At 70.1% G+C, this 55343-nt stretch carries 54 protein-coding genes and 2 pseudogenes (1 of these 56 running past the window's edge); 26 read left to right on the top strand and 30 right to left on the bottom strand.

Annotated features, from left to right (window positions below; all coding sequences use genetic code 11):
* The 4 genes and pseudogenes from ACZ6S6_RS29270 to ACZ6S6_RS29255 all read right to left on the bottom strand — a co-directional run.
* Positions 1 to 492: the 5' portion of a hypothetical protein gene (locus tag ACZ6S6_RS29270; RefSeq protein WP_362954039.1), read on the bottom strand. The gene continues 54 nt to the left of window position 1, outside the view; only the first 492 of its 546 coding nucleotides appear in the window; the start codon lies at positions 490 to 492; the stop codon falls past the left edge of the window.
* 125 nt (positions 493 to 617) lie between these two features.
* A pseudogene (locus tag ACZ6S6_RS29265) lies at positions 618 to 979 on the bottom strand (helix-turn-helix domain-containing protein); the annotation flags it as partial.
* Positions 980 to 5509, bottom strand: a complete 4530-nt coding sequence (locus ACZ6S6_RS29260; protein ID WP_469707641.1) for a caspase, EACC1-associated type — start codon at positions 5507 to 5509, stop codon at positions 980 to 982.
* Entirely contained in the window at positions 5506 to 5910 is a 405-nt protein-coding gene (locus ACZ6S6_RS29255) for an effector-associated constant component EACC1 (RefSeq protein ID WP_362954042.1), read from the bottom strand. Before ACZ6S6_RS29255 ends, ACZ6S6_RS29260 begins: the two co-directional genes overlap by 4 nt.
* Positions 5911 to 6306: 396 nt before the next feature.
* Between ACZ6S6_RS29255 and ACZ6S6_RS29250 the strand changes: the two genes are divergently transcribed.
* Complete coding sequence (locus ACZ6S6_RS29250; RefSeq protein WP_469707639.1) at positions 6307 to 7023, top strand: transposase; 717 nt, start codon at positions 6307 to 6309, stop codon at positions 7021 to 7023.
* Between the two features lie 50 nt (positions 7024 to 7073).
* Here ACZ6S6_RS29250 and ACZ6S6_RS29245 read toward each other — a convergent pair whose 3' ends face one another.
* The 4 genes from ACZ6S6_RS29245 to ACZ6S6_RS29230 all read right to left on the bottom strand — a co-directional run bounded on the left by ACZ6S6_RS29245 (position 7074) and on the right by ACZ6S6_RS29230 (position 8835).
* The gene (locus ACZ6S6_RS29245) at positions 7074 to 7541 is read right to left on the bottom strand and encodes a hypothetical protein (protein ID WP_362954044.1); all 468 of its coding nucleotides are present in this window, start codon (positions 7539 to 7541) and stop codon (positions 7074 to 7076) included.
* Complete coding sequence (locus tag ACZ6S6_RS29240; RefSeq protein WP_362954046.1) at positions 7538 to 8128, bottom strand: ArsR family transcriptional regulator; 591 nt, start codon at positions 8126 to 8128, stop codon at positions 7538 to 7540. The genes ACZ6S6_RS29245 and ACZ6S6_RS29240 overlap by 4 nt, the downstream gene beginning before the upstream one ends.
* A gap of 177 nt (positions 8129 to 8305) precedes the next feature.
* A complete protein-coding gene (locus ACZ6S6_RS29235) occupies positions 8306 to 8560 on the bottom strand; it encodes a Txe/YoeB family addiction module toxin (protein ID WP_362954048.1) in 255 nt (84 codons plus the stop codon).
* The gene (locus ACZ6S6_RS29230) at positions 8557 to 8835 is read right to left on the bottom strand and encodes a type II toxin-antitoxin system Phd/YefM family antitoxin (RefSeq protein ID WP_362954049.1); all 279 of its coding nucleotides are present in this window, start codon (positions 8833 to 8835) and stop codon (positions 8557 to 8559) included. The genes ACZ6S6_RS29235 and ACZ6S6_RS29230 overlap by 4 nt, the downstream gene beginning before the upstream one ends.
* Positions 8836 to 10057: 1222 nt before the next feature.
* Here ACZ6S6_RS29230 and ACZ6S6_RS29225 point away from each other — a divergent pair.
* A pseudogene (locus tag ACZ6S6_RS29225) lies at positions 10058 to 11182 on the top strand (RHS repeat-associated core domain-containing protein); the annotation flags it as partial.
* Between the two features lie 10 nt (positions 11183 to 11192).
* Positions 11193 to 11375 carry a hypothetical protein gene (locus ACZ6S6_RS29220; RefSeq protein ID WP_362954051.1) on the top strand — a complete coding sequence of 61 codons (183 nt, stop codon included), beginning with the start codon at positions 11193 to 11195 and terminating at the stop codon, positions 11373 to 11375.
* A 168-nt stretch (positions 11376 to 11543) separates the two neighbouring features.
* On the opposite strand, the gene ACZ6S6_RS29215 is transcribed toward ACZ6S6_RS29220, so the two are convergent.
* The 4 genes from ACZ6S6_RS29215 to ACZ6S6_RS29200 all read right to left on the bottom strand — a co-directional run bounded on the left by ACZ6S6_RS29215 (position 11544) and on the right by ACZ6S6_RS29200 (position 15398).
* Positions 11544 to 11921: a nuclear transport factor 2 family protein gene (locus ACZ6S6_RS29215; protein ID WP_362954053.1), complete on the bottom strand. Its 378-nt coding sequence runs from the start codon at positions 11919 to 11921 to the stop codon at positions 11544 to 11546.
* Positions 11922 to 12120: 199 nt separating this feature from the next.
* Positions 12121 to 12690 carry a hypothetical protein gene (locus ACZ6S6_RS29210; protein ID WP_362954055.1) on the bottom strand — a complete coding sequence of 190 codons (570 nt, stop codon included), beginning with the start codon at positions 12688 to 12690 and terminating at the stop codon, positions 12121 to 12123.
* A gap of 133 nt (positions 12691 to 12823) precedes the next feature.
* The gene (locus ACZ6S6_RS29205) at positions 12824 to 13624 is read right to left on the bottom strand and encodes a DUF4328 domain-containing protein (RefSeq protein WP_469707635.1); all 801 of its coding nucleotides are present in this window, start codon (positions 13622 to 13624) and stop codon (positions 12824 to 12826) included.
* A gap of 166 nt (positions 13625 to 13790) precedes the next feature.
* Positions 13791 to 15398, bottom strand: coding sequence for a beta-N-acetylhexosaminidase (locus tag ACZ6S6_RS29200; RefSeq protein WP_469707633.1), 1608 nt, complete (start codon positions 15396 to 15398; stop codon positions 13791 to 13793).
* A 325-nt stretch (positions 15399 to 15723) separates the two neighbouring features.
* Between ACZ6S6_RS29200 and ACZ6S6_RS29195 the strand changes: the two genes are divergently transcribed.
* The 5 genes from ACZ6S6_RS29195 (at position 15724) to ACZ6S6_RS29175 (ending at position 19881) form a co-directional block, all read left to right on the top strand.
* Complete coding sequence (locus ACZ6S6_RS29195) at positions 15724 to 16233, top strand: 2-oxo-4-hydroxy-4-carboxy-5-ureidoimidazoline decarboxylase (protein ID WP_362954059.1); 510 nt, start codon at positions 15724 to 15726, stop codon at positions 16231 to 16233.
* A 221-nt stretch (positions 16234 to 16454) separates the two neighbouring features.
* Complete coding sequence (gene sdhC / locus ACZ6S6_RS29190) at positions 16455 to 16835, top strand: succinate dehydrogenase, cytochrome b556 subunit (protein WP_073732547.1); 381 nt, start codon at positions 16455 to 16457, stop codon at positions 16833 to 16835.
* A 5-nt stretch (positions 16836 to 16840) separates the two neighbouring features.
* Positions 16841 to 17314: a succinate dehydrogenase hydrophobic membrane anchor subunit gene (locus ACZ6S6_RS29185; RefSeq protein WP_469707629.1), complete on the top strand. Its 474-nt coding sequence runs from the start codon at positions 16841 to 16843 to the stop codon at positions 17312 to 17314.
* 30 nt (positions 17315 to 17344) lie between these two features.
* Positions 17345 to 19105, top strand: a complete 1761-nt coding sequence (gene sdhA, locus ACZ6S6_RS29180) for a succinate dehydrogenase flavoprotein subunit (protein ID WP_362954063.1) — start codon at positions 17345 to 17347, stop codon at positions 19103 to 19105.
* On the top strand, positions 19105 to 19881 hold the full coding sequence (locus tag ACZ6S6_RS29175; protein WP_362954064.1) for a succinate dehydrogenase iron-sulfur subunit: 777 nt from the start codon (positions 19105 to 19107) through the stop codon (positions 19879 to 19881). Before sdhA ends, ACZ6S6_RS29175 begins: the two co-directional genes overlap by 1 nt.
* Positions 19882 to 20009: 128 nt before the next feature.
* Here ACZ6S6_RS29175 and ACZ6S6_RS29170 read toward each other — a convergent pair whose 3' ends face one another.
* Positions 20010 to 20519 (bottom strand): MarR family winged helix-turn-helix transcriptional regulator, encoded by a 510-nt coding sequence (locus ACZ6S6_RS29170; protein ID WP_362954066.1) that lies wholly within the window; start codon positions 20517 to 20519, stop codon positions 20010 to 20012.
* Positions 20520 to 20618: 99 nt separating this feature from the next.
* Between ACZ6S6_RS29170 and ACZ6S6_RS29165 the strand changes: the two genes are divergently transcribed.
* The 3 genes from ACZ6S6_RS29165 to ACZ6S6_RS29155 are packed head-to-tail and all read left to right on the top strand — an operon-like array spanning position 20619 to position 22264.
* Positions 20619 to 21050, top strand: coding sequence for a hypothetical protein (locus ACZ6S6_RS29165; protein ID WP_362954067.1), 432 nt, complete (start codon positions 20619 to 20621; stop codon positions 21048 to 21050).
* 9 nt (positions 21051 to 21059) lie between these two features.
* The gene (locus ACZ6S6_RS29160) at positions 21060 to 21503 is read left to right on the top strand and encodes a thiol-disulfide oxidoreductase DCC family protein (protein ID WP_469707625.1); all 444 of its coding nucleotides are present in this window, start codon (positions 21060 to 21062) and stop codon (positions 21501 to 21503) included.
* A gap of 23 nt (positions 21504 to 21526) precedes the next feature.
* Positions 21527 to 22264, top strand: coding sequence for a TetR/AcrR family transcriptional regulator (locus ACZ6S6_RS29155; RefSeq protein WP_469707623.1), 738 nt, complete (start codon positions 21527 to 21529; stop codon positions 22262 to 22264).
* A gap of 128 nt (positions 22265 to 22392) precedes the next feature.
* Here the strand turns inward: ACZ6S6_RS29155 and ACZ6S6_RS29150 are convergent, their stop codons facing one another.
* The 3 genes from ACZ6S6_RS29150 to ACZ6S6_RS29140 form a co-directional block, all read right to left on the bottom strand.
* Positions 22393 to 23946, bottom strand: a complete 1554-nt coding sequence (locus ACZ6S6_RS29150; RefSeq protein WP_362954072.1) for an ABC transporter substrate-binding protein — start codon at positions 23944 to 23946, stop codon at positions 22393 to 22395.
* 228 nt (positions 23947 to 24174) lie between these two features.
* Positions 24175 to 25527: a metallophosphoesterase gene (locus ACZ6S6_RS29145; protein ID WP_469707621.1), complete on the bottom strand. Its 1353-nt coding sequence runs from the start codon at positions 25525 to 25527 to the stop codon at positions 24175 to 24177.
* A gap of 63 nt (positions 25528 to 25590) precedes the next feature.
* The gene (locus tag ACZ6S6_RS29140; RefSeq protein ID WP_241200109.1) at positions 25591 to 25836 is read right to left on the bottom strand and encodes an SCO4848 family membrane protein; all 246 of its coding nucleotides are present in this window, start codon (positions 25834 to 25836) and stop codon (positions 25591 to 25593) included.
* Positions 25837 to 25993: 157 nt separating this feature from the next.
* Between ACZ6S6_RS29140 and ACZ6S6_RS29135 the strand changes: the two genes are divergently transcribed.
* On the top strand, positions 25994 to 27256 hold the full coding sequence (locus tag ACZ6S6_RS29135) for a D-alanyl-D-alanine carboxypeptidase family protein (RefSeq protein WP_469707619.1): 1263 nt from the start codon (positions 25994 to 25996) through the stop codon (positions 27254 to 27256).
* On the opposite strand, the gene ACZ6S6_RS29130 is transcribed toward ACZ6S6_RS29135, so the two are convergent.
* Complete coding sequence (locus ACZ6S6_RS29130; protein WP_469707617.1) at positions 27204 to 28256, bottom strand: YihY/virulence factor BrkB family protein; 1053 nt, start codon at positions 28254 to 28256, stop codon at positions 27204 to 27206. The two genes, ACZ6S6_RS29135 and ACZ6S6_RS29130, sit on opposite strands and share 53 nt — an antisense overlap.
* A gap of 140 nt (positions 28257 to 28396) precedes the next feature.
* Between ACZ6S6_RS29130 and ACZ6S6_RS29125 the strand changes: the two genes are divergently transcribed.
* Both ACZ6S6_RS29125 and ACZ6S6_RS29120 read left to right on the top strand, forming a co-directional pair.
* Positions 28397 to 29785, top strand: coding sequence for an FAD-binding oxidoreductase (locus tag ACZ6S6_RS29125; RefSeq protein WP_469707615.1), 1389 nt, complete (start codon positions 28397 to 28399; stop codon positions 29783 to 29785).
* A 96-nt stretch (positions 29786 to 29881) separates the two neighbouring features.
* On the top strand, positions 29882 to 30661 hold the full coding sequence (locus tag ACZ6S6_RS29120; protein ID WP_469707612.1) for a decaprenylphospho-beta-D-erythro-pentofuranosid-2-ulose 2-reductase: 780 nt from the start codon (positions 29882 to 29884) through the stop codon (positions 30659 to 30661).
* Positions 30662 to 30725: 64 nt separating this feature from the next.
* Here the strand turns inward: ACZ6S6_RS29120 and ACZ6S6_RS29115 are convergent, their stop codons facing one another.
* Positions 30726 to 31325, bottom strand: a complete 600-nt coding sequence (locus ACZ6S6_RS29115; protein ID WP_362954083.1) for a 2'-5' RNA ligase family protein — start codon at positions 31323 to 31325, stop codon at positions 30726 to 30728.
* 106 nt (positions 31326 to 31431) lie between these two features.
* On the bottom strand, positions 31432 to 32445 hold the full coding sequence (trpS, locus tag ACZ6S6_RS29110) for a tryptophan--tRNA ligase (RefSeq protein ID WP_362954085.1): 1014 nt from the start codon (positions 32443 to 32445) through the stop codon (positions 31432 to 31434).
* A gap of 46 nt (positions 32446 to 32491) precedes the next feature.
* On the opposite strand from trpS, the gene ACZ6S6_RS29105 reads away from it, so the two are divergent.
* From ACZ6S6_RS29105 to ACZ6S6_RS29085, 5 genes are all read left to right on the top strand, one after another.
* The gene (locus ACZ6S6_RS29105) at positions 32492 to 33286 is read left to right on the top strand and encodes an RNA polymerase sigma factor (RefSeq protein ID WP_469707610.1); all 795 of its coding nucleotides are present in this window, start codon (positions 32492 to 32494) and stop codon (positions 33284 to 33286) included.
* Positions 33279 to 34097 (top strand): hypothetical protein, encoded by an 819-nt coding sequence (locus tag ACZ6S6_RS29100; RefSeq protein ID WP_469707608.1) that lies wholly within the window; start codon positions 33279 to 33281, stop codon positions 34095 to 34097. Before ACZ6S6_RS29105 ends, ACZ6S6_RS29100 begins: the two co-directional genes overlap by 8 nt.
* Before the next feature lie 163 nt (positions 34098 to 34260).
* Positions 34261 to 34998, top strand: coding sequence for a hypothetical protein (locus tag ACZ6S6_RS29095; protein ID WP_469707606.1), 738 nt, complete (start codon positions 34261 to 34263; stop codon positions 34996 to 34998).
* Positions 34999 to 35131: 133 nt separating this feature from the next.
* A complete protein-coding gene (rocD, locus tag ACZ6S6_RS29090; protein WP_362954093.1) occupies positions 35132 to 36337 on the top strand; it encodes an ornithine--oxo-acid transaminase in 1206 nt (401 codons plus the stop codon).
* Positions 36338 to 36412: 75 nt separating this feature from the next.
* Positions 36413 to 37270 carry a DMT family protein gene (locus tag ACZ6S6_RS29085; RefSeq protein WP_469707882.1) on the top strand — a complete coding sequence of 286 codons (858 nt, stop codon included), beginning with the start codon at positions 36413 to 36415 and terminating at the stop codon, positions 37268 to 37270.
* Between the two features lie 383 nt (positions 37271 to 37653).
* Here the strand turns inward: ACZ6S6_RS29085 and ACZ6S6_RS29080 are convergent, their stop codons facing one another.
* The 3 genes from ACZ6S6_RS29080 to ACZ6S6_RS29070 all read right to left on the bottom strand — a co-directional run bounded on the left by ACZ6S6_RS29080 (position 37654) and on the right by ACZ6S6_RS29070 (position 38986).
* The gene (locus ACZ6S6_RS29080; RefSeq protein ID WP_469707603.1) at positions 37654 to 37869 is read right to left on the bottom strand and encodes a DUF397 domain-containing protein; all 216 of its coding nucleotides are present in this window, start codon (positions 37867 to 37869) and stop codon (positions 37654 to 37656) included.
* 74 nt (positions 37870 to 37943) lie between these two features.
* On the bottom strand, positions 37944 to 38153 hold the full coding sequence (locus tag ACZ6S6_RS29075; RefSeq protein ID WP_469707601.1) for a DUF397 domain-containing protein: 210 nt from the start codon (positions 38151 to 38153) through the stop codon (positions 37944 to 37946).
* The gene (locus ACZ6S6_RS29070) at positions 38150 to 38986 is read right to left on the bottom strand and encodes a helix-turn-helix domain-containing protein (RefSeq protein ID WP_362954096.1); all 837 of its coding nucleotides are present in this window, start codon (positions 38984 to 38986) and stop codon (positions 38150 to 38152) included. The genes ACZ6S6_RS29075 and ACZ6S6_RS29070 overlap by 4 nt, the downstream gene beginning before the upstream one ends.
* Before the next feature lie 106 nt (positions 38987 to 39092).
* On the opposite strand from ACZ6S6_RS29070, the gene ACZ6S6_RS29065 reads away from it, so the two are divergent.
* Positions 39093 to 39332 carry a hypothetical protein gene (locus tag ACZ6S6_RS29065; RefSeq protein ID WP_469707599.1) on the top strand — a complete coding sequence of 80 codons (240 nt, stop codon included), beginning with the start codon at positions 39093 to 39095 and terminating at the stop codon, positions 39330 to 39332.
* Positions 39329 to 39499, top strand: a complete 171-nt coding sequence (locus ACZ6S6_RS29060; protein ID WP_469707597.1) for a hypothetical protein — start codon at positions 39329 to 39331, stop codon at positions 39497 to 39499. The genes ACZ6S6_RS29065 and ACZ6S6_RS29060 overlap by 4 nt, the downstream gene beginning before the upstream one ends.
* A gap of 485 nt (positions 39500 to 39984) precedes the next feature.
* Here the strand turns inward: ACZ6S6_RS29060 and pdxR are convergent, their stop codons facing one another.
* On the bottom strand, positions 39985 to 41388 hold the full coding sequence (gene pdxR / locus ACZ6S6_RS29055; protein WP_362954100.1) for a MocR-like pyridoxine biosynthesis transcription factor PdxR: 1404 nt from the start codon (positions 41386 to 41388) through the stop codon (positions 39985 to 39987).
* A 47-nt stretch (positions 41389 to 41435) separates the two neighbouring features.
* Here pdxR and ACZ6S6_RS29050 point away from each other — a divergent pair, with 47 nt between their 5' ends.
* Entirely contained in the window at positions 41436 to 41945 is a 510-nt protein-coding gene (locus tag ACZ6S6_RS29050; RefSeq protein WP_362954102.1) for a carboxymuconolactone decarboxylase family protein, read from the top strand.
* Positions 41946 to 41988: 43 nt separating this feature from the next.
* The gene (locus ACZ6S6_RS29045) at positions 41989 to 42717 is read left to right on the top strand and encodes an isocitrate lyase/PEP mutase family protein (RefSeq protein ID WP_469707594.1); all 729 of its coding nucleotides are present in this window, start codon (positions 41989 to 41991) and stop codon (positions 42715 to 42717) included.
* 113 nt (positions 42718 to 42830) lie between these two features.
* Here ACZ6S6_RS29045 and ACZ6S6_RS29040 read toward each other — a convergent pair whose 3' ends face one another.
* The 4 genes from ACZ6S6_RS29040 to ACZ6S6_RS29025 form a co-directional block, all read right to left on the bottom strand.
* A complete protein-coding gene (locus tag ACZ6S6_RS29040) occupies positions 42831 to 43820 on the bottom strand; it encodes a malate dehydrogenase (protein ID WP_362954105.1) in 990 nt (329 codons plus the stop codon).
* Between the two features lie 205 nt (positions 43821 to 44025).
* Complete coding sequence (locus ACZ6S6_RS29035) at positions 44026 to 45120, bottom strand: XRE family transcriptional regulator (protein WP_469707592.1); 1095 nt, start codon at positions 45118 to 45120, stop codon at positions 44026 to 44028.
* Positions 45121 to 45656: 536 nt separating this feature from the next.
* Positions 45657 to 46271, bottom strand: coding sequence for a DUF3017 domain-containing protein (locus ACZ6S6_RS29030; RefSeq protein ID WP_469707590.1), 615 nt, complete (start codon positions 46269 to 46271; stop codon positions 45657 to 45659).
* Between the two features lie 20 nt (positions 46272 to 46291).
* Positions 46292 to 47158: a bifunctional methylenetetrahydrofolate dehydrogenase/methenyltetrahydrofolate cyclohydrolase gene (locus ACZ6S6_RS29025; protein WP_362954111.1), complete on the bottom strand. Its 867-nt coding sequence runs from the start codon at positions 47156 to 47158 to the stop codon at positions 46292 to 46294.
* Between the two features lie 228 nt (positions 47159 to 47386).
* Here ACZ6S6_RS29025 and ACZ6S6_RS29020 point away from each other — a divergent pair, with 228 nt between their 5' ends.
* Positions 47387 to 48187: an RDD family protein gene (locus ACZ6S6_RS29020; RefSeq protein WP_362954112.1), complete on the top strand. Its 801-nt coding sequence runs from the start codon at positions 47387 to 47389 to the stop codon at positions 48185 to 48187.
* Positions 48188 to 48299: 112 nt separating this feature from the next.
* Here ACZ6S6_RS29020 and purH read toward each other — a convergent pair whose 3' ends face one another.
* Positions 48300 to 49853 carry a bifunctional phosphoribosylaminoimidazolecarboxamide formyltransferase/IMP cyclohydrolase gene (gene purH / locus ACZ6S6_RS29015; protein ID WP_362954114.1) on the bottom strand — a complete coding sequence of 518 codons (1554 nt, stop codon included), beginning with the start codon at positions 49851 to 49853 and terminating at the stop codon, positions 48300 to 48302.
* Positions 49840 to 50496 carry a phosphoribosylglycinamide formyltransferase gene (gene purN / locus ACZ6S6_RS29010; protein ID WP_362954115.1) on the bottom strand — a complete coding sequence of 219 codons (657 nt, stop codon included), beginning with the start codon at positions 50494 to 50496 and terminating at the stop codon, positions 49840 to 49842. Before purN ends, purH begins: the two co-directional genes overlap by 14 nt.
* Positions 50497 to 50863: 367 nt before the next feature.
* On the opposite strand from purN, the gene ACZ6S6_RS29005 reads away from it, so the two are divergent.
* A complete protein-coding gene (locus tag ACZ6S6_RS29005; protein WP_469707587.1) occupies positions 50864 to 51892 on the top strand; it encodes a hypothetical protein in 1029 nt (342 codons plus the stop codon).
* Here ACZ6S6_RS29005 and ACZ6S6_RS29000 read toward each other — a convergent pair.
* Positions 51882 to 53612, bottom strand: coding sequence for a cell division protein PerM (locus ACZ6S6_RS29000; RefSeq protein WP_469707880.1), 1731 nt, complete (start codon positions 53610 to 53612; stop codon positions 51882 to 51884). The genes ACZ6S6_RS29005 and ACZ6S6_RS29000 overlap by 11 nt on opposite strands.
* Positions 53613 to 53738: 126 nt before the next feature.
* Here ACZ6S6_RS29000 and ACZ6S6_RS28995 point away from each other — a divergent pair, with 126 nt between their 5' ends.
* Complete coding sequence (locus ACZ6S6_RS28995) at positions 53739 to 55082, top strand: helix-turn-helix domain-containing protein (protein WP_469707585.1); 1344 nt, start codon at positions 53739 to 53741, stop codon at positions 55080 to 55082.
* Positions 55083 to 55343: the final 261 nt, after the last annotated feature.

Raw genomic sequence — 55343 nt, 5'->3', positions numbered from 1 at the left:
GAAGAACAGTTGAAGTTCTCCCTTCTTGCCCCTGGTGACACCGATGTACCACACCGCCTTTTCTGGCGGCGGTTGCGTGCGGGACGCGGCATCGTCCGGGTCAAGCTCCGCTTCCGCCACCGGACTTTCAGTAGCAGAATTCCCCTTTCTCGCGCCGGCGTCCGGGCTCGCTCTGAGCTGGATTACCGATCCATTACCCACGGTGTTCCCACCCCGATACGCCCCGGGATTCAGGAGACGCCAGGATCCTGGACCCGACATGCGCCAGGAATCGTCGAATTCAAACTCCTGACCGTCAAGCTTTCCCACAACCGCGCGGGATTCAGGCTTCAAGGTCAGGGAACTGCCCTTCCAACCTGTCCATGTGCCGTAGAGATCGGCCGCAGCCACCTCGACAGGGGGCGGTGGCGGATCGGTGCGGCTATCCACGCAGGAGCTGAGAACCAGTACCCCGGTACACGCCACCGCGAGACCGGTCAGTGCGCGTCTCATCACCCGGGCTCCGGCATCAGCATCTGCTCGGTCCGGCGGAAGGTCATCTTCAATTCCTCAACCTCGGCGTTTCAGTTGGGCGAGCTGGGACGATGAACCTTGTCGAGGGGTTCTGTCGGTCCACCCTTCACGGCGTTCTGCTTGTTCCTGCCGGAGATGAAGCGACCCCGGTCCTTGCGACCGACGGCTGGCCGGCGGACACGGATCTCGGTGCCGTCGATGATGCCGGTCTTCCCCGTCGCGCCCAGATGGTCAACGACGTCGGCCAGGGTTCGCAGCCGCACGTCGGGCTGATGGTGCATCCCCGCTCGGCGAGCAGGGGCCGCACCTCTCCGATGGCCCGGGTGACAGTCGAGCGGTCCACACCGAACCAGCAGGCCAGCACGTCATGCGTAACCTCGTGGCGAAGGTGCACGAGCGTGGCCAGGAGCCGGTCGACGAAGACCATGCGGTGCTTCGCGCCTGCGCCCAACCGTGCACGAGCTCGTCAGGACGGACGGCACGGCGGCTCGTACGGTTTGTCGGGCAGGTAGTGCTTCCACTCCTGCCGGGTGATGGGATCGCCCGCCGAGTCGCAGAGGTCGGCGATGACCCGTTCCGGGTTGGTGTCCCATATCTCGACGCCCGCGGATGCCCTGACGATGGCGAGGAATTCGCCGTCCGGGCTGAACTGGAGCGCGTAGAAATCGGTGGCGCGCGATGAGCCGGGCAGGTAGGAGTATCGTCTGGGATCCTTCGGATCGGTCAGGTCCCAGATCTCGGGACGTTCGTCGGCAAGGACGGCTTTCGTCGCGGTCAGGGCGAGGCGGGTTCCGTCAGGGCTGAAGGCGATCGGGCTGCCATAAATGCCCACGGTGATGCGGGACAACTCCTCGGTGAGCCGGTGTCCCTCGACGCGCCACAGCCTCAGCGTCCCCCCATTGTCGTAGACGGCGAGCAGCTTGCCGTCCGGCCGGAACGCGACGTACACCGAGTCGATTCCGGTCTCGACGGGGCGTGCCCACCGCTTCTCGGGATGTGCCGGGTCGGTGAGGTCCCAGCTCTCCAACTCGTCCGGGGGCTGGGGATCGTCCGGGTCAGCGAAGGGGGAAGCGGTGAAGAGGAGCGACTCTCCGTCCGGGGAGAAGTCGAGCTTTGTGGTCGTCGCGTGGATTCGGGCGATCTGCCGCGGGCGTTTGGGGTTCGCGATGTCGTAGAGCCGTACGACTGGTTTCTTGTGGTTGTTGTCTCTGAAGCCGTTCATGTCGGACACGGCCAGGACGGGCTCGGTGGGACTGAAGGCGATCGCCGCCGCACCGTTGTCCAACTCGTCGATGGTGGCCAGTGGTGCGCTTTTCGAGGGCGCCGAGGTGCTGCGCAGCCGCAGACCGACGTTCTCCTGCTTCTTGCCCTTCTTGTCGACCTCACCGCCCTCGTACACTTCCACGTCGGCGAGGAGGCGTCCGTCCGGGCTGAGGGCGATGTCCCCGCCGGTGAACATGTCGGGAGAGCGGGTCGCCGCCAAGAGTGTGGCCGAGTCCGGCATCTCTGTCACGTCCCACAAGTAGTTCACGCCCACTCCTTGAAGGGCGATCAGTTGCTTCTTGCCGGCCAACCGGTAGTCGAACTGGCCTCCGGTTCCAGGCGTCGCTGGAAGGAATGCCTCGGCACCTGGTTGGGCAGAGTTGTTGACGTAGAAAACGCGCACGCCGTGGTCGGTGGCCTGCAACAGTCTGCGGGGCTTGGCGGGGTCGAACAGGACCATCCCCACCTCGTCGCCGCTTTTCTGGCCGCCGCCCGAAGCCCCGGACAGAAGTGAGCCGGGAACTAGGGACTTCTGGTAGATCCACACTCGCCAGGTGCTGCCGCAGGTCCCGGCGACGTAGTCGCGGATCGGGTTGAACGCTAGGGAATTCAGGCCCTCGTAGCAGGAGGTGGATGTGTCGATCGTCGAGTCGTCCTTCTTCTTTTCCATCCTTCGGGGCTTGTCGGGCGCGTCCAACTGCCACAGCCCGAGCTCGTCCCCATTCTTCACGGCGAGCGGAGCCGCGAGCATCCGTCCGGTGGGGTTGAAGGCCACCCGGTGCAGCGGTCTGGGGTTTATGAGAATGCTGCGGCCGTACGACGCCCCCTTGAGCACGGCGACGCGCTCGGGGCGCCCGGAGTCGGCCGCCCTCCAGAGCTGGATTCGGCCGTCGTCGCTCATGCTGGCGAGCAGGTCACGTTGGGGGGACACTGCCAGGGAGTCGATCCGCGCCGAATGTGCCCGGAGTGTGGGCAGTGGTCTCGGTGCGGCCTGGTCGCCGATGTCCCAGACACGGATCTCACCGGTCGTCAGACCGCCGTACAGGGTCTTGCCGTTCGTGCTGAGGGCGAGCGCGTGGACAGCGTGGTCCAGCTGGGGCGCGGCGGTCTGCCTCGGGTGGGCGGGATCCGATATGTCCCACAGCTGCACCCGCGCCGTTTTCGGCCGGCGCTTGTCGTAGGTGACTGCGGAGAGTGTCCGGCCGTCCCGGCTGATCGTGACCGGGCCGATCACGCCCGATCCGATCCGCGCGGAGCCGCCCGGGAAGCGCAGCTCGATCCCGTCTTCAACGGAGATTGCGAGGATGCGGCCGTCACCGCTGTAGGCGAGGTCTTGGGCAGGCTCCTCTGCATTGATCACACCGGGCGTGCGCCGGCTGTTGAGTAGCGCCCCGCGCCCCGCGTCCTTGTTCATCCGGTACGAGACCAGGCTGAGCTGCTTGGCCAGACCGGGCTGCTGGTCGCGGAGGTCCTCGGATTCGGCGGCAAGGTATCGGGCCAGGTCTCGTTCACTCGCCCGCTCGGCCCGCCGCTGGAAGACGACGGAACCGATCAGCCCGGATGTGGCGAGCACGACCAGCGCCATGAGGAACGCCACCGCGATTCGGACCCGGCGCACACCTCGGCGCTCCTGCTGCCAAGAGGCGTCCACGAACTCGGCGAGCACAGAGTCCGGTTCGACGGCGCTTACCGGTGACGACTCGGCGCGTTCCCGTACGGCGACCAGCCTGCTCCCCCGGTACAGCAACGAGGACTCCCTCCCGGCCTTCTCCCACGACCGGGCATCGGCGGCGAGTTGCTGGCGGGCGCGTAGCCAGTCCCGGTCCGCGTCGACCCACTCCGTCAGCCGGGGCCAGGCGCGCAGCAGCGCCTCGTGGCTGATGCGCGCGGAGTCGTGGTCGAGCGTGAGTAGGCGGGCCCCGGTGAACCGGGCGATGGCCTGCTGTGCGGCCGCTGTGTCAGGCAGCCCATGCAGAAGCGCGGAGCGGTCCACCGGCTGAGCCGTGTCGGCGGAGTCCTCTCCTACGCGCACCAGCCGGGGCAGCATGAGCCGTGCGGCTTCCCGACCCCGCAGGTCGAGCCCGTCGTACGTGTCGTCGGCGGTGGTCTTGATCGCCTCCGCGATACCGCCGGCGGCACGGTACTGGGCGACGGTGAGCCGCGATCCGGCGCGGCGCAGCCAGGTCGCCCACAGGACATGGGACAGCAGCGGCAGTGCCCCCGCGGCCGGCTGCCGGTCTGCTGTCGCGCCGAACTCGTGCAGGATCACGTCGGCGAGGCCGTCGTCGAGGACCAGCCCCGCGGCGGCGGCTGGTCCCTCGATAGCGGCGTGGAGTTCGTCGGCCGTCATCGGCTCGACCAACAGCTGAGTGTCGCGCAGAGCGGCGAGCAGTTCGGGGTGCGCGGCCGCCTGACCGTAGAAGTCCGCCCGGAGCGCGAGCACCACCAGCGCCCCCGGCCGGCACCCGCCCGAGGGCCGGGCCAGGGCAGTTACCGCCCGCAGGAACGCGGTGCGCTCCGACGGGTCCGTGCACAGCGTGAACAGTTCCTCCAGCTGGTCGACAACGACGATCAGCCTCTGCTCCGGCCGGTCGGCCAGCAGCCGTTCGGCCAGCTCGGCCGCGCGGTCGGGATCCTCCCGCATCAGATCGACGGACTCGGCGCTGGTGTCGAACCGAGCTGCCAGCCGCCGCAGCGGGCTTCTGCCGGGGGTGAGGCGCAGGGAGAGCCAGGAGGTGGTGCCGAGCAAGCCCCGCTCACGCAGTCCGGCCAAGAGACCGGAGCTGAGCAGAGAGGTCTTTCCCGAACCGGACGGGCCCACCAGAACCAGCGGGCCCGGCTCATCCGCCGCGGCCATCTCCGTCAGCGCGGCGAACACCCGCTCCGTCATACCGTCACGCCCGAAGAACACGTCGGCGTCGTCCACCCCGAAGGCATCCAAACCCAGATACGGGCAGCGGCCGGGCGCGGGCTCCGCTTCCTCTGGAGGCCCCGCCTGCGTTGGCACCGCCGGGTTCGGTGCGATGACGAGGTGTCCCGAGCGGTCCCCGGCCTGACGCCGGGGCAGCGGCCCCTGCCGGTCACTCATCGCCCGGAAAACCCCGTCGAACACGGCATCAAGGGTCAGCGGCTGGAGCCCGCGCGGGTCGCCGTGCGTCAGCAGCTCGATGAGCGCACCGGTGAACGCGGTGTGCACGGCGTGGGGAGGCGCGAGAGCCAGTTGTTCAGCGGACCCCATGAGGTACATGCCGTGCGCGGGCGTCATGGTGAACGCAGGCAGGGACGGGCTGCCGCTCAAGGAGACCCGCCCGGAGAAGCAGCAGTCGAGTACGACGACAACGGACGACGCCCGGCTCGCCTCCAGTGCCTGGCGCAGCGAGGAGAACGACAGTGCCTGGTGCTCGGCCATCCCGGGGGTGAGGCGGTCGGTGCTGGTCGCCGCCAGGTACAGCTCCCCGTCCGGGCCGAGCAGACCATGCCCGATGAAGTAGACCAGCAGCACGGTGTCCGCTCGCTGCGCCTCCTCGGTGACGGCCCGCGCCATGGTCTGCGCGTCGGCCGGGTCGAGTAGCGGGCGCAGGTGGTCGGGCCGCACCCCACAGCGTTCGATCAAGGCGGTGCGCAGATCCTGGCAGGAGGTGGAGACTGCGGGCACCGACGTCAGCAGGGGGCCCTCGTGCGTGGCGGTCGCGATCAGCAGGACCCGGACGCCCGCGCCGGACAGGTCCGTCATGGCAGCTCGCGACGCTCGGGCCCGCCTGTGTCCCCTTGTTGTCGGCTCAGCAGATCGGCGACTTCGGCCACTTGCTGCTGCAGGGCGTCAGCGTCGAGACCGGATACCCGCTTCGCGGTCAGCTCCAGCGAACTGCGGTCCGGGAGCGTCACCTTGATTTGTACATCACCCCGGCGGGTGCGCAGCCAGGCGATGAGACCGGTAGCGAACGCGCTCGCCGCACCGGCCGGGCCGAGTGCGACCGACAGGGCGTCCAGCACCGGGCCCAGCGTGCCGGTCTTCGGCGGCCGCTCCACGCTGTCGACCCGCCCCCGCAACTCCTGAGAATCGGCTAACCATTTCCGTAGGGAGCGGAGTTCGTCTCCTCCGTCGGGGCTTTCTGCGATCACCGTGACGTCCATGGCTCCCCCGTTCTCACCGCATGAGATACGCGGCTGTCAATTGCGACTCCTGAGGTTAGCGATGTCCGCCGCTGCGAAAAAGACCGCACCCGGACGGGCGGTTCATGGTCCGGATCGCGTGATGGGGTGGCAGTTACGCGCCGGGTCATGACAATGAGCTCAATGGATCTCCGGGCGGTTGGCTGAGATGCCCTGGATCAGTTATCCGGATCGGCACCGCCTGTCAGGACGGCGAGGCGAGGGTCTGTACGACTCGCTGTACAGACGCGACAAGGGAATCGGACCTACGCTCTAGCCTCGGCGTTTCAGTTGGGACCGTCCGGATCATGGCCGGCAACGCGAAAGTGCCTTCCGAGCTGGGACGATGACCCTTGTCGAGGGGTTCTGTCGGTCCAGGTGGAAGGCACTTTCTGCGTGCAGGGCATCGGTTCTCGTCCCAGGCCGCATGTCTCCGCCGATGGTACGGGGATGGTCGGGCATGCCGAGGCACGGTTACTGGCTGATCGCGCCGATGTCACCGGGCTGACCAGCGCGTACTCCACCATGTTGAGACCCCTTCGGCCACGCGGCACCGGCCATGCCCCGGGCCGGCTCGCGACCGACCTCGCAGTGATACTCACTGACGGCGGCGAGACCATCACGGACCCGGCCGTCCTGCGCGACCAGGGCGACCAGGGCGAGGTGCTCGGCCCGGTCGCCTCGACACCGACTACCTGGCGGATGCCGGCCGGCGTCGACGAACGCATACTGGCCGGCCTGCGCTCGGCCCGCGCCCAGGCACGGGATGTGGCCCGGCTGCAGGCATCTGAGAACCGCTGCGGCATACCGGCGGCGAAAGCCGGCGGACAGGAACTGCCCGGCCTGGTCCTGGACATCGACACCACGCTGATCACCTGCCACGCCGAGAAGGAGGCGGCCGCGCCCACCTGCAAAGGCGGCTTCGGCTTCCATCCTATGGTGTGTTTCCCGGCCAACTGTCTGAGTACTCCTGGAAGCTGGCGTAAACGACCGGCGAAGGCGAGGGGAGTCCTTCCCTGCGCCCTCAGCGATGAGCTTCCGACCGGGAGCAACCCCCCTCGGCGACAGCGAAGGTTGGCCGAGGGGGTGGGATGAACCGTCCCACCCCCTCGGCCACTTGTACTTCGGCGTTGAACTCCACCACGTCAGTAGCGTGGCATGTTCGGGATCGCCTTCTCCGCGAGCTCGATGAGTGCCTCCACCTTCGCCAAGTCGGCTGCAACCTCCTCCGGCGTCACGGAGGGCGCTTCCGAGGACCGGTACTCGACTTCATTGCGCCGGGCTCGCATGCGGTTGAAGGGGCGCAGCATGGACCCGAGCGGCGGGTCGAGCTGAGCGCGCACGGCCTCGTAGATGACGGTATGGCCACCACGGCTGGTCGCACGCAGCCCCTGGTTCTGCAATACCGCGGCCAGCGCTCTGCGCGCGGCGTCATAGGCCAGTGTGTACGCGCCCTCCGGGTCCGTCGCTGCCAGCTGTCTCGCGGATCCGACATGCGTATGCGCCCGGATCAGTTCCGCCTCGGCGGCCTGCCGGGAAGCGGGCACGCGTTCAAGCCCACCACTGTCGACGAGCGCGTCGACCGTCGAGCGCCCTTGATTCCAGCGCGTCACGACGCCTCCTGGCCAAGGTTCAGTTGAACCAGCGGGCGTTCGCGCACGCTGGTGAGAAACGGATCATCCGTGCGGGCCTCCCACGCCTCCACGGAAACCCGATGGACGTTGACCTCCCGCCCCAGCCGCCGGGATGCCTCCTCAGCAAGGTCGAAGAGCGCGTCGGCATCGGGATCGCCCACAATGAGGACGTCGACATCAGCCGGCGGCGGCCCAGGCTCGCCGTTGTACCTAGCAGCCCAGGAACCGTAGACATAGGCCCGATGCACGCCCTCGAATCCCACCAGTGCGTCGGTGAGCAAGGGCATGGGGCCGAAGGAGACGGCCATGAGATCGCTCAGCGGACGGTACAGCGGGGTGTCCGTTCGAGCCTTGACGAGGCGACTGCGGCCCACTCGCCGGTCGCTCAGGATGCCACCGCCGGTCAACCGGTCCACCTCGCGCAGGACAGTTGTGGGAGTCACTCCGATGTCGTCGGCGAGCTCAGTGATGCTGTACTCGCGCTCCGGGTGCAGCAGCACGAGGGCGAGGAGCTCACCCTGCATACGCGATCGGAGGATGGGGAGCAGACCAGGCGACACTTTCATTGGGCGCAGCATATCAAGCGCCCAACGAAAGTAACAATTAGTATCGATGCACTCACTGAGCCGCACCTCCTGGATCACCGATACCTCCGGCGGACGCTGCCGATACGTATCGGATTCCCCTCGGCCGCAAGCCTGCTCAAGCCGCTGCCTACCGGAAGCCCCGGTCTCCCTCCGCGGCTAGTAGCGGTACCGGGCGGCGAGGATGACGAGCTCCTTGTCAGTGACCAAGTAGACAAGGCGGTGCTCGTCGTCGATCCGCCTCGACCATGCACCGGGCAAGTGGTACTTCAGCGGCTCGGGCTTGCCGATCCCGCTGAAAGGGTCGCGCTTGACGTCCTCGATGAGCTTGTTGATCCGAGTGAGCGTCTTGCGGTCGTTCCTGAGCCAGGACGTGTAGTCCTCCCAGCCCTGATCCTCGAAGACAAGCCTCACGCAGCACCCGCTGCAGGGTCCGCGTCCGGATCGATCAGCTCACGTTCCGACACGTTGACGTTGCCCAGGGCGTTCTCGTACGCCTTGAGGAGCCGACGTGCGTTCGCCGGCGAACGGAGCAGGTACGAGCCTTCGCGCAGCGCCGCATAGTCCTCGGCCGAGACGAGCACGGCGTTGCCGTGCTTGGAGACGATCTCGATGGCCTCGTGATCGTCGTTGACCTTCTTGATCAGCGGAAAGAGCCCCTTGCGGGCTTCGCTCGCGGTTATCGACACGTCCTGACCCTTTCCATTGTGTGGTACGTAATAACGTACCACTTTCGACATTCTTCGGCGGCGCCAACCGGCTGATGGGGTGTCATATTTCCCAGCACCATCCCAGCACGGGAAACACCAAGGGGCCGACTCCCGGAAGAGTCGACCCCATCTGACCTGCATGCTTGTATCCTTGACCTCCACGCAGTGCCGCCCCGCCGGCGAGCCGTCAACCGCCGGAGCGACAGCCCTCAAGGCTCAGTCGGGCCAGGGGTGGCGGCCCCGGTCACCGTCCCGGCCCCTCCGGCTCTGACCTGGGGGTACACGGAGCGCGGGGCAACCGCGCGACCAAAGCGTCCTGGCATTCGCCCGATCCTTCCCGAGCCAAAGCGCCGCGCCGCCCCCTGCCCAAGCTTCCGGGCACCCTCCAACCGGGACAGGCCGCATGGAATCGGTTCAGTGGCCTGAGTTCAGGCTGCCCGGTCGTAGGTGTTGGCGTGGGGCAGGGGTGTTTCGGGGTCTTCGTTCTCGGTTCGGGCGATCCGCTGGAGGCGGTGTTTCTGCGTGGCATGCAGGGCGGTCCAGGAAATGAGGAGCATCCCTGTCAGTGCCCAGAGTGCGGGCCATGCGTACGGCCACCAGGCTGCTGCGGGGTGAAAGAAGACTTCGGCAGCGGCGCTTGCCATCGCGGTGGCGTGGACCCAGCACAGTAGTTGTCCGGCCCATCGGGTGGCCCGGTTGATCCTGCGGAAGTCCGGGCCCGCCCGTGGCGCATGTCCGTCCATCTCTCCCCCTGCGATATGAAATTTGCTTGCCTGACCTTGACTGCGCGTCAGTTTGATGGCGAGCTTCGACCGGCCTCAGGGGCGTTTCCCGGCCCCGTTCTATTGAATGATCAAACAGGTGCCACATGGGAAGGGATGCCACACCAGGGCCGATTACCGGACAGAGCGGTCAGTGAGGTCGGCTTGTTCCGACAGGTTTGCCTTCGTGGAACGGGAAGCCATCGACGGGGTGTGAAGAAGTTGTGACAGCTTGTGGAGCTCCGGTGGTCGCTGCGGCTGCCGTGTCTCTCTCTGTTTCCCCTGGGGGAATCCATTGCTTTCGCGTGCTTCCGGCACACCGTTTCGGCGTGCCCGCATACCTGGCAGAAGTACGCTCACCGCAGCCCTGGTAGTGGCAGCGCTCGGTGCCTGCGCACTGCCCGCTCTGGCCGCACCGGCACCGATGACCCGGCGCCCGTCTCGCCTACTCCTACCTCAACGGGACCAAGGACGGCGGCAGGATCCGCACCAGCACGGATGCGGTCTCCGGCTACAAGACCTCCTACACCTACGACAGCGCGGGCCGCTTCTCCTACGCCAAGGAGGAGAAGGGCACCACACTGCGCAGCTCGTGGCAGTACTGCTACGACCTCGCCGGCAACCTGACCTCCCAGGGCGTCGCCCCCGGCTGCCCCGGCGGCACCACCTACACCGTCAACGACGCGCAGCAGATCACCTCGAAGAACGGCTCGGCGACGAACTGGTCCTACGACAAGATCGGCAACGAGACCGCCGGTGCCTCCACTCCCGAGGGCACCAGGACGGGGGAGAAGTGGTCGGACTACTCCCAGATGACGTCGGTGACGGTCGCCGGAACGAACTACGCCGGTCAGTACGGGTCGACGGACCAGTCCGAGCGGATCAAGCTCGGTGACACGTTCTTCCACAACGGACCGATCGGCCTCGCCGGCACGTCAACTGCCGGACTCGACACGGGGTTCAACCGGGAACCGGGGGGCACGTTGAACTCCATGACCCGTGGGGGGAAGAACTACTACTACCTGACCGACGCGCTCGGCAGCGTGGTCGCCATGGCCGACGAGAACGGCACCAAGGTCAACAGCTACGGCTACAGCCCTCGCGGCGTCCCGCGCTCCACCACCAGCGAAACTGTCCTCCAGCCCTACCGGTTCGCCGGCGGCTACCAGGACCCCACCGGCCTCTACCACTTCGCGGCCCGCTACTACGACCCCAACATCGGCCGCTTCACCACCCCCGACCCCTCCGGCCAGGAGCAGAACCCTTACCTCTACGCCGAAGGCGACCCCGTCAACCGCATCGATCCCAGCGGACTGTTCAGCTTCGCTGACGCGGTGGGTGTCGTGGCCGGCACGGTGGCTGGAGCGGCTGGCGTCGCGGTAGTGGGAGCAGCGTGCGTCGGAACAGCTGGTGTTGCCTGTGTGGGCGCTGCGGTTGTTACCGGAGCGCTGTGGGGAGCAGCCGGCGGGGGCTTGGGAGCCACTGTCGCCGGCGGCGGCAGCAGCGAGCGGGAGAACGGGGTGTTCGGCGGCCTGCTCGGCGGTGCGACCGGAGCGCTTTTCTGAGGAGAGACACATGAGAACGCGATCCGGGAAAAAGATCCTGATCATCCTGGGCTGCGCGGTGCTGACCAGCATCGTGGGTGTCTCGGCCACGGCGGCCGGCCTGTTTGACTGGGCGCTGTGGCAGTCCGCGGCGGTTTTCGGATTCGCAGGACTTCTCTCCGGGGTGTTCGCTGTGGCACGTCGCTCGCCCTAGAACTCGTCGGTTTTCGCCGTGGAATTCTTCACCGGGCCCTGAGGTCTGAGCCGCTCAACTCGGCTCCCGCCTCAGGTTCCTGCTGGAGCCGTGCCGCGTCCGGCGCACCATCGGTGGCGCTCGGCGGGCCGGCTGTTCAGGGGAAGGACGGCGTCGGAGGAGGACGGCTCAGGAGACGGACGGCTCGATCTCCCCCGCGAAGACGATGAGCTGGTCGATGAGGCTCCGCCGCAGGTGGACGACGTCCGTTCCCGCCAGTCGGGGGCCCCCGCCCGGCGTCGTGAAGACCCATTGGTACCGGGCCCACTCGTCCGGCATGTCCACCGCCGAACAGCGCACCATCGTGCCGGCCCCTGCCGGGTGGCGCCGGATGTCCAGCACGAACCGCTCGACCGCCTCGATCCCCTCACAGCGGCCCAACGGCCCCCAGAAGACCACGTCCGAGGTCAGGGCCTGGGAGAGCAGTGCAGTCACATAGCTGTCGTCCGAGGCGTTGAACGCGGAGATGAACGTGTCAATCGCGGACTGCGCGGTCTCTTCCTGCATGTATCAGTAATACCAGTCGCCTCGCGGAACGCGCTCGTACCCAGTACATACCCAACACGAGTGGTACGAGCCGCCTTCCCAGCGGGACTTACAGCTGCGGCCGCCCAGCACGAACCCGGCGACGACCGCCGTGGAGGACCGGGCGTCCTCCACGGCGTCGAAGTCGAGGTCGCCGGCCCCGGGGCGGACCCGCCCCGCCTCAGCCCCGGACTCGTGCGCGTCGCGAGACCGCCGCGCGCAGCACGCGCTGGCCCTCGGTCGACACGTCCATCACCTGGCGCAGCCCCGCTCCGGTGGGGGCCTCGTCCGCGATCTCGGCCAGCATCTCCAGGACGCGGATCTGGCGCGCGGTCTCCCCGGCCAGCAGCGGTCCCGCCCCCCGTGGGTCGCCCGCCCGGCAGCGCTCCACCAGTTCCGCCGGGTCGGCGCGTTCGGCGTCGTGCCCGAGGTGGACCTCCAGGGCCAGCACCGAGCAGGCGTCCGCCCAGCCGCGCAGCTCCGCGCCCGCCCGGTCCGCGGGCGCCTCGCCGAGCAGCTTCCGGATCCGCCCGACGGTCGCGTCCGCACCGGGCAGGGCGTCCATCGCCGTACGTGCCTCGGCCAGCCGGTCCGGCCAGGCCGCCCCGTCCGCGCAGCCGGCCCAGAGCGGGCGCAGCGGATCGGGGCCGGCCCCCTCGGCGGGCTGCGGCAGGCAGCGGTCGAGGCAGGCGGCCCCGCTCGCGGTCAGTCCCCGCTCATCAGCGGCGGCGATCAATTCCAGCAGGCTCATCGGCGTCTCCCGTCGGCCCTCCCCATGCCAGGACGCATGGGGACGCAGCGCTTCCTGTATCGCATTCAGCGCCGAATGGCCGAAAATCGTCACTGCATGCGGCTGAAACCGCTTGCTACTGACGGGGCGGGAACTAGGGCCGGGCGCCGAGCGGGTACGGGCCGAGGGCGGCCCGCTCGCCCTGCATCCGGGTCAGCTTGCGCACGAACAGGATCGCGAAGACCGCCGCCACGATGTCGAGCAGGTCGGCCACCGCCATCTGCGAGGCGGCGTTCACGATCTCCTGCGGCGTCTCGGCCCGGTCGTACTGCCCGGAGGCGTACCGGCCGACCAGCAGCGAGAGCACCCATGCGCCCCACCACAGGTTCATCGGGGTCCGGGGGACGTCGCGCCAGTTGCCGTCGGTGTTGGTCTGGCCGCTCGCGGCCCAGATTCCGCCGGCGATCCGGCGGGGCAGCCACAGTCCGGCGACCGGCACGAACCAGCCACCGATGGCCCAGCCGGGCCGCATCGGCTGGGCGCTCGCGTCGAAGATCCCGGCGTTCGCCCGGACCCGCCAGAACCACATGATGAACGCGACGGCGGTGGCGACGGTCGTGAGGAACTGCAGGACGCCGGTGCCCGCGTAGAACGTGTCGGCGCGGTCGGCCTCCGCTTGGTCGATCGCCACGAAGCCCTTGTCGAGAGCGCTGCCGAGCAGGCTTCGGATGTTGAGGTCCGCGGCCACCGCCAGCAGGTCCGCCACGACGACGACCGCCAGCAGGACGACGACGGTCTTCGCGAGCACGTCGGGCGAACGCAACCACTGCTGCGGAGCGGTGAAGGCCGGGGCGGGCAGCGCCTCGGCCCCGGCCGGTCCGGGCGGCTGCGCGCAGAGCGCGCAGCGTCCGTCGGCGGTGACCGGTGGTCTCGTACGGCAGGTGGAGCACAGCATGGAGCAACCCCCCAGGGTTGTGGGCGCGAAGACATTCCGGACGTGGATGAGAGAAGCCGCGCGCTCCTCCCCAAGGGCGCGCGGCATCCGGAACATAGCCCCAGGTCACCGCCGTGTCCACAACAAAACGGGGGTCTCCCCCGGCGCGCGGGCCGCGGTGCGGTGCTCAGCCCTTGTCGATCTCTCCCGCCAGCTTCCGGAAACCGTCCCAGCTCAGCTTCGGCTTCCCCGGGTCCCACAGCTTCTGGGACGTCGCCCGCAGCGGCATCCGGATGCCCTGCGCCACCTGCGCCGTGGTCTGGGCCTGCGGCAGGTCGCCCCAGACGGCGAACCGGCCGCCGAGGATCTGGTCGGAGTAGCGCGCCGGTACGGGGGTGGTGCCGCGCAGGACGAGGGGGGTCCACTGCTCGTAGATGCGCTTGCCGGTGGGGTAGACGAAGTCGTTGGGCTGGCCGAGCACGTAATAGAGGAACTCGTCGTTGAGGTTCATCACCTTGCGGCCCTCCTTCAGGTACTCCTCCGGCTGCCGGGCCCCGTACTCCTTGCCCGTCCAGTACTCGACCTGGATGTCCTTGTCCGCCTTGACGATGCCGTCGCGGAAGAGGCCGTCGTTCCACGCCTTGGGCTGTTTGCCGTGCGGGCGGACCACTGCCACGCGGTCGTTGAGCCAGCCGGTGGCGAGGTCGCCGATCCCGGCCTGCGGCCCGTACTTCTTTACGGCGGCGCGCTGGAGCTGGGGATAGGAGGCGGCGGGGTCCCGGGCCATCAGCGCGAGGTACTCGTCGGCGCCCAGTTGCCAGTACGTTCCGGGGAAGAGCTCCGTGAACTCGCCGAGGAGTTCGTCGATGAGTTTCGCCGCGCCGGGCTTGGAGATGTCGATCGATCCGGCCGAGGCCACGCCCGACACATTGTGCAGCTGGAGGTCGGGGTGGGCGCGCAGGACGGCGCCGAGGTGGCCCGGGGAGTCGATCTCCGGCACGATCTGGATGTGCAGCCGGTCGGCCAGGGCGATGATCTGCCGCACCTGCGCCTTGGTCAGGTGCTCGGGCGACACCACCTCGGGGTGGGTGTCGGACTGGATGCGGAAAGCCTGGTCGTCGGAGAAGTGCAGGCCGAGCTGGTTGAGCTTGAGGTCGGCCATGTCGCGCAGCCGGTCCTCGATCCAGGCGACGCTGTAGAACTTGCGTGCGATGTCGAGGTTGAACCCGCGCTGCGGGCGGTCGGGGCGGTCACGCACCTCGCCCTCGGGCATGACGCCGTCGGCCCGCACCGACTGCTTGAGGGTGCGGGTCCCGTAGAAGACCCCCGCCTCGCCGGGTCCGCTGATCGTGACGCGGCCGTCGCGGGACTTGAGGGTGTACGACTCGGGCCCGCCCTTGGCCGTCGGGGTCAGGGCCAGTTCGACATCGCCGGCACGGGCCGGCACCTCGCCCCGGTAGCCGATCTTCAGCTCGCCCGCGAGCAGCCGCCCCTCGTCGGCGAGCCCCTTGCTGCCATCGGCGATCACCACCGCGCTGCCCTTGCCCGGCCGCCAGCCGGGACCGTGGGCGGCGGTGTGTTCGCGTACGGCGGGGATGGTGCGGGGCGTCGTCGAGAGCGGGTAGCTCCGGGTCGGGGACGGCGTGGGGGCGGCGGACGAGGCACCGGGCGAGGTCTGGGCCCCGGACCGGCGTGCGGAGTCGGAGCTGTCGGGCCACAGGACGACGGTGAGCGTCACCGCGGCCGCCGCGGTGACGGCCGCTCCGGCCGCGAGGGCGCCGCGTGAGAGCGACATCGGTCAGAAACCTCCGGTTTTCAGCGGGAAAGAGATCAAAAGCAAGGAGATAGCCGGGCATTCTCCTCGCTATTTCGTCCGTCGGTCATCCCGAAACCCTCCCGTCCGGGTGAAATTCGCGCATCCGTCGGACGGCCGTTGCCCGGCCTCGCTAGCTTTGAGGCACATTCGTCTCTCCCTTCACTCTGCATCCACCTGGTCTCTCCGATCCCTCCCCCTCCAGGTTCACAGATGCCGCTGATTCGAGGAGCCAACGCTGTCCAGGTCCAGCGAGTCCCATGCCGGCCTCCCCGAGCAACCGCACCGGCCCGACCGGCGGACCGCCGTGCCTCTGCAGAACTGCGGAACCGTACCCGACCGGACCGGTCCGCACGGATTCGGCCTGCGCCATTTCAACACCGCGGCCGCCGCCGACGTCGAGGCCGCGCTGCTGGACTGCTTCGGCAGCCACCGCTGGGCCCAGCGGCTGACCGCCCACCGCCCCTACCCGGACCTGGACGCGCTGCTCGCCGCCGCCGAGGAGGCGGGCTACGACCTCTCCCTCACCGACCGCGCCGAGGCGCTCGCCGCCGAGGTCTCCACGGCGCTGCCGCCCGACGCGGCACCCTCCGCCCACCTCGCGCTGGCCGCCGCGCACGCCGCGTACGAGTGCAGGTTCGGGCACGTCTTCGTCATCTGCCTCGACGGTGTCCGCCCCGCCGAGCACCCCGACCAGGTGCTGGCCGGCATCCGGACGAGGCTGGGCCACGACCCGGACCAGGAGCGGGTGGTGACGGCCGACGAGATGCGGCGACTCGCCCGGGGCCGCATCATCGGGCTGGTATCGAGTCAGTAACGGGATACCGCCGGGCCGGGAGGGCCCCGGCCCGGCGGACAGGCCCGCGCCTAGCCCGTCCGTGCCTGATTGATTGCCGCTTTGATCACACCGGAGGCCCCGGCGCGAACGAACCGACAAACCGTCGCTACGATGGCCGGGGCCGGTGGACCGTACCTGGCCGGGTCAGACCGACAGTCAAGCCGGCCGACCCCCAATCCCCGCTCCCGGAGGGTTCTTCCGTGCCGGCTGGAACGCTGTACCGCGGCCGGGAAGGCATGTGGTCCTGGGTGGCTCATCGAGTCACCGGTGTCCTCATTTTCTTCTTCCTGTTCGTACACGTCCTGGACACCGCTCTCGTCCGTGTCTCCCCCGAGGCCTACGACGAGGTCGTGGCCACGTACAAGACATGGCCTGTCGCGCTCCTTGAATACGGCCTCGTGGCCGCGATTCTCTTTCACGCGCTGAACGGTCTCCGCATCATCGCTGTGGACTTCTGGGCCAAGGGCCCGCGCCTCCAGAAGCAGATGCTCTGGACCGTGCTGGGCATCTGGATCGTGCTCATGGTCGGGGCCCTGTACCCCGTCCTCGGCCACGCCGTCCGTTCCATCTTCGGGAGCTGAGGCCCATGTCCACCGAGACTTCCGCGATCGGCGCCGTCGAAGGCGTTAGCCTGTACGACGTCGACAACCCGGCCCCCGTGATCGAGCCCCCGCGTACGCGGACCGGCAAGACCCCCAAGGGTTCGCGCACCAACTTCGAGATGTACGCCTGGCTCTTCATGCGTCTGTCGGGCGTCGTCCTGGTCGTCCTGGTCATCGGCCACCTGCTGATCCAGCTGGTGCTGGACGGCGGTGTGTCCAAGATCGGCTTCGCCTTCGTGGCCGGCCGCTGGGCCTCGCCGTTCTGGCAGATGTGGGACCTGGCGATGCTGTGGCTCGCCATGCTGCACGGCGCCAACGGTCTCCGTACGGTCATCAACGACTACGCCGAACGGGACAACACCCGCTTCTGGCTGAAGATGCTGCTGTACACCGCCACGGTGTTCACCGTCCTGCTGGGCACGCTGGTGATCTTCACCTTCGACCCGAACATCCGCTAGGCGCCGGGCCCGAAGGACCAGAGGTAAACCATGCAGATCCACAAGTACGACACCGTCATCGTCGGCGCAGGCGGCGCCGGCATGCGCGCGGCCATCGAGTCGACCAAGCGCAGCCGCACCGCCGTGCTGACCAAGCTCTACCCCACCCGCTCCCACACGGGCGCCGCGCAGGGCGGTATGGCCGCCGCGCTCGCCAACGTGGAGGAGGACAACTGGGAGTGGCACACCTTCGACACGATCAAGGGCGGCGACTACCTGGTCGACCAGGACGCCGCCGAGATCCTGGCGAAGGAGGCCATCGACTCCGTTCTCGACCTGGAGAAGATGGGCCTGCCGTTCAACCGCACGCCCGAGGGCAAGATCGACCAGCGCCGCTTCGGCGGCCACAGCCGTAACCACGGCGAGGCCCCGGTCCGCCGGTCCTGCTACGCCTCGGACCGCACCGGCCACATGATCCTCCAGACGCTGTACCAGAACTGCGTCAAGGAGGGTGTGGAGTTCTTCAACGAGTTCTACGTCCTGGACCTGCTGCTCCAGGAGGACCCCGAGACCGGGATCAAGAAGTCCGCGGGCGTCGTCGCGTACGAGCTGGCGACCGGCGAGATCCACGTCTTCCAGGCGAAGGCGATCATCTTCGCCTCCGGCGGCACCGGCAAGTTCTTCAAGGTGACGTCGAACGCGCACACCCTGACCGGTGACGGCCAGGCCGCCGCGTACCGCCGCGGTCTGCCGCTGGAGGACATGGAGTTCTTCCAGTTCCACCCGACGGGCATCTGGCGCATGGGCATCCTGCTGACGGAGGGCGCCCGCGGTGAGGGCGGCATCCTCCGCAACAAGGACGGCGAGCGCTTCATGGAGAAGTACGCGCCCGTCATGAAGGACCTCGCGTCCCGTGACGTCGTCTCCCGCTCCATCTACACGGAGATCCGCGAGGGCCGCGGCTGCGGTCCCGAGGGCGACCACGTCTACCTGGACCTGACGCACCTGCCGCCGGAGCAGCTGGACGCCAAGCTCCCGGACATCACCGAGTTCGCGCGTACGTACCTCGGTATCGAGCCCTACACGGACCCGATCCCGATCCAGCCGACCGCGCACTACGCCATGGGCGGCATCCCGACCAACGTCCAGGGCGAGGTGCTGGCCGACAACACCACCGTCGTCCCGGGCCTGTACGCCGCGGGCGAGGTCGCCTGCGTCTCCGTGCACGGCGCCAACCGCCTCGGCACCAACTCGCTGCTCGACATCAACGTCTTCGGCAAGCGGTCGGGCATCGCCGCCGCCGAGTACTCCGCGGAGAACGACTACGTCGAGCTTCCCGAGAACCCGGCGCAGCTGGTCGTCGACCAGGTCGAACGGCTGCGCAACTCCACCGGCACCGAGCGGGTCTCGACGATCCGTCTGGAGCTGCAGGAGTGCATGGACGCCAACGTGATGGTGTTCCGTACCGAGCAGACGATCAAGACGGCGGTCGACAAGATCGCGGAGCTGCGCAAGCGCTACCTCGACGTGTCCATCCAGGACAAGGGCAAGCGGTTCAACACGGATCTGCTCGAAGCGGTCGAGCTGGGCAACCTGCTCGACCTCGCCGAGGTCATGGCGACCTCCGCGCTGGCCCGCAAGGAATCCCGCGGCGGTCACTACCGCGAGGACTACCCGAACCGCGACGACGTCAACTTCATGCGCCACACCATGGCGTACCGCGAGGTCGCCGACGACGGCACCGAGTCGATCCGGCTGGACTACAAGCCGGTCGTCCAGACCCGCTACCAGCCGATGGAGCGTAAGTACTGATGGCTACCCCCACGATGGAAAAGGCCGACCAGGTCCCTGAGCCCGAGGCCGGCTTCGCCGACTCCCCGTACATCACCGCCACGTTCCGGATCCGCCGGTTCAACCCGGAGGTCTCCGAGGAGTCCCAGTGGCAGGACTTCCAGATCGAGATCGACCCGAAGGAGCGTGTCCTGGACGCCCTTCACAAGATCAAGTGGGAGACCGACGGAACGCTGACCTTCCGCCGCTCCTGCGCGCACGGCATCTGCGGCTCGGACGCGATGCGGATCAACGGCAAGAACAGGCTCGCCTGCAAGACGCTGATCAAGGACCTGAGCCCGGAGAAGCCGATCACGGTCGAGGCCATAAAGGGCCTCACGGTCCTCAAGGACCTCGTGGTCGACATGGACCCGTTCTTCCAGGCCTACCGCGACGTCATGCCCTTCCTCATCACCAAGGGGAACGAGCCGACCCGCGAGCGTCTGCAGTCCGCCGAGGACCGCGAGCGCTTCGACGACACCACCAAGTGCATCCTGTGCGCCGCGTGCACGTCCTCGTGCCCGGTGTTCTGGAACGACGGGCAGTACTTCGGCCCGGCGGCGATCGTCAACGCGCACCGCTTCATCTTCGACTCGCGCGACGAGGGCGGCGAGCAGCGGCTGGAGATCCTCAACGACCGTGACGGGGTGTGGCGTTGCCGCACCACCTTCAACTGCACGGATGCCTGCCCGCGTGGCATCGAGGTCACCAAGGCGATCCAGGAGGTCAAGCGCGCGCTGATCACGCGTCGCTTCTGACCCGTCGGACGCAGGCATCAGGGGCCCCGGCCCGCGCGAACAACACCGCGCGGACCGGGGCCCCTTGCCGTACGCCCCGGTCAGCCAGTCCGTCAGCCGGTCCGCCGGTCCGTCAGTCCGCCGGTCCGTCAGTCCCAGGCCGCGCCGCCCCGGTCCTCCGCGACCACCATGATGCGCCGCAGCATGGAGTTGAGCAGCCTGCGTTCGTCCGTGCCCAGGACGCCGAGCAGCCGCTCCTCCTCGTTGCCGAGGAAGTCCATCGCGCCGAGCCACGTCGAGCGGCCCCGGTCGGTCAACTCCACGTCCACGCGCCGCCGGTCGGTGGTGGAGGGCGTACGGCGGACGAATCCGCGCCGCTCCAGCGCGTCCAGCCGGCCGGTGACGGAGGCGGGCGCGAGGTCGAGGTCGGCGGCGAGATCGGACGGGGCCGCCTCACCGCCGCGGCCGGCGAGCTTGTGCAGGGTGTCGAACTCCTGGCGGTCCAGGTCGACGTCGTGCAGGGACTGTTCACGCACCCGGCGCAGATGGACGGAGAGCTTCTTCATCCGGGTCACCGCGCCCTCGACGTCCGGGTCGAGTTCCGGAAGGACCGGCTTCCACCGCTCCACGTGTCCGTCGGTCCAGTCCCGTTGCTCCATGGGCCACAGCCTACGCCGGGGCCCCTACTTGAACATGTTCAAGTCCAGGTCTACAGTCCATGACAACAGCATTTGAACGCGTTCAAGGGAGGGTGGGGCATGGACCTCACTGTTGTCGCGTACGTCATCTATCTGCTCATCAGCGTGGCGCTCACCATCTGGGTGGCCCGCACGCTCAGCCGTAACGGCAGGGTGTTCATCGCCGACGTGCTGCACGGGAACGAGAAGCTCGCCGATGCCGTCAACCACCTGCTGGTGGTCGGCTTCTACCTGGTCAACCTGGGGTTCGTGACGCTCTATCTGAAGAACTCCGACGAGGTCGCCGATGCCCGCGGGCTCTTCGACGCACTCTCGGTGAAGATCGGTGTGGTGCTGCTCGTCCTCGGGGTCATGCACCTGGGCAACGTCTACGTGCTCAACAAGATCCGCCGCCGGGGCCTGATGGAGCGTGAGCAGACCCCGCCCGTGCCGCCGCAGGGCTGGACGGGTCCGGGCACCGGTCCGTGGGCCCCGCCCGCCACCAAGGCGTGAGGGCCGGCCATGGCGGCCCGGACCGGTGGGCGGCGGCTGTCCGTCGAACGGCTCACCGTGCTCTACGACGCGCAGTGCTCGCTCTGCGTCCATCTGCGGCAGTGGCTGATGAGGCAGCGTCAGCTGATCCCGCTCGACCTCGTCCCGGCGGACTCCGCGGAGGCGCACCGCCGCTTCCCCGGTCTCGACCACGCCGGCACCCTGGAGGAGATCACGGTGATCGGTGACGGGGGCCAGATCTACCGCGGCACGTCCGCGTGGATCGTCTGCCTCTGGGCGCTGGCCGAGCACCGGCCCAGGTCCCACTGGCTGACGACTCCGGCCGGCCGCCCGTTCGCCAGGGCGACCGTCCTCGCCGCCGCGAAGTACCGCTCGCTGACGGCAGCACCCTGCCGGGCGGACGGGGACGGGGACGGAGCATGTGCCGTGCGGGGGCCGGAGCCCGGCACGTAGTGATCCCGGATACCCTCGGGACCGTGGTGAAGGAAGAGAAGGACGTGAAGGAAGTCAAGGCTCCCAAGAGCGAGCAGACCCGCACACTCATCCTCGAAACCGCGCTCCGGCTCTTCCAGGAACGCGGTTACGACAAGACGACGATGCGGGCCATCGCCCAGGAGGCCGGGGTCTCCGTAGGGAACGCGTACTACTACTTCTCGTCCAAGGAACACCTCGTCCAGGGCTTCTACGACCGGATCGCCGCCGAGCACGAGGCGGCGGTCCAGCCGGTTCTGGCCGGCGACAAGGACCTCGCGGTACGCATCCGCGGGGTCCTGCTCTGCTGGCTGGACGTGGCGGAGCCGTACCACCGCTTCGCCGCCCAGTTCTTCAAGAACGCCGCCGATCCGGAGAGCCCGCTCAGCCCCTTCTCGAAGGACTCCGTCGCGGCCCGCGACGCGGCGATCTCCATCCACGAGCGCTGCCTGGCGGGCGCGGGCACCAAGGTCGACCCCGAGCTGGCCGAGCTGCTGCCGCAGCTGATGTGGCTGAACCAGATGGGCCTGGTGCTGTACTGGGTGTACGACCGGACGGACGACGCCGAACGCAGCCGCCGCCTCGTCGAGCGCACCGCCCCGATCGTCGCGCGGGCCATCGCCCTGTCCCGGTTCCGGGTGCTGCGGCCGCTCGTGCGCCAGGTCCACGAGGTGCTGGAGGAGTTCCTGCCCGGCGCGGCGGGGCGGGCGGCGGACCGGCCGGGCCGGCGCCCCGCCGAGTGACGGCGTACGCCGACGCGTAACGACGTGCACAGCCGAGTTGTTGACGGCGTACGCCGAGGAGCGGCCGCCCCGTTGACGCCGGGACGGCCGCTCCTTGGTGTACTGCGCCACTGGTCAGTGGCGGCCGGTCAGATCCAGCCGAGTTCCCACAGCCGCCAGATGCCGGTGCCGTCCGAGAGGTACTGCGAACCGGCCACGTCGGGCTTGGCGACGACGTAGTCCTTCTTCTGCCACAGCGGGACCAGCGGCACGTCCTCGCCCACCAGCTTCTGGAGCTCCTTGAAGTCGGCCGAGGTGCGGCTGCGGTCGCTGAACTGCAGCGTGTCGCTGATCAGCTGGTCCATCTTCTTGCTGCTGTAGCCGTTGTGGAGGCTGGTGTCGCGGCCGACGAGCGGCTGGCTGAAGGTGTCGGGGTCCGGGTAGTCGGGGAGCCAGCCAACGGTGTACATGTCGTAGTCACCGGCCGCGTACCCCTTCTGGAACGCCGTCCACTCCACGGACTTGATCGTGACCTTGAACAGCCCGTTCGCGTTCAGCTGACGCTGGATCTCCTTGCTCTCCGGCGTGTACGAGTCGCCGGAACGGTAGGCGAAGTTGATGGGGAGCGGCAGCTGGACGCCCGCTTCCTGCAACAGCTTCTTGGCACGCTTGGGATCGGGCGCGGGGTACTCGTCGAAGAACGGGGTGCTGTGCCCGATGTAGCCCTGCGGGATCAGCGAGTAGAGCGGTTCGACGGTGCCCTTGTAGACGTCGGTCACCAGCGGCGCGCGGTCGATGATCGACGCGATGGCCTGCCGGACCCGCTTGTCGGCGAGCGGGGAGCCGTTGCGGACGTTGAAGACGAGGTTGCGGATCTCGGCGCTGTCCGCCTCGGTGATCCGCTGGTCGGCGTCACCGGGGTTCAGCTCGGCGAGCGTGGACGGCGGGAGCTGCCGGTGCGTGACGTCGATCTTCCCCGACTTCCAGGCCGCCAGCAGGTCTTCCGACTGCTTGTAGTAGCGCACGGTGACCGGCCCGCCGGTCTTGTTCAGCGCACCCTTGTACCTGGTGTTCGGCACCAGTTCGGCGCTGACGCCCGACTTGTACGACTTGAGCACGTACGGCCCCGAGCCGCTGACCTTGCCGTCGTCCCGCAGCTTGTGCTCCGAGTACGCCTCGCTGTCGACGATCGACCCGGCCCCGGTGGCGAGCTTCTGCGGGAAGGTCGCATCGCGCGAGGAGAGGTTGAACGTGATCGTCCGGCCCTCGGTCACCACGTTCTTGAGGCTCGGGAACAGCACCGACGGACCGACGTCCGTCTTGATGCTGATCATGCGCTCGAAGGAGTACTTGACGTCCTTGGCGGTCATCTTCCGGCCGTTGGAGAACGACACGTCGTCACGGAGCTTGCACTGGTACGTCTGGAGCTTCCCGCCGATGAAGCCGCAGCTCTCGGCGGCGTCCGGCTCGGGGACGATCGCCCCGGACTTGAACGTCATCAGCGACTGGTAGATGTTGCTGTACATCGCCCAGGAGCCGGCGTCGTACGCTCCGGCCGGGTCGAGCGAGGTCACCACGTCGCTCGTGCCGACGGTGACGGGGTCCTCTTTCGCTCCGTTCGACGGAAGCAACTGCCAGGCGCCGACGCCTGCGATGACCAAAACCGCGAGAATCGCGAGAATCCGTAGTCGGATCGACCGCATTGCCGTGCTCTCCCTTAACAGCCCCACCTCGGCGTCGCGCTCAGATACGCAGATCACCGCACGTTCGGGCTCAGCCAATCACACGATTTTCACATCTGGAAGAGGAAATCAGAGACACATAGCCTTTTGTTCGACACTTGAAACCTTGGGCGGATAGGCCGAATACAGAGGGTTGGTAACCGGTCACCGAATTCACCCGAGACGGGCCCGGGAGCCCGGCCGGAAGGGTTACGCCCGCTTGGAGGCGAGTTCGACGACAGTGATGTCCGAAGGTGCCCCGACCCGCACCGGCGGACCCCAGGCACCCGCGCCGCGCGTGACGTACAGCTGGGTGTCGCCGTAGCGTTCAAGCCCGGCGACCGTGGGGTTGGACAGTTCCGCGATGTAGTTGCCCGGCCAGAGCTGCCCGCCGTGGGTGTGCCCGGAGAGCTGCAGGTCCACGCCGTGCGCGACGGCCTCGTCGATGACGACGGGCTGATGGGCCATGAGGACGGCGGCCCGTGACCGGTCCCGGTCGCCGAGGGCGCGGTCGAAGTCCGGGCCCTGCCCCTCGCTCTCGCCCCCGATGTCATTGACCCCGGCCAGATCGAAGCCGTCGATCTCCACCCGGGCATTCTCCAGCGGGTGCAGCCCCAATTCCCTTACATGATCCACCCATTGGGCTGCGCCGGAGTAGTACTCGTGGTTGCCGGTGACAAAGAACGCACCGTGCCGGGAGCGGAGTCCCGCGAGCGGTTCGGCGGCCGGACCGAGATCGGCGACCGATCCGTCGACCAGGTCCCCGACGACCGCGATCAGATCGGGCTGGGTCCGGTTGACCGTGTCGACGATCCGCTGGGTGTGCGCCCGGCCCAGGATCGGGCCGAGGTGGATATCGCTGACGACGGCGATCCGGAAACCGTGCGCGGAGCGGGGCAGCCGGGCCAGCGGGATGGTGACGCGCTTGACCCGCGGGCCGCGCAGCACCCCGTAGGTGCCGTACCCGACCGTGCCCAGTCCGGCGACGGCCGCGGCGCCCCCGACGGCCCGCGCGACGAAGAGCCGGCGCGAGGGGGAGCTGCCGGCGGGAGGGGGTGGGGCGGCGGGCGGCGCGGCGGGCGGCGCGGCGGGCGGCGCGGCCGTTTTGGTCTCCGTGGCGGATGTGGTGGGAGTGATGGGGGCGGTGGATGTGGCGGGTGCGATGGATGTGGTGGTGGATGCGTCGGTCGTCGCTTCGGTGGGCCCGGCCTCCGGCGCCGGCGCCACTGCGGCCTCGGCCTCCGTCCCCCGGCGCGCGAGCAGCCCGCGGAGCAGTGGCCGTACCGCCTCACCGACCAGCAGAGCCAGCGTCAGGTAGAGCAGGGCCGCCAGCCACAGATAGCCCGGCCAGGCCAGCACCTGCTGGAGCCAGAAGGGCGCGCCCGTACGGCCGGAGACCAGCGCGCCGACGCTCAGCAGCGGCAGGACGTACGCCGCCACCATGCCCGCCCGGCGCAGCGGGCTGCCCGCGGCTGTCGTGTCACCGACGAAGCGGCGCCACACATAGCGGTGCACGAGGACGAGCAGCGCGAGGACCACGATCGCCACCAGAGCGAATCCCATGACTGCCACGTGTACTGCCCCGCCCTGTTTGTCCGTATCTGGTCCGTACGAGGTGCCGAGTGGTTACGCGGTCCGGTCGCGCAACGCCCTGACGCCACGGAACCCGATCACGCCAACCGCCGTCCCCAGAAGAAAGGACGTGATGGCGAGCAGCAGATGCACCCAGAAGTACGCAGTAGGGTCACCCGCGTCGTCGAAGGCGAGACCGCTGCCGTCCTTCCACAGGTTCTTGACGAAAGTGATCCAGATGAACCAGCTCCACACCCCGAAAGCGAGCAGGAACCAGGAGACGGGGCGGCTGAGCTTCATGGACTCAGTATCTCCGCCTCGCTCGGGCCGGCTCGCCCGGGGTGGGCTGCGGAGTGGGCTGTGGGGTGGGCCGTGGGGTGGGCTGTCCTGGCGGCACGCACGGCGGGTCATACCGTCGGTGTCCATTTTCACATCAACTGCATGTACGTTTTCGACCGTGCCAGCTCTCAAAAAGACCGCGTTGGCGGTCACCTCTGCCGCCCTGCTGTCCGCTTTTGTCGTCAGTCCTGCCTCGGCGGTCGACAAGGACACCTCCGACGACGGGCCGAAGCCGCCCGCCGGTATGTCGAGGATCGGTGGCGAACAGCTGGGCCGGTCCGGCACCCAGGTCAATCTCGGCCCCGACGCCCCGGTCCTGCCCAAGGACCTGACCGGCAGATCCTGGATGGTCGCGGACGCCGAGAGCGGTGAGGTGCTCGCCTCGCACAATCCGCACTGGCGGCTGCCCCCGGCCTCCACGCTGAAGATGCTCTTCGCGGACACCGTGCTGCCGGCGCCGGCCCTCCAGCCGAAGACCCGGAAGTACACGGTGAAGGACGAGGATCTCGCCGACATGGGCGAGGGCAGCAGCCTGGTGGGCGTCAAGGAGGACCTCAGTTACACGGTGCACGATCTGTGGCTCGGCGTCTTCCTGCGTTCGGGCAACGACGCGGTACACGTGCTGGCCGCGATGTACGGGGGCGTCCCCAAGACCGTCCGCGACATGCAGGCTCACGCCGAGGAGCTGCAGGCCCTCGACACCACTGTCGTGTCGCCCGACGGCTACGACGCCCCCGAACAGGTGTCCAGCGCGTACGACCTGACACTGTTCGCCCGCAGCGGGCTGCAGAACGCGGACTTCCGCGAGTACTGCTCGACCGCCGAGGCGGAGTTCCCCGGAGAGCAGAAGAAGGGCAAGAAGCGCGAGAGCTTCGGCATCCAGAACACCAACCGGCTGCTCACCGGGGCCGACGGCGTCACCCCGTACAAGGGCATCGCGGGCGTCAAGAACGGCTACACGACGCACGCGGGCAACACCTTCACCGGTGTCGCCGAGCGCAACGGCAAGGTGCTGCTCGTCACCGTCATGAACCCGTCGTCCCACGAGACGCACGCCGTCTACAACGAGGCGGCGAGCCTGCTCGACTGGGGCTTCAGCGCCGGCGGCAAGGTCACACCGGTCGGCGAGCTGGTCCCCCCGAAGTCCGCGGAGACCGGCAACGCCACGGGCAAGGGCGCCGAGGCCGACGGATCCGCCGCGGCCAAGGGCAAGAACGGCGCGGCGAAGCCCACGAAGGCGGCTGCCGCGGGCGGCTCCGGCGGGGTCGCGGTCGCGCTGGGCATCGTCGGCGGGGTGCTGGTGCTGCTGGCCGGAGCCGCGTTCCTGGTCAACCGGCGCTGGCCGCTGCCGGACCTGGTGCGCCGCCGCCCTCGCCCCTGACCCGGCCGCCCGGGGCGCTCCCGCCCCGGGCACCGTCACTCCGGGTGCTCCCGCTCCGCGTACTCCCGCTCCGGGCTCCGCCGGCACTGCTGTCCCCGGCCTTGTCGCCCTCGGCCTTGTCGTCCTCGACGGGCAGGGGTTCCTCGGCGTCCTTGCTCGGTGTCGCCGTCCAGGCGGCGCAGAACAGCAGCAGCTTCGCGGTGAAGCTGATCCACAGCAACAGGGCGATCGGCACGCCGAACGCGCCGTACATGCTCTTCGACGCGACGCCCTGGATGTAGCTGCCGAGCAGCAGTTTCAGCAGCTCGAAGCCGACCGCGCCGAGCAGTGCGGCGACCACCAGCCGGTGCCGCTGCGGCTCCACACCGGGCAGCAGGGTCAGCAGATAGAGCAGCAGCAGGAAATCGGCGCACACCGCCACCACCAGGGCCGCGATCCGCAGCAGCACACCGCCCACACCGTTCTCCGGAATGTTGAGCAGATCGGCGACCCGGCCGACGGCGACGGAGCCGACCGAGGAGATCGCCAGCGTCACCAGGGCCGCACCGCCCAGGCCGAGCAGCACCCCGGCGTCCTTGAGTTTGCGGATGACCGGATTGCCCTGGTCCAGATCGTCCATTTCCCACACCGCGCGCAGGCAGTCCCGCATCGAGCCGACCCAGCCGATACCGGTGAAGAGCAGCAGCGCGCCCGCCACCAGCCCGACCGTGCCCGCGTGGGCCACCAGATTGTCGATGCCCAGCTGATCGGAGATGCCGGGCACCTGCTCGGCGATCTTGTCCTCGATCTTGTCCAGCTGCTTGGTGGAGAGCAGCGCCGCACCGATCGCCGCACCGACCGCGATGAGCGGGAAGAGCGCCAGGAAGCTGATGAACGTGATCGCCGCGGCAAGCCTCGCCCAGTGAACCCGTACCAGCGTTTCGTAACTGCGCCAGGCGTGCGTCTCCATCAGCCGGGAGACAAGCGGCCCGATGACAGGGAGTTTTTTCAGCCAGTCCATGAAGTACGACTACCCTCCCCGGCACCGAAAACCGATGCCCGCTGTGGAGCGTAGGAGATGGCGCCTCCTCAATCACCCATTTCGGTGAGTGTTGTAACAAATCCCTCAAAGGTGTTTTCTCGGGCGATACGGTCACCCCTATGTCTGTCGACACCGTGTCCCTGACCGGCTGGGGCCGTACCGCCCCGACGACCGCGCTGCGCTTTCGCCCCCGTAGTCACGAGGAGGCGGCGGCGACGGTACGCGGCTGCGGGCCCCGTGGCTCGATCGCCCGCGGCCTGGGCCGGGCACACGGCGACGCGGCGCAGAACGCGGGGGGTTCCGTCCTCGACATGACGGCGCTGAACCGGATTCGCGCCTTCGACGCCGGGACCGGTGTCGTGGTGTGCGAGGCGGGCGTGAGCCTGCACCAGCTGTTGGAAGTGCTGCTTCCGCTCGGCTGGTTCCCGCCGGTGACGCCCGGCAGCCGGTACGTCACGGTGGGCGGCGCGATCGGCGCCGACGTCCACGGCGACAACCACCGCGCCGCGGGCTCCTTCTCCCGCCACGTCACGGAGTTCGAACTGCTCACCGCCGACGGCGAGATCCGCACGGTCCGCCCCGGCACCCCGCTCTTCGACGCGACCGCGGGCGGTATGGGCCTGACCGGGGTGATCCTCTCGGCCACGCTCCGGCTCCACCCCGTCGCGACGTCCCTGATGTCGGTCGACACCGAACGGGCCGCCGATCTGGACGACCTGATGACCCGTCTCGCCTCGGGCGGCCACCACCACCGCTACGAGTCCGCCTGGGTCGACCTGACGGCCCGCGGCCGGGCGACGGGCCGGGGCGTCCTGACCCGGGGGGAGCACGCCCCCTTGGACGCACTCCCAGCGCACGCCCGGCGCGCACCGCTCTCCTTCCGCCCCGCCCAACTCCCCGCCGCCCACTCGCTCGTACCGGACCTCGTCGACCTCGTCGACCTCGTCGACCTCGTTCCCGGAAGGCTGCTCGGCCGTACCTCCGCGGCCGTCCTGGCCGAACTCCGTTACCGCCGGGCGCCCCGGTCCCGCACCGGCGAGCTCCAGCGGATCTCCGCCTTCTTCCACCCGCTGGACGCCGTGCCGCACTGGAACCGGATCCATGGGCGCGGCGGCTTCGTGCACTACGAGTTCGCCGTCGGCCACGGGCAGGAGGAGACGCTGCACCGGATCGTCCGGCAGATCTCGCAGCGCCGCTGCCCGTCGTTCCTCGCCGCGCTCAGACGGTGCGGCGAGAGCGGTCCCGGCCGGCTGTCGTTCCCGGTGCCCGGCTGGGCCCTCTCCCTCGACCTCCCGGCCGCCCTCCCGGGGCTGGCCCGCTTCCTCGACGGGCTGGACGAGGAGGTGGCGGCCGCGGGTGGCCGGGTCTCCCTGACGAACGACTCCCGGCTGCGCCCGGACATGCTGGCCGCGATGTACCCGCAGCTGGGTGAATTCCGGGCACTGCGCGCCGAGTCGGACCCGGACGGGGCGTTCAGGTCGGATCTCTCGCGCCGGCTGTCGCTCTGACCGACGCCCTGGCCATTGCTCCGGGCTGTTACTCCGGCTGCGGCTGCCGCTCTCTCTTGCTCCCCCGCCTCCCCGCCTTCCCTAAGGAGCGTTTCCGTGAAGGATGCCTTCGGTGCCCCGCAGTCCCTGCTCGTCCTCGGCGGTACATCGGAGATCGGGCTCGCCACCGCACGCCGCCTGATCGCCTGCCGTACCCGCACGGTCTGGCTGGCCGGGCGCCCCTCCCCCGCCCTGGAGTCCGCCGCGGCCGAGCTGCGCGGGCGCGGGGCCTATGTCCGTACCGTCGACTTCGACGCCCTGGACACCGAGTCCCACGAGACCGTCCTCGACAAGATCTTCACCGAGGGCGACATCGACATGGTGCTGCTCGCCTTCGGCATCCCCGGCGACCAGGAACGCGACGAGGAGGAACCGCTCGCCGCGGTCCGGGTCGCCCAGACGAACTACACGGGGGCCGTCTCCGCCGGGCTGGTGTGCGCCGGCGCACTCCAGGCGCAGGGGCACGGCTCGCTGGTGGTGCTGTCATCGGTGGCAGGGGAGCGCGCCCGGCGTGCGGACTTCATCTACGGGTCGAGCAAGGCGGGCCTGGACGCGTTCGCCCAGGGGCTCGGGGACGCGCTGCACGGTACGGGCGTGCACGTGATGGTCGTGCGCCCCGGTCCCGTACGGCCGGCCGGTACGGCGGCCGAGGGCCCGCTCGCGACGATCCCGTTCACCCGGACACCCCTGGTGACCACGCCGGACGCGGTCGCGGCCGCGATCGTGACGGGTCTGCGCCGGCGCTCGGAGACGGTGTGGGTGCCCGGGGCACTGCGGGCCGTGATGTCGGCGCTGCGGCATGTGCCGCGGCCGCTGTTCCGGCGCCTGCCGGTCTGACGCTGCTCTGACACGTCTGACGCTGCTCTGACGCCGGTCTGATGTCGGCCGGCCCCGGATCGGGTCAGGGGTGGAGCGAGGGCGCGTCCACGGAGCTGCCGCTCTGCGCGGGGAGCGCGGGGAGGGTGGGTGCGCCGCCGCCCGCCTCGAACGGGAACTCGTTGATCTTGCGCCAGACGCTGTCCGGGCCCTGCTCGTACAGCGCGAAGGAACCGCAGGTCCAGGCGGCCTCGTAGTCGCCGAGCTCCGCGTACGCCCGGTCCATCGCCTCTTCGGAGATGTCGTGCGCCACGGTCACGTGCGGGTGGTACGGGAACTGGAGCTCGCGCACCAGGGGCCCTGACGCGTCCCGGACGCGCTTCTGCAGCCAGGAGCACGCCGAGGCGCCCTCGACGACCTGGACGAAGACGACCGGCGAGAGCGGGCGGAAGGTGCCCGTGCCCGACAGTCGCATCGGGAAGGGGCGGCCACCGGTCGCGATCGAGGTGAGGTGCGCCTCGATCGCGGGCAGGTCGGCCGCCTCCGCCTCGGTCGGCGGAAGGAGGGTGACGTGGGTGGGAATGCCATGTGCGGCAGGGTCCCCGAAGCTCGCGCGCCGCTGCTGGAGCAGGCTGCCGTAGGGCTCCGGGACCGCGATCGAAACGCCGAGCGTTACGGTCCCCACGTCGTTCTCCTCAATCCTCGATGGTCTGTTTTCAGCCACTGCCGGCCGCAAGCTTCACGCCGCCAGTGTGCCGCCTGGGGAGGGGGTACCGCCAGGGTCCTTGGACTCAGTGCTTGGCGGGCAGAAGACCCAGACGGTCATAGGTCCGCGCCAGGGTCTCGGCGGCGACGGCGCGGGCCTTCTCCGCCCCCTTGGCCAGGATGGAGTCCAGCGTCTCGGTGTCGTCGAGATATTCCTGGGTGCGGGTCCGGAACGGTGTGACGAACTCGACCATGACCTCGGCGAGGTCGGTCTTCAACGCACCGTAGCCCTTGCCCTCGTACTTCTGCTCCAGATCCGGGACAGAAGTATCGGTAAGGGTGGAATAGATGCTCAGCAGGTTGCTGACACCGGGCTTCTCCGCCGGGTCGAAACGGATCACCGTCTCGGTGTCGGTGACCGCGCTCTTCACCTTCTTGGCGGTGGCCTTCGGCTCGTCGAGGAGGTTGATCAGACCCTTGGGGTTCGCCGTCGACTTGCTCATCTTCGCGGACGGGTCCTGAAGGTCGTAGATCTTCCCCGTCTCCTTGAGGATGTACGGGTCCGGCACGGTGAAGGTGTCGCCGTAGGTGCCGTTGAACCGCTCCGCGAGGTTGCGGGTCAGCTCCAGGTGCTGGCGCTGGTCCTCACCCACCGGGACCTGGTCGGCCTGGTAGAGCAGGATGTCGGCGACCATCAGCATCGGATAGGTGAAGAGCCCGACCGTGGTGCGGTCGGTGCCCTGCTTGCCGGACTTGTCCTTGAACTGCGTCATCCGGGACGCCTCACCGAAACCGGCCAGGCAGTTCATGACCCAGCCGAGCTGGGCGTGCTCGGGAACATGGCTCTGGACGAAGAGCGTGCAGCGCTCCGGGTCGAGTCCTGCGGCGAGCAGCTGGGCGACGGCGAGCCGGGTGTTGGCGCGCAGTTCCGCGGGGTCCTGCGGGACGGTGATCGCGTGCAGGTCGACGACCATGTAAAAGGCGTCATGGGACTCCTGCAGGGCCACCCACTGGCGGACCGCGCCGAGGTAGTTGCCGAGGTGGAACGAGCCTGCGGTGGGCTGGATTCCGGAGAGCACACGGGGACGTTCAGAGGCCATAGAAATCATTGTCTCAGGTACGGAACCGATCTCGGGCAGCCGGTGTATGAAAGGTGTGAGGACGCAGGAGGGGGCCCTGCAGCCGGGCCGGAAGGGGGGCCGCACCGTCGATGACGAGGGTGCGGGACGCGCTTTCGCGCCCGCTGAAGGACGAGCTGAAGGACGAGACGGGACACCGGCCGGGCCGTCCGAGGCCGAGGTCATCGCTCGTGTGCGCGCAGGCGAGGCCGAGGCGTACGCGGAGCTGGTGCGCGCCCACACAGGCGTCGCGCTGCGTGCCGCGGTCGCCTTCGGCGCGGGGGCGGATGCGGAGGATGTGGTGCAGTCCGCGTTCTTCAAGGCGTACCGCTCGCTCGGGAGTTTCCGCGAGGGCGCGGCGTTCCGGCCATGGCTGCTGCGGATCGTCGTGAATGAGACCAGGAACACACTCCGTTCGACCGGCCGGCTGCGGGCGGTGGCCGGGCGCGAGGCGGGACTGCGGGAGGCCGATCCGCTGATACCTGATTCGGCGGATCCGGCGGCGGCCGCGCTGGCGCAGGAGCGGCGGACGCTGCTGATAGCGGCACTGGACGCGCTGGGCGAGGAGCAGCGCCAGGTCGTCACCTGCCGCTATCTGCTGGAGATGGACGAGGCGGAGACGGCCGGAGCGCTGGGGTGGCCGAGAGGGACGGTGAAGTCCCGGCTGAACCGTGCGCTGAGGAAGCTGGAGAAGAGCCTCGGCGCTCTGGGCCCCCTCGGGCCCTTCGGCCCGGTGGGCGCGGACGTGGCGGGACCGGCAGAGCCGGCGCGGCTGATGGGAGGGGGTGAGGGGCGCGGTGAAGGACGTCAGGAGAGTGAGTGAGCCGGGGCCGGAGGACGGCCGGGCGCGGTTGCGGGCCGAACTGCTGGCGCTGGGGCGCGGTCTGGAGGTTCCGGAGTGCGACGGGCTGACGATGGCGGAGCGGGTGCTGGCACAGATCGTCGCCGAAGGGGGCCCCGTGCCGGTGCCTGCCGCCCCGGGCCGGCGGGAGCGGGCCCGAGCCTGGGTCCGCCGGCGCGCACGGCTGCTGGCGGCCGCTCTGTCGGGGCTCCTGGTCGTGCTGGTGCTGACGCCCCCGGTGCGGGCCGCGGTCATGGACTGGTTCGACTTCGGCGGGGTCGAGGTGCGGTACGACCCGTTCGGACCGGCTGCCGGGCGGCCGGGCGCCCCGGTGCCGGGGTGCGCTGCGCCGGTGGCGCCGGCGCGGGCGGAGCGGCTGGCGGGATTCCGGCCGATGGTGCCGCAGGAGCTGGGCGCGCCGGACGCGGTGTCCGTGACCCGGCTGCCGGAGCACCGTTCCATGATCACGCTGTGCTGGCGTGAGAGCGGCCGGACGGTACGGCTCGACGAGTTCGCGTCGGCCCTCGATCCGTACTTCGCCAAACAGGTGCGCGAGCAGCCGGAGTGGCTGAAGGTGGCCGACGGGCACGGGGGCGAGGTGGACGGCCTCTGGTTCGCGGAATCTCATCTGCTGCGCCTCGGCATGGTCACCGCGGACGGCGAGCGGTGGACGCGGTCGCAGCGGCCGGCCGGACCGACGCTGTTGTGGGTCGGGGACGGGCGGGTGACGCTGCGGCTGGAGGGTGTGTCGTCGCCCGCCCGTGCGGTGGAGATCGCCGGCTCCACTCGGTGACCGGGGCCCAGGCCGCCCCCGCCGCGCCGGCCGTCGCGTCGCTTCGGGCTCCGAAATCGGCAGGCCCGGAAAGGGAACCCGCGGGCGCCGAGCGGTGTATCAGAAGTGACGCGGTACGGACGGCCCGTGCCGGCAGGAATGATCAGGAACGACTGGGGGCATCATGCGACGACAGCTGATGGGCCGGTTCTTGCGACGGGCGGCCGTGCTGACGACCGTGCTCGGGCTGGGCCTGGTCCTCGCCCCGAGCGCGTCGGCGGGCGGTCCGACGAGCGTGCTGGTCACTTCGCCCGACACCGGGCAGACAACCGCGCTGCCGGTCACGGACGAGCGCTTCGCCGAGCTGGACCATCTCCTGGGACCCTCCGGCCGGGGGGCCACGGAGCGGCCACCGAGTCTGGACGAGGCGGTGGGAACCAGACAGATCAACATCGTCTGGATGGCCCTCGATCTCACTCCGGCAAGGGCCGACCGCGTCTTCCCCGGCGACGATCCGGACACCGTATGGATCCACACGGCCACGGAGGTGCCCGCGACGTACCGGGGGTACTGGCACCGGGCGGCCAATCCCAAGGACTTGGTCGCGCTCTTCACCGATCTCGAACTGCTGGGAGAGCGGAGCAACAAGTCGGGATACACGACGCTGTTCCCCCGGGACTGGGAGGACGCCGCCGCCTACCCGGCGCAGGACGGCAGGGTCACCGCGCCCGCTCCCTCCGCCGCCTCCGGTGGCCACGGCCCGTTCGAGGCCGAGGGCTGGTGGTGGGCGATACCCGGGGCGGCAGCGGGCGCGGTGCTCGTGCTGGGCCGGCAGCGGTGGGCGGGGCGGCAGGGTGGCAGGCCCAGAGAGGACGGAGAGGCTGCCGGGACCGGCCCACGACAGCAGCTGCTCGATCTCTGACGCGGACGGTGGGGGGTGACCGCCGCTGAGGAAAACGCGGGCGCGCCGTGATGTGAAGGTTTCCTCGCGGGTGATCCGACCGACGATACAAAGTGGGCACACCAACCCGAGCCGCACGACGAACGGAGATCCCGTGTCGACCACGGAAAACGCCATCGCCTCCGCCGAGGCGCACAGCGCGCACAACTACCATCCGCTGCCCGTCGTCGTCGCGACGGCGGACGGTGCCTGGATGACCGACGTCGAGGGGCGGCGCTATCTCGACATGCTCGCCGGCTACTCGGCGCTCAACTTCGGCCACGGCAACCGCCGTCTGATCGACGCGGCCAAGGCACAGCTGGAGCGGGTGACCCTCACCTCGCGGGCCTTCCACCACGACCGGTTCGCCGACTTCTGTACGCAGCTCGCGGAGTTGTGCGGCATGGAGATGGTGCTGCCGATGAACACGGGCGCGGAGGCCGTGGAGACCGCGGTGAAGACCGCCCGCAAGTGGGGCTACCGGGTCAAGGGCGTCCCGGACGGCATGGCGAAGATCATCGTCGCCTCGGACAACTTCCACGGCCGGACGACGACGATCATCAGCTTCTCCACGGACCACGAGGCCCGCGCGGACTTCGGCCCGTACACACCGGGGTTCGAGATCGTGCCCTACGGGGATCTGACCGCGCTGCGGGCCGCGATGACGGAGAACACCGTCGCGGTGCTGCTGGAGCCGATCCAGGGCGAGGCCGGGGTGCTGGTGCCGCCGCCCGGCTATCTCCCGGGGGTCCGGGAGCTGACCCGCGAGCGGAATGTGCTGTTCATCGCGGACGAGATCCAGTCCGGTCTCGGCCGGACCGGGAAGACGTTCGCGTGCGAGCACGAGGGCGTCGTGCCGGACATGTACGTGCTCGGCAAGGCGCTGGGCGGCGGTGTCGTGCCGGTGTCGGCCGTGGTGTCCTCGGCCGCGGTGCTGGGGGTGTACCGGCCCGGGGAGCACGGTTCGACGTTCGGTGGGAATCCGCTGGCGTGCGCGGTCGCGCTGGAGGTCATCGCGATGCTGCGCACCGGTGAGTTCCAGGAGCGGGCAACGGAGCTGGGCGACCACCTCCACCAGGAGCTGGGGCTGCTGGTGGGCGGAGGCGCGGTGGAGACGGTGCGGGGGCGCGGCCTGTGGGCCGGTGTCGACATCGCCCCCGGTCACGGCACGGGCCGGGAGATCTCAGAGAAGCTGATGGACCGCCGGGTCCTGGTGAAGGACACCCACGGCTCCACGATCCGCATCGCCCCGCCCCTGGTGATCAGCAAGGAGGATCTGGACTGGGGCCTGGAGCAGCTCCGCGAAGTCCTGCGCGGCTGACCGCGTCCTGTTCGATACCTGGCGGCGGGCTGGGCGGCCCAGCCCGCCGCGTAGAGTCCCCGTGTGCTCCTGGGGATGATCTGCGCGCTCGGTTCAGCGGTCTGCTTCGGCACGGCCTCCGTCCTACAGGCTGTCGCCGCGCGGGCCGCTACCGAGCCAGGGACCGGCAGTGCGGGGGTCGATCCGGCGCTGCTGCTGCGGGCCGTGCGGCAGTGGCGCTACGTCGCCGGGCTCGCGCTCGACGGCCTCGGCTTCGTCCTCCAGATCATTGCCCTGCGCTCCCTGCCCATCTACGCGGTCGGCGCGGCCCTGGCCGCGAGTCTCGCCGTCACCGCCGTCGTCGCCGCCCGCCTGCTCCAGGTGCGGCTGAGCTCCACCGAGTGGACGGCCGTCGCCGTGGTCTGCGCGGGCCTGGGCATGCTGGGGCTCGCTTCCGGCGGCGAGGGCCACCTGACCGGCTCGGAGGCGCTGCGCTGGTCGATGCTCGGTATCGCCGTCGCCATCCTGCTGATCGGTACGGCGGCGGGCCGGCTGCCCGAGCGGTCCCGCGCCCTGGTCCTGGGGCTCGGCGCGGGCTGCGGTTTCGGAGTGGTGGAGGTCGCCGTCCGGCTCATCGACGACGTCGCACCGTCCGCGCTGCTGACCAACCCCGCCATGTACGCGCTGCTGGTCGGCGGCGGTTCGGCGTTCCTGCTGCTCACCTCGGCGCTGCAACGCGGATCGGTGACGACGGCGACCGCCGGAATGGTCCTGGGCGAGACGATCGGCCCCGCCCTGGTGGGCGTCATCTGGCTCGGGGACCGCACCCGCGAGGGCCTGGGCTGGCTGGCGATCACCGGCTTCGCGGTGGCCGTGGCGGGCGCCCTGGCCCTGGCCCGCTTCGGCGAGGCCCCGGCGGAGGACGTGGACGGCTCTGTGGTGAGCCCGAGGTAGGGGAGCGGCGCTCCTGGCGTTCTGGTTGGGCCCTCCGCGTCGTTCATCACTGGGCAATCCGTCCACGTCGACGGCGGCCGGCTGCTGCGTCCTTCGAAGACCGCACCGGCCCCGAGTTCAGTGCCGAGGGCCGGGGCGAGTACGCACTGGAGGAGATCCCGCTGACCGTGGAGGGGATCGACGGCATCGACCTCAAGCCCTCGGAGATCGCCCACGTTCTCCGGGGTGCTCTCGGTGACGGGACCCTCTCAGTCGCTGCCACGATCTGAAAAATGAACAGGGCGTTCGCCGTGTCCGTGTCCGGCGTGCCGCAGACAGCGGGAAGCCCCGCCGCGCACCGCGCAACGGGGCCACTCTGCATCAGTACGCGTCGGGCTGGGCCCTCAGACGGCGCCGAACTCTCCGGCCTTCACGCCTGCCACGAAGGAGGCGAAGGAGCCTGCGGGGACGTTCAGGACCGGGCCGCATACGTTCTTCGAATCACGGACCGGCACGACGCCATGTGCGGCGACGAGATTGGCGGCGACCTCGATGCAGTTGCCGCCGTTGGAGCTGTACGAGGACTTGAACCAATGAAGGGGAACGGTCGTGGGCGTCACGAGATGTCCTTTCCTGCCCGCTCGGCCATGACCCCACCATGCCGGGCACAGTGGGGTGGCGCTGCCTCTGCCTGTCAGATGTTGCCGAACTCTCCGGCCTTCACGCCTGCCACGAAGGAGACGAAGGAGCCTGCGGGGACGCTCAGAGCCGGGCCGCTCACGTTCTTCGAATCACGGACCGGCACGACGCCATGTGCGGCGACGAGATTGGCGGCGACCTCGACGCAGTCGCCACCGTTGTTGCTGTACGAGGACTTGAACCAACGGGGGGATTCGGTCGTCACGGGATGCCCTTTCGCAACTCACTGATCATGGCCACGGACGCCGCTTGTGACATCGCTTCGCCCTGTAGTTGATGGTAGGCCGTCAACATGGGCACCACGGACGTAGTTTCCCGGTCCAGGTGTCCCTGGGCCTGAGACTCGGCGTAACAGAGCACGGACCGATCCGACAGCGTCAGCAGGTTGACAGGCAGGTCGAAGGTGCGACGCTCACCAATCTCGTACGGTGCCACCTGGAGCAGGGTGTTCGGCAGTCCGGCGAACTCGACAAGACGCGCTAACTGAGCGTCCATCACGGCAGCCCCGCCAATGGGCCGACGGATGCAGCTTTCGTCCAGGGTGACGAACACCATGGGAGGCCGGGGCCGCAGCAGTGCCGCCTGTCGCTCTGCCAAGAACGAGACGCGCTCCTCGGCCTGTTCGGGCGTGATGGCACCTCGCCGCACAGCGCTGTCCGCCAACACCCGTGCGTACTCCGGCGTCTGCAACAGCCCCGGAATGATGCCGATGTTGTAGAGCCGGATCTCCACGGCCCGGCCCTCGTGGCCGACGTACTGCGGGAAGCCCTCCAAGAGCGATCCGTGCCGGATCTCGCGCCACTGGCGTTCGAACGTGTCAGCGGTTCCTCCGGTGCCGAACACTTGGTCCGCACTGCGCGAAAAGCGGAGAGTCGGCATCTTGCGACCAACTTCCACGGCCGAGATGTGCGTACCGGAGTACCCCATCCGTTCGCCGAGTTCTTCCTGTTTCCACCCGCGAGCCTCACGTGCACGGCGGATACGCGCCCCGAAGGCGGCTTGCGGACTGCTGTCCGGGTCCAAATCCTTGCGGTTCAAGGGGACATCACCAGTCTTTCGTTCATGACTGACACGTTGAACAGCTCCTGACTCTAGGCCACGCTGAACGCCCTTGGTAGTGAAACGACTACAGAGAGGAGCGGCGATGTCTGAGCAGAAGCACGCCCAACTCCCGCCCGCCGGCACGCTCATGGTGGACAGCAGCCGTAACGACCGCATCGGGGAGTTCCGAGGAGCCTCCGGCCCGTACTGGTCACTGCGGCCGATCGGCGGGGGTCCCGAGTGGGAAGCCGTCCCCGAATTCATCCGCCCCGCCACCCGCGACGAGCGCCTCCGCGCCCGTACCGCGTACGAGAACGCCAGGAGCCGGGGGGAAGTGGCATGACCGACCACAGCACTGCCGAGCCTCCCGAGAGCGTCGAGTGCCGGGACTGCCTGGAACTCGACCTGGCCGAAACCGTGGCCCGGAGCGAGCGGGACGAGAGCAGGGCGACGGACTGCCGTGTGCTGCGTAAACGACACCGGGCCGCCGTGCACGGGGAACAGCCGTGACGCTCATGCCTGTTGGCCCGTCCCCCGGCCGGGGAGCGTGCCCCGTGACCGGTGCGGGCTACGCGGCAGAGATCACCGTGACGAACGGGCAGCGGGCGGTTTCGCTGGGCGAGGTCGTGGTGCGCAATCGCCGGCTCGCCCTCCGCTGGCTGCGGCGGCAGGCGCTCCGGCTCGCGGACGGTCTCGGTGTTCCGTCCGGTTCGGGGTGCTCCGGAGGGATGGACGTACGGGCGGCTGTGCTGCAGAGCGCCGGTGTGCTGAACAGGCTTCGGGGCTGGGCCGAGGGCCAAGCACAGCAGGACGAGGCGATGGCGCGGCTGGAATCGGGGTACCCCGACGCGTTCACCGTGGTCGACCCCGCCGCCGGACTGCTGGTGACACTCGCCGTACGGCGCGTCCGGCCGAACCGGGCTGCGGGCGACCCGGCCCCGGCCATGGGGCGGGCCCCGACGCCGCCACCGGGCGGGGCCCCCGCGCGCCGCACCTCACGGCAGCACCCGTACGAGCGCGTCCAGCGTGCCGGCCCAGGCGCTGTCGGTCGGGGTTCCGTAGCCGATGACCAGAGCCTCCCGGCGCACCGCCGCGTCCGGGTGGCGGAAGAAGGACAGGCCTTCCACCACCAGCCCCTGCCAGGCCGCCGACCGGACCACGTCCGCCTCGCTTCCCTCCGGGAGTTCGAGTACGGCGTGCATCCCTGCGGCGATCCCGCTGACCTTGATGGACGGGGCCCGTTCCGCCAGCGCCGCGACCAGTTGGTCGCGGCGGTTGCGGTAGCGCAGCCGCATGGAGCGCACATGCCGGTCGTACGCGCCGGAGGCTATGAACTCCGCGAGCGTCAGCTGGTCCAGCGCGCTGGATGCCCAGTCGCTCAGCCCCTTGGCCGCGGTCACCTCGCCCACCAGCGCCTGCGGGACGACCATCCAGCCCAGCCGCAGCCCCGGTGCCAGGGACTTGCTGGCCGTGCCGAGGTACACGACGTGTTCGGGGTCCAGTCCCTGGAGGGCGCCGACCGGCTGGCGGTCGTAGCGGAACTCTCCATCGTAGTCGTCCTCCAGGATCAGGCCGCCGGTGCTCCGGGCCCAGTCGACGGCGGCGGCCCGCCGGTCGGGGTGGAGCGGCACCCCGGTCGGGAACTGGTGCGCGGGTGTCAGCAGCACCGCGCCCGCGCCCCGTATCCGGGGCAGTTCGCCGGTTCTGGAGCCGAGTTCGTCGAGCGGTAGGCAGGGGGTGCGCAGCCCGGCCTCGGTGAGGAGGCGGGTGTGCACATCGAGGCCGTACGACTCGACGGCCACCTCCCGCACCCGGCGCTCCCGCAGCACCTTCCCCATCAGCATCAGTCCGTGGACGAAGCCGGAGCAGACGACGATGCGGTCGGGGTCCGCGTACACGCCGCGGGCCCGTGACAGATAGCCGGCGAGCACGGTGCGCAGTTCGATGCGGCCGCGCGGATCGCCGTATCCGAGGGCCTCGTTGGGTGCCGCGGCGAGGGCGCGCCGGGCGGCCTTGAGCCACTCGGCGCGCGGGAACGTCGACAGGTCGGGCGAGCCGGGGAGCAGGCTGTAGGCGGGGCTGGTGCGCGGCGGCCGGGAGCGCGGCGCCCTGGCCGACGCCCGGCGCGGCTCGGCGCGCTGCGCGACCCGGGTGCCGGAGCCCTGCCGGGCGGTGAGCCAGCCCTCGGCGACCAGTTCCGCGTAGGCGTCGGCGACCGTGTTGCGGGCGATGCCGAGGTCGGCCGCGAGGGTGCGGGAGGACGGCAGCCGGGTTCCCGGTGCCAGTCGCCCCGTCCGGGCCGCCTCGCGCAGGGCCTCCATGAGTCCGGCCCGCACTCCGGTGGCGCCGGTCGGGTCGATGTGCAGGTCGGCACCGAAGGTGGCCCAGGGATCCGTCATGAAAATGGACCATACCGCTGCGCCACCCACGGCGTAGCGTCGTATGCATGACGACGAACGAGCACAGCCACGCAACGTCCGAGTACACCACCGAGCACACGCCCCGCATGCAGTGGGTCGAGCACGCTCCCGACGTCTACAAGGCGATGGCCCGCATGGAGGCCGCGTCCCGCAAGGGGCTCGACCCGGTCGTGGCCGAGCTGGTGAAGATCCGGTCCTCGCAGCTCAACCACTGCGCGTTCTGCCTGGACATGCACACCAAGGACGCGCTCGCGGCGGGTGAGTCCGTCCAGCGGATCGTGCAGCTCAGCGCCTGGGAGGAGTCGCAGCACTTCTACACGCCGAAGGAGATCGCGGCGATCGAGCTGACCGAGGCGGTGACCGTCCTGACCGACGGTTTCGTGCCGGACGAGGTGTACGCGAAGGCCGCGAAGCACTTCGACGAGGCGGAGCTCGCCCACCTCATCGCCGCGATCATCACGATCAACGCCTGGAACCGGTTCGCCGTGACCACCCGAATGGTCCCGGGCCACTACACGCCCGGCGACAACCGCTGATCCGCCCACCCTGCACCCCCGATCCGACTCAGGAGCCACCGCGATGACCGCGTCCGACCTCCGCGCGCTGCACCACGGCCGCACCGCAGGCGATCCCCTGGTCCTGCCCGGCCCGTGGGACGCGGCGAGCGCCCGCGTCTTCGCCGATGCGGGATTCCCGGCCCTGGCCACGCCGAGCGCGGGCGTCGCGGCGTCGCTCGGGTACGAGGACGGCCGGACGCCCGCGGCCGAGATGTTCGCCGCGGTGACGCGGATCGCCCGCGCAGTCGCCGTCCCCGTGTCGGCCGATATCGAGGCGGGGTACGGGCTGGCGCCCAAGGAGCTGGTGGAACGGCTGCTCGCCACCGGGGCCGTCGGCTGCAACCTGGAGGACTCCGTGGACGGTGTCCTGATGGATCCGCGGTGGCAGGCGGACCGGCTGGCGGAGGTACGGGCGGCGGCCGGGGACCGGCTCTTCGTCAACGCCCGCGTCGACACCTATGTCCGCGGCGTTCCGGCGGGCACGGACCAGGAGGCGGAGACCGTGCGCCGGGCTCTGCTGTACGTGGCCTCGGGCGCGGACTGCGTCTACCCGATCGGCGCCCCGGCCGAGGCGCTGCCCCGTCTGGCCGCCGCCGTACCCGTACCGCTCAACGCGCTGGCCGGGCCGGACGGTCCGGGCCCGCGCCGGCTCGGGGAACTGGGCGCCGCCCGGATCACCTTCGGCCCCGGTCTCCAGCACCGGGCCATGGCCGCCGTACGCGGGATCGCCGACGGCCTGCGGACGGCCTGAGCCCCGGCTCCCGTACTCGCGAAAAACGCGAACGCCCCCGGCAGACAGCGGCTGAACGCTGTGTCGGGGGCGTCGGCGTACCCGCGAACGGGCGGTGGATCAGACGAGGCGGATCAGATGAGGCCGAGCTCGCGGACCGCGTCGCGCTCCTCGGTGAGCTCCTTCACCGACGCGTCGATGCGCGCACGGGAGAACTCGTTGATGTCCAGACCCTGGACGATCTTGTACGTGCCGTTCTCGGTGGTGACCGGGAAGGACGAGATGATGCCCTCGGGAACGCCGTAGGAGCCGTCCGACGGGATACCCATGGAGGTCCAGTCGCCGGCGGCGGTGCCGTTGACCCAGGTGTGCACGTGGTCGATGGCGGCGTTCGCGGCGGAGGCGGCCGAGGACGCGCCACGGGCCTCGATGATCGCGGCGCCGCGCTTGGCGACGGTCGGGATGAAGGTGTCGCCCAGCCAGGCCTCGTCGTTGACGAGCTCGGCGGCGTTCTTGCCGGCGATCTCCGCGTGGAAGATGTCCGGGTACTGGGTGGCCGAGTGGTTGCCCCAGATCGTCAGCTTCTTGATGTCGGAGACGGCGGCACCGGTCTTGGCGGCCAGCTGCGAGATCGCGCGGTTGTGGTCGAGGCGGGTCATCGCGGTGAAGCGCTCGGCCGGTACGTCCGGGGCGGCGGCCTGCGCGATGAGCGCGTTGGTGTTGGCCGGGTTGCCGACGACGAGGACCTTGATGTCGTCCGCGGCGTTGTCGTTGATCGCCTTGCCCTGCGGCTTGAAGATGCCGCCGTTGGCGGAGAGCAGGTCGCCGCGCTCCATGCCCTTGGTGCGCGGGCGGGCACCGACGAGCAGGGCGACGTTGGCACCGGCGAAGCCGACATTGGCGTCGGCGGTGATCTCGATGTCGCGCAGCAGCGGGAAGGCGCAGTCGTCGAGCTCCATCGCGGTGCCCTCGGCGGCCTTCAGACCCTGCGGGATCTCCAGGAGACGCAGGTTGACCGGCACGTCCGGGCCGAGCAGGTGGCCGGAGGCGATGCGGAAGAGCAGCGCGTAGCCGATCTGGCCGGCTGCGCCGGTCACGGTGACATTCACGGGAGTGCGGGTCATGGCGATCTCCGTTAGACAGCTGGCGGTGGGGGCTCCTGGCCCCTGGTGCTGGACATCCCTGAATCTTGATGTGAAGAGATATCCAGCGATCAGGCTATCCGACCCGGAACCCCGCGGCCGCTCGGCCCCCTGTGGCACCGCACACAACCGGTCACTCCCCGCTTACCGGCTCACTGACGGCACCCGCGCCCCCGCACCCCCCCGCTCACCCGGACGCTTCGGCCGTACACCCCTTCGTGCCGGTGGCGAGGGTGGCGCACGCCTTGACGTCGGCGATCCGCTTCACGGCGACCATCGGGGTGTACGTGTCCGCGGCGGCGGAGACCGTGCCGTCCTGGCCCGCACCGCCCGCGCTGATCCGTACGGTGTCGCCGGTGGCCGCCTTGGTGATCCGGGCCCACGCCGCCCCGCAGGTCTTGCTGTAGCGCACCTCGACGACGCTTCCGCCGACCGTGGCGCTGGAGACCGTACGGACGTACTCGCCGCCGCAGCCCATGTCCTCGGGGTCCTGTCCCGTGCAGTCGGAGCCGCTGCACCCGACCCCGGCCGGCAGTTCCGACGCGGTGGTCGTCGGCGTCGGGGAAGGGGCGGCGGCCTTGTCGGCGTCGGGGTCGCCACCCGAACCGGTCAGCAGGACGACGCCGGTCACCGCCAGCAGGACAGCCACCGCGGCCGCGGCGACCACGAGCTGTTTGCGGCGGCCGCCGTCACGGCGACGTCCGCGGCCACCCTCACGGCTGCCGCCACTGCCACGGTGCGCGGGCGGCTGGTCGGGCCCCGCGCCCATCGGCTGGCCCGGCCAGGCGTGCGGCTGCTCGGGCACCTGCGGAACGGTCCCGCGCTGGACCGGTACGGACGACGAGCGGCCCCCGTCACTCGCGCCCGCCGCGCCCGCAGCGCCCTCGGCCGTGCCGACGGAACCGGAGGGGCGGCTCCTGCCGTGACCGCGCGACGGCTGTGCGGTCTCGCCGAGCGCGGCACGCGCCTGGACTATCCGCATGCCTTCCATCGTCATGTCGTGGCGCATCTCGGCACGGCTCCAGGCCCGTTCCGTCAGCTCCCACATGGTGTTCAGATGTACGTGGTTGGCGCCCGTCACCTCGGCCAGCGCGACGATCGCGCCCCTGGGGGCGAGCAGCCGCCCGTTCAGATACCGCTCCCACGACGTCTTGCTGTACCCCGTGCGGTCGGCCACCGCGGAGAGGCTCAGACCGCTGCGGTCGACGAGCCTGCGCAGCTGGCCGGCGAACTCCCTGACCTGTGGGTCGAGATCCTCCGGCAGTGCCTTCCAACGAGGCATTACTTCCCCCTGCTTCCCATTCCCACTTCACGTCGTTTCGGCTTCCGCCGCCCCCGAACGCGCCGGCGCATCGCACGCCGCTCTCCCCCTGTCCGGGACCGGTGGTCTTCCGCTGCCGGACTACCCAGGGAGATGCGCGAACGCAGGCCGCCAGTTCCAGGGGCGAGAGCGCACGGTTGCACTCGGAAGCCCGGCACACACCCCCCGCGCGCGCCCCTGCCTCGCCCTGCTCGCCTGCCTCGCCCTGCCGCCTGCCGCCTGCTCGCCTGCCGGGCCAGTCTGCCATCGTTGCCTGACGATCACACCGTGGCGGAATGGTCACTTCCGTGCCACAGGCCACAGCCATCCCTTGAACAGACCTCCCCCAACGACAAGGCTGGAGTCAGGACGGGGCAAGGCCGCTCAACTCGCCGCATTCCGGAGCTTTTCGCTCCGAGCGTGCCCCGCCTCCGGCGTCCGTCCCTTCTCGGGGGAGGGGACGGGCACCGGTATGCGGCCCCAGGGCGTCTCGTCCGGATCATGCCGGCCTTACGGGATCAGCGGATCGTGAAGTGGACCGCGTTCTCCAGGAACGGGATGTCCAGCCACGGCTTGGGCTGCGCCATCATCGAGAGCATCACGATGAGGACGCCCAGCAGTCCGTACGTCACCAGGTCCGTGAAGCGGGAGCGCACCGCGAGCATGCCCACCGAGGGGATCACCAGGCGGAGCACCGCGCCCCCGATGAGCGCCACGCCGATCAGTATCGTGCCGATCCGGAAGGCCCCCTCGAAGGGGTCGGAGGCCACGATCAGCAGGCCGATCGCGGCCGTGCCGAGCACCGTGAGCAACGGCCACTGACGGGCGGGTGCCGGGGCGTCCCCGCCCGCCGCCCGGCCGCCGCCCTCGGGGCGCGCGGTGTCCTGGGTGAGCGAGGCCGCCGCCCGCGACCGGCCCGCCGCGGGACCGGGTGCCAGGTGGCTGCCGGTGCGGGCGTCCGAACCGTCGCCCGGCGCCGCCGACGCCCCCTCGTCGGCCGGGGCGTCAGCGGCGTCGGCGGCCAAGGCGTCGGCGGGGACCCCGTCCGGGACCCCGTCCGGGACCTCGGACTGCTCGGCGACCGGCCCGTCCGCAGCAGCGGCCCGGTCGGCCGGACTCGTACCAGCACCCATGGGGTTCCTTCCGGTTCGGATCAGCCCGCGGACGGGACGGAGTCGCGCTCGGCCGCCTCGACCACGTTGACGAGCAACTGGGCGCGGGTCATCGGGCCGACACCGCCCGGGTTCGGCGAGATCCACGCGGCGACCTCGGCCACGCCCGGGTGGACATCGCCGACGATCTTGCCGTTCTCGTCCCGGCTGACGCCGACGTCGAGCACGGCCGCGCCCGGCTTCACGTCCTCGGGCTTGATGATGTGCGGCACACCGGCGGCCGCGACGATGATGTCGGCCTGCCGCAGGTGGGCGGAGAGGTCACGGGTACCGGTGTGGCACTGGGTGACCGTGGCGTTCTCCGACTTGCGGGTCAGCAGCAGCGGGATCGACCGGCCGATGGTGACTCCGCGTCCGACGACCACGACATGTGCCCCGTTGATCTCCACACCGTGGTGGCGGAGCAGCTGGACGACACCCTGCGGGGTGCAGGGCAGCGGTCCCGTCTCGTTGAGGACGAGCCGGCCGAGGCTCATCGGGTGGAGGCCGTCGGCATCCTTGGCCGGATCCATCAGTTCCAGAACGCGGTTGGTGTCGATCCCCTTGGGAAGGGGGAGCTGCACGATGTAACCCGTGCACTCGGGATCGGCGTTGAGTTCCCGTACGACGTCCTCGATCTCCTCCTGGGTGGCGGTGTCGGGGAGTTCGCGCTGAATCGAGCCGATGCCGACCTGCGCGCAGTCGCGGTGCTTGCCGTTCACATACCACCTGCTGCCTGGGTCATCCCCCACCAGCAGGGTTCCCAGGCCGGGGGTGACACCCCGGGCCTTGAGGGCCGCCACGCGGGCGGTGAGATCGGACTTGATCACGGCTGCGGTGGCTTTGCCATCGAGAATCTGGGCAGTCATGCGGGCATTCTCGCGGATGACCCACCCCGGGACCAATTACAGGTACCGGCCGTGGACACAAGGTTGCACTTGGACAACTTCTCGCACCGCGGCTAGACAAACTTACATCCCGCTTATAACGATGAAGGCCGCAGTGCCGCAGAAGTACCCGGGGGGCGGACCGCTGATGTTTTCTTTCCTCCGCGCGGCCGCATTCGTCCCCGTATGTCCGTTGGAGGAAACACCCAGATGAGCTTCGGCGACCCGAACCCGAACAACCCTTACGGCAAGCAGCCCGGCCAGCAGCCCGGTCAGCCGCCGCAAGGCCAGCCGCCGCAGGGCCAGCCGGGATACGGCTACCCGCAGCAGGCTCCGCAGGGCGTTCCGCCGCAGGGGCAGCCCGGTTACGGCTACCCGCAGCAGCAGCCCGGCGTTCCGCCGCAGGGCCAGCCCGGCTACGGCTACCCGCCCCAGCAGCCGGGCGGCACCCTCCAGGCCAACAACGGCTACATCAACGTCCCGAGCCTCGGCACCGTCGAACTCGCCACGATGGGGCGCCGCCTGGGCGCGCGTGCGCTGGACGGCGTCGCGTACGGCATCCTCTACGCGATCTTCTCGGCGATCGGCATCGCGGGCCTCGTGGGCGCCTCGAAGACCGTCGACGACTGCAGCAGCACCGCGTACGGCACCGCCGCCCACACCCAGTGCGTCAACGACGCGGCCTCGGCCAGCGTCGGCATCCTCGCGGGCTTCCTCGGCTTCGTCGCCGTGTTCGCGCTGATAGCACTGCTCTACGAATGGCTGATGGTCTCCATCTGGGGCGCCACGCTCGGCAAGATGGTCCTCAACGTCAAGGTCATCAAGGAGAGCACCGGCCAGGCCCCCGGCCTGGGTGCGGGCTTCATCCGCTGGATCATCCCGATGGTCGGCTCGCTCTTCTGCGGTCTCGGTACGCTGCTGGTCTACCTCTCCCCCTTCTTCGACAACTCGGGCAAGCTCCAGGGCTGGCACGACCGCGCCGCCGCCACGATCGTCGTCAAGACGAAGTGAGCATGCTGAAGCTGTAACCACCCTCACCACCCGCGAAGGCCGCCGATTCCCCGTACGTTCCGGGGAATCGGCGGCCTTCGGTGCTACCCGGGCCACCCGGGTGCGGCTCGTGTCAGTGGAAGAAGTGCCGGGTGCCGGTGAAGTACATCGTCACGCCCGCCTTCTTCGCGGCCTCGACCACCAGCTCGTCGCGGACCGAACCGCCCGGCTGGGCCACGGCCTTGATACCGGCCGCGGTCAGGATCTCCAGCCCGTCGGGGAAGGGGAAGAAGGCGTCGGAGGCCGCGTACGCGCCCCGCGCCCGCTCCTCGCCCGCCCGCTCGACGGCGAGCTTCGCGGAGTCGACGCGGTTGACCTGGCCCATGCCGACGCCGACCGAGGCGCCGTCCCTGGCGAGCAGGATCGCGTTGGACTTGACCGCGCGGCACGCCTTCCAGGCGAAGGAGAGCTCCGCCAGCTCGTCGGCGGTCAGCGCCTCGCCGGTGGCGAGCGTCCAGTTGGCCGGGTCGTCGCCGTCCGCCTGGAGGCGGTCGGTGACCTGGAGCAGCGCGCCGCCGTCGATCGGCTTGACCTCGACCTCGGCCGACGGGGCCTCGGGACAGCGCAGCACGCGGATGTTCTTCTTGCGGGACAGGACCTCGACCGCGCCGTCCTCGTACGCCGGGGCGACGATGACCTCGGTGAAGATCTCCGCGACCTGCTCGGCCATGGCGACGGTCACCGGACGGTTGACGGCGATGACACCGCCGTACGCCGACAGCGGGTCGCAGGCGTGCGCGTTGCGGTGCGCCTCGGCGACGTCGTCGGCGATCGCGATGCCGCACGGGTTGGCGTGCTTGATGATCGCGACGCACGGCTCGGCGTGGTCGTACGCGGCCCGGCGCGCGGCGTCGGTGTCCGTGTAGTTGTTGTACGACATCTCCTTGCCGTGCAACTGCTCGGCACCGGCCAGGCCGCCGGCGCCGGAGGTGTAGAGCGCGGCGGGCTGGTGCGGGTTCTCGCCGTAGCGCAGGACGTTCTGGCGCTCGTACGTCGTACCGAAGAAGTCGGGGAAGTCCGAGTCGTCGGCGGCGGCGTAGTCGGCGGCGAACCAGGAGGCGACGGCCACGTCGTACGCGGCGGTGTGCTGGAAGGCCTCGGCGGCGAGCCGCTTGCGGGCGGTCAGGTCGAAGCCGCCCGCCTTGACCGCGGTGAGCACGTCGGCGTACCGCTCGGGGCTGGTGACGACGGCAACCGACGGGTGGTTCTTGGCGGCGGCGCGGACCATCGAGGGGCCGCCGATGTCGATCTGCTCCACGCACTCGTCGGCCGAGGCGCCGGAGGCGACGGTCTCCTTGAACGGGTAGAGGTTGACGACCACCAGGTCGAACGGCTCCACGCCCAGCTCGGCGAGCTGCTCGCGGTGCGCGTCGAGGCGGAGGTCGGCCAGGATGCCGGCGTGGACGCGGGGGTGCAGCGTCTTGACGCGGCCGTCGAGGCACTCGGGGAAGCCGGTGAGCTCCTCGACCTTGGTGACCGGCACTCCGGCGGCCGCGATCCTCCCGGCGGTGGAACCGGTGGAGACCAGCTCGACACCGGCCTCGTGCAGACCGCGGGCGAGGTCTTCGAGCCCGGTCTTGTCGTAGACACTGACCAGGGCGCGGCGGATGGGCTTATTCACCGACATGTTCGAGATGAACCTTTCGTCCCTCAATGCGATAGCCGTCACGGGCGAGCCGCCCCACGGCCTCGACGAGCAGCTTGCGCTCGACTTCCTTGATGCGTTCGTGGAGAGCCGCTTCGCCCTCCGGGGTGTCCTCCTCGGTCACCTCGACCACGCCCTGCGCGATGATCGGACCGGTGTCGACGCCGTCGTCGACGAAGTGGACGGTGCACCCGGTGACCTTCACGCCGTACGCGAGCGCGTCACGTACGCCGTGGGCACCGGGAAAGCTCGGGAGCAGGGCGGGGTGGGTGTTGATGAACCGGCCGCCGAACCCGGCGAGGAACTCCTTGCCCACGATCTTCATGAACCCCGCGGACACGACGAGGTCCGGGCGGTGCGCGGCGGTGGCCGCGGCGAGCGCGGCATCCCACTGCGCGCGTGACGCGTGGTCCTTGACCCGGCACACGAAAGTGGGGATTCCGGCTTGTTCGGCCCGTTCCAGACCGGCGATGCCGTCACGGTCCGCACCGACCGCGACGACCTGTGCGCCGTACCCCTCGGGGTCGTCACCGATCGCGTCGAGCAGGGCTTGGAGGTTCGTACCGGAACCGGAGACCAGCACGACCAGTCGGGCCGGGGCGGCGGAGGAGAGCGGGGAGGCCACGGCTGGGCCCTTTCTCGCGTGTGGAGCGGTTCGAAGCGGCCGCACCGCCTGCCGCATTGCGGGAGGTGCGCCACGGCGGCCATGCTGTTTGTACGGTCGTACGAAAGAAGCATGCCCCCCGATACGGGGAACTCTACGAACGAGTCGACCGTCAGCAACGATACCGGCACCTCGCGAGGCCCCTGCCTGACGGGGGTGAGGGGCCGGTGGCGCTCCGGCTAGGGCGGGAGCGGGCGCTCCGGGCGGCGGCTGTGGGCCACCGCGCATGCACGCCCAGCTTTCGGCCCCTCCCTGCCGGGAGGTAGCGTCAGGTGACAGCGAACCGTCCGCAGGGCGGAAATGACGAGATGGGGAAGACGTTCACCATATGCCGGACCGACGCCGCCGCACGGCCTTCCGCCACCCGCTGCCCGAGCGGACCTCACTGCTGATGCGGGAGCGCCAGTCCCCCACGCCGGGCTCCTCTTCCTCTTCTTCCTCCTCTCCCTCTTCCTCGTCCCCCTCCTCCTCGCCGTCGGGGTCCTCCGGGTCCTCGGGGGCCGGTCCTGAGAACGACAACCCCTTCGCGCCGCCGCCCGAGAATCGCCCCAACCAGCCGTGGCAGCCGCGCCACCCGGTCAACGGCGGTACCGACGGCAACGGCGAGAACGGCGAGAACAACGGGGAAGGCGGGGACGCGCCCGAGGGCGGCTCCCCCGACAACCGGCCCGTCTGGGGCAGCCAGTGGAGCAGCCGCCAGCCCGGACGCCAGAGCGGCGACTTCGGCGGGCGGCCCACCGGCACCACGAAACCGAACGGACAGGGTGGCGGCCGGGGCGGCCCGGAGGGCAAGCCCGGCGGTACGCGCTGGGACCCGACCGACCCCATCCAGCGCCGGGCGCGCTACTCACTGCTCGCCGGCATGTGGGCCTTCTTCTTCGCGATCTTCGATCTCCCGGAGATCGCCCTGCTGCTGGGCGCGCTCGCCACCTACTGGTCCATCAGCGCACTCCGGGCCAAACTGAAGGAACCGTCAACGACAGGCGGGACGGCGGCCGGATGGCCCTCGGACGCGGCCACCGGCGCGCATGCCGATGCCAATGCCGGTGCCCAGGGGCAGGGCACCGGGCCCGGTATCGCTGCCGGCCCGGCCCCCACGGCCCCCACTCCGGGGTCCGCTGCCGCACCGGGCGGCACCTTCGCTCAGCGCGGCAGCCGGCAGCAGACGACCGCCGCGGTCAGCGGCCTGGTGACGGCGCTGATCGCTCTGTCGATCGTCGCGACGTCGTTCACGGTGCAGCTGGTCTACCGGGACTACTACACCTGCGTGAACGACGCGCTCACCAAGTCGGGCCAGGTGTCCTGCAACGATCTGCTGCCGAAGCCGCTGGAACCCATCTTCGGCGTCAAGAAGTAGCGTCCGACGGGTGGACCGGTCCGGCATCCGCCGGCCGGTCCACCCGTTCGTCGGCCGCCCTCGCGTGCCAGGGACCGGTCGGCAGGAAGTCGTACAGCTCGCCGCCCTCGGTGCCCTCGGCGCCCGGGTCGCCCACGCCGGTCCCGGCGGTCCCGGCGGTCCCGCCCGATGAGGACGCGGATGTGGATGCGGGCACGTGCGCAGGTGCGGGCATGGATGCCGGACCGTGGCCGGGTACGGGGTCCGCCCCGGCCTCCGCTCCATTCGGTTCCGGTTCCGGTTCCGGTTCCGCCTTTCGGCCCCATCGCGGCCACCACCTGCGGCCGGTGGGCGCGGCCGCCTCGGCTGCCTCGGCCGCCTCTGCTGCCACTCCTGTCGCTCCTGTTGCTTCGGCCGCTTCCGCCGCTTTCCCCGTATTCGCTCCGGTCGTCGTCTCGACCGCAGGCTGCTCGGGTGCGTTACGTGCACGCAGTCGCCAGGCCCGCAGCAACAGCGCCAACGGGACCCCGAGCGCGACCGTCCACGCGAGGGCCGCCGCCCCCGTGAGCCACCACACGGGGCCGAACTCCGCCAGTGCCCGCGTCCCGAGCGGCCCCCCGGCGGCCGCCGCCAGCAGCGCGGCGCCGATCCCGCACCCCACCGCGCCCAGCGCGGCGGTGAACGCGGTCTCCCCCGGGCTCCACGCCTCCTCGCGCACCCCGTTGGCGGGCGCCGCCCGTCGTACGGTGAACCAGGCGACCGTCAGCGCCGCCGCGACCGGGACCGCCGCGGTCGCCCAGTTCAGCGGCGCCCCCGCGCCCTCGGCCGGCATCGCGGCCAGCAGCGGGAAGTCCGGCACCGCCGGGCGGCCCGCGAAGGCGACCGGGCTGACCGTGGACGCAGTACCGAGCGCGAACCCCGGCCCGAGCCCGTACGCCGCACCCCACACCGCCGCGTTCGGCACCAGCAGCAGCGCCAGGAACAGCACCGCGCACCGCCCGACCCAGTCGCCGGAGAGCCGCAGGAACGAGTCCTGGACCGGATCCGCGTGCCACACGAGCGCCGCCGCGACCACGAGCGCACCACTACCCAGCAGGACCATCACCCCGGCCGCCGCGGACCGGCCCACCACCTCTGCCCGCCGGACGAACCTGGAGCGAGCCATCGCCTCGTGCAGCCGCACCGGCGCCCAGGAGGGCGGCGGTCCGAGCGGGCGCCCGGAGGCCGTCCACACCCCGGCCGCCGCCGCGCCCGCCACCACAAGGGCCGACGGGAACAGCAGGGACAGCGGCTCGACGGACAGCGAGGCGCCCCGCACGTAGAGCGCGACAGGCGCCCCGACCAGCAGATATCCGCCCGTCACCAGGGCGAACGCACCGGCGGGCGAGGGGGCCCCGCGTCCCTCGTCGGGCTCCAGCACATCCCTGGCCGCGCGGTGCACCAGCCAGACCGGCATGGCGGCGAACAGGAGCGGAACGACCCCGACGGGGGCCGGGGTCCCCGTCAGGGTGTCGCTCCTGATCAGTTCGGCGCCATGGGCCAGCAGCCACAGGCCGGCGGCCGTGTGGACGGCCTCGCCGGGACCGCTGTCGGAGGCCGGGGAACTGATCCACAGCACCATGACGAGCGCGGCGACAGAGCCCAGTCCGAGCCCTGCGGCAAGCGCCCCGCGCAGCAGCGCCGAGGCCAGTACGGCAGGCCGTCGTGGCTCTGCCGACAACGACGGGCTGCGTTCGGTCACTTGGGTCACACCGCGAATGCTCCCAACGACACGCGCTTATTCCATGTAACGGGCGAATGACCGCCGTGTCGCTCAATATACGTTTATGTACTTTTTCACCCAGTGCAGGCCGGGCGGAGAGCCCTCATGACACAGAGCACGACCGGCACGGCAGCCGCCTACCCGCTCCCGTCGCCCAAGGAGCGTCGCAGGCTGCGGGAGGCGAAGTCACTGAGTGAGGAGCAGGTCGCAGCGGCCGTGGGGGTCACCCGGGCCACGGTCCGGGCCTGGGAGACGGGCCGCACCAGTCCGCGCGGGCGCAAGCGCGAGGCGTACGCCAGGCTCATCGGAACGGGTGACGCACCGCCCACGCCGCCCGCCGACGACGTCAAACCGGCCGCCCCGACCCCGGACACATGGTCGAAGGACGCCGGTGGGGGTGGCAGTGCCGGTGCCGGTGTCGGTGCCATGGCTGCGGCTGCGGCTGAGGCCGTTGACGCGCCTGAGACCCCTGAGCCCGCCGAGCTCCTCAAGACCCCTGAGCCTCCAGAGACCCCTGGGACCTCTGAGGTCTCTGAGGTCTCTGAGGTCCCAGGGGTCTCTGAGGTCTCTGACGTCTCCGAGACCGGAGTCGAGGCCGAGACCGGAGCCAAGACCGGGGCCGGGGCCGGGCCCTCGCCCGCCGAGGCGTTCGACGCCCTGTACCGGCACACCGCCGCCGCGCTGTTCCGCCAGACCTATCTGCTGACCGGCCGCCGCGCCCTCTCCCGCGAGGCTGTCCGCAAGGCCTTCGACCTCGCCTGGCAGCGCTGGCCGGAGGTAGCCGTGGACCGGGACCCGGCGGGGTGGGTACGGGCGGCCGCCCACGAGCACGCCATGTCGCCGTGGCACCGGCTGCGCCGCGAACACCGGCGCCCCGATCCACCGCCCGAGGCGCCCGGCCCCCGCGCGCTGCTCGACGCGCTGCTGGCCCTGCCACCCTCGTACCGTCGCACGCTGCTGCTCCACGACGGGGTCGGGCTGGGGCTGCCGGAGACCGCGGCGGAGACGGAGGCGAGCACCCCGGCGGCGGCGGGGCGGCTGCTGACCGCGCGTGCGGCCGTCGGCGAGAAGGTGCCCGAGCTCGCGGCGTCGTCGACACCGGCCGAGCAGTCCGCGCTGCTGCACGAGCATCTCGGGGCGCTCGCCCTCGCCCAGCCCGCGTCCTCGCTGCCGGTCCCGGAGCTGATCCGTAACGGCAGCGAGCGCAAGGCGCAGCTCTGGGCGCGGGCGGCGGTCGCGTTCACCGTGCTGCTGATCGGCCTGACGCTGATCACCCTGGCCACGGCCCCGAGGAAGTACGAGACACCCCAGTCGCCCGCGCAGAAGGTCGGCGGGGTGCCGCCGCTCGGCGGTCCGCAGAAGCTCACGCCGCAGGACAAGAAGCTCCAGAAGAAGCTCGGCGGCGAACTCGTGCACGGTCCGGCCCGGCTGGTTCCCGGAGTGGGCTGAGCCCGGGGCGTCAAGCGCAGAAGCGGGGGGCGGCCCCCCGCCGGGGGGGGGGGGGCCCCGGGGGGGGGGGGGGGGGGGGGCGCGGCCGGGGGGGGGGGGGGGGGGGGGGGGGGGGGGGGGGGGGGGTGGGGGGTGGGGGGGGGGGGGGGGGGGCCGGGGGGCGGGGGGGGTGGGCTTCGGTTTCGGCGTCGGCGTGGGCGTGGGTGTGGGAGTCGGCGTGGGCGTCGGCTTCGGCGGTACGGGAACGGCCGGCGCGGGCTT

The organism is Streptomyces sp. NPDC048671, assembly GCF_055587045.1.
The sequence above is the reverse complement of the archived record's forward strand: the minus strand, read 5'-3'. Positions and strand labels throughout refer to the sequence as shown.

Excerpts from the sequence above, each read along its gene's own strand:
- trpS (WP_362954085.1), bottom strand. The coding sequence starts at position 32,445 with ATGGCCTCTGAACGTCCCCGTGTGCTCTCCGGAATCCAGCCCACCGCA.
- ACZ6S6_RS29260 (WP_469707641.1), bottom strand. The coding sequence starts at position 5,509 with ATGACGGACCTGTCCGGCGCGGGCGTCCGGGTCCTGCTGATCGCGACC.
- ACZ6S6_RS29125 (WP_469707615.1), top strand. The coding sequence starts at position 28,397 with ATGTCTGTCGACACCGTGTCCCTGACCGGCTGGGGCCGTACCGCCCCG.
- ACZ6S6_RS29025 (WP_362954111.1), bottom strand. The coding sequence starts at position 47,158 with ATGACTGCCCAGATTCTCGATGGCAAAGCCACCGCAGCCGTGATCAAG.
- ACZ6S6_RS29240 (WP_362954046.1), bottom strand. The coding sequence starts at position 8,128 with ATGAAAGTGTCGCCTGGTCTGCTCCCCATCCTCCGATCGCGTATGCAG.
- ACZ6S6_RS29175 (WP_362954064.1), top strand. The coding sequence starts at position 19,105 with ATGGCTACCCCCACGATGGAAAAGGCCGACCAGGTCCCTGAGCCCGAG.
- ACZ6S6_RS29105 (WP_469707610.1), top strand. The coding sequence starts at position 32,492 with ATGAAAGGTGTGAGGACGCAGGAGGGGGCCCTGCAGCCGGGCCGGAAG.
- pdxR (WP_362954100.1), bottom strand. The coding sequence starts at position 41,388 with ATGACGGATCCCTGGGCCACCTTCGGTGCCGACCTGCACATCGACCCG.
- sdhA (WP_362954063.1), top strand. The coding sequence starts at position 17,345 with ATGCAGATCCACAAGTACGACACCGTCATCGTCGGCGCAGGCGGCGCC.
- ACZ6S6_RS29205 (WP_469707635.1), bottom strand. The coding sequence starts at position 13,624 with ATGCTGTGCTCCACCTGCCGTACGAGACCACCGGTCACCGCCGACGGA.
- ACZ6S6_RS29065 (WP_469707599.1), top strand. The coding sequence starts at position 39,093 with ATGTCTGAGCAGAAGCACGCCCAACTCCCGCCCGCCGGCACGCTCATG.
- ACZ6S6_RS29130 (WP_469707617.1), bottom strand. The coding sequence starts at position 28,256 with ATGGACTGGCTGAAAAAACTCCCTGTCATCGGGCCGCTTGTCTCCCGG.
- ACZ6S6_RS29170 (WP_362954066.1), bottom strand. The coding sequence starts at position 20,519 with ATGGAGCAACGGGACTGGACCGACGGACACGTGGAGCGGTGGAAGCCG.
- ACZ6S6_RS29165 (WP_362954067.1), top strand. The coding sequence starts at position 20,619 with ATGGACCTCACTGTTGTCGCGTACGTCATCTATCTGCTCATCAGCGTG.
- ACZ6S6_RS29255 (WP_362954042.1), bottom strand. The coding sequence starts at position 5,910 with ATGGACGTCACGGTGATCGCAGAAAGCCCCGACGGAGGAGACGAACTC.
- ACZ6S6_RS29060 (WP_469707597.1), top strand. The coding sequence starts at position 39,329 with ATGACCGACCACAGCACTGCCGAGCCTCCCGAGAGCGTCGAGTGCCGG.
- ACZ6S6_RS29095 (WP_469707606.1), top strand. The coding sequence starts at position 34,261 with ATGCGACGACAGCTGATGGGCCGGTTCTTGCGACGGGCGGCCGTGCTG.
- ACZ6S6_RS29160 (WP_469707625.1), top strand. The coding sequence starts at position 21,060 with ATGGCGGCCCGGACCGGTGGGCGGCGGCTGTCCGTCGAACGGCTCACC.
- ACZ6S6_RS29030 (WP_469707590.1), bottom strand. The coding sequence starts at position 46,271 with ATGGGTGCTGGTACGAGTCCGGCCGACCGGGCCGCTGCTGCGGACGGG.
- ACZ6S6_RS29020 (WP_362954112.1), top strand. The coding sequence starts at position 47,387 with ATGAGCTTCGGCGACCCGAACCCGAACAACCCTTACGGCAAGCAGCCC.
- ACZ6S6_RS29150 (WP_362954072.1), bottom strand. The coding sequence starts at position 23,946 with ATGCGGTCGATCCGACTACGGATTCTCGCGATTCTCGCGGTTTTGGTC.
- ACZ6S6_RS29140 (WP_241200109.1), bottom strand. The coding sequence starts at position 25,836 with ATGAAGCTCAGCCGCCCCGTCTCCTGGTTCCTGCTCGCTTTCGGGGTG.
- ACZ6S6_RS29215 (WP_362954053.1), bottom strand. The coding sequence starts at position 11,921 with ATGCAGGAAGAGACCGCGCAGTCCGCGATTGACACGTTCATCTCCGCG.
- ACZ6S6_RS29035 (WP_469707592.1), bottom strand. The coding sequence starts at position 45,120 with ATGCCTCGTTGGAAGGCACTGCCGGAGGATCTCGACCCACAGGTCAGG.
- ACZ6S6_RS29085 (WP_469707882.1), top strand. The coding sequence starts at position 36,413 with ATGATCTGCGCGCTCGGTTCAGCGGTCTGCTTCGGCACGGCCTCCGTC.
- ACZ6S6_RS29050 (WP_362954102.1), top strand. The coding sequence starts at position 41,436 with ATGACGACGAACGAGCACAGCCACGCAACGTCCGAGTACACCACCGAG.
- ACZ6S6_RS29040 (WP_362954105.1), bottom strand. The coding sequence starts at position 43,820 with ATGACCCGCACTCCCGTGAATGTCACCGTGACCGGCGCAGCCGGCCAG.
- ACZ6S6_RS29045 (WP_469707594.1), top strand. The coding sequence starts at position 41,989 with ATGACCGCGTCCGACCTCCGCGCGCTGCACCACGGCCGCACCGCAGGC.
- purH (WP_362954114.1), bottom strand. The coding sequence starts at position 49,853 with ATGTCGGTGAATAAGCCCATCCGCCGCGCCCTGGTCAGTGTCTACGAC.
- ACZ6S6_RS28995 (WP_469707585.1), top strand. The coding sequence starts at position 53,739 with ATGACACAGAGCACGACCGGCACGGCAGCCGCCTACCCGCTCCCGTCG.
- ACZ6S6_RS29220 (WP_362954051.1), top strand. The coding sequence starts at position 11,193 with ATGAGAACGCGATCCGGGAAAAAGATCCTGATCATCCTGGGCTGCGCG.
- ACZ6S6_RS29145 (WP_469707621.1), bottom strand. The coding sequence starts at position 25,527 with ATGGGATTCGCTCTGGTGGCGATCGTGGTCCTCGCGCTGCTCGTCCTC.
- ACZ6S6_RS29200 (WP_469707633.1), bottom strand. The coding sequence starts at position 15,398 with ATGTCGCTCTCACGCGGCGCCCTCGCGGCCGGAGCGGCCGTCACCGCG.
- ACZ6S6_RS29005 (WP_469707587.1), top strand. The coding sequence starts at position 50,864 with ATGCCGGACCGACGCCGCCGCACGGCCTTCCGCCACCCGCTGCCCGAG.
- ACZ6S6_RS29185 (WP_469707629.1), top strand. The coding sequence starts at position 16,841 with ATGTCCACCGAGACTTCCGCGATCGGCGCCGTCGAAGGCGTTAGCCTG.
- ACZ6S6_RS29210 (WP_362954055.1), bottom strand. The coding sequence starts at position 12,690 with ATGAGCCTGCTGGAATTGATCGCCGCCGCTGATGAGCGGGGACTGACC.